Here is a 55,771-nt window from a genome sequence, read left to right on the forward strand (position 1 = left end):
CCGGGATCCCCGCTCAGAGGCATTCATTTCGTCTTTGTTATGTCTTAATCCTTCCAGCCGCTCAAGCCCCTGTCAAATTGACCGGACTCACTCGACCTGAAGGAAATTTCGACCGCCCCGTCTCCGGGACAACCCTCGTAACTTACCGTGCCATCCAGCGCCTGTCGAATCAACCGGTTTTTCGGCGATCTGGAGGCGCCCGAGACGGCTCGTGCCGGAGCGCCGCGGAGCGGCTCAACCGAGTGGCTTGTTCTCAAGGGGCTGCCCTGGGGCCCGTCCGCCTGTCAGGCGTCCGGCTCACTCCCGGGGCGAAGTGAAAGACTAGGTCGCGATCCGCCAGACGTCAAATCGCCTGCCCGCCTCGCCTCGCGTGCGGCCCTCCGGCACAGCCTGTCCGGGTCGGCCGCCATGCCCTTCTCACGACCGCTGCGCCGCAGCTCGCTTGCCTTGTCGGGCGGGTCAGGGGCGCGGGTTTAGGGGCGAGCTCTTCAGGGAGGGCCGCCGGCCGGCCCGTTCCGCCCAGATGCCTCGGGTACCGAGGGCGCGAATCCGGGCATTCGTGATCCTCGGATCGTGGTGTCCCGGAAGTCAGGACTCGCAGACTGGAGATCTCTGAGCACCCCTCAGGGCGCTGACGTCCGCCTACGGAAACCTCGATAGAGCGGCCCGGCAGGATTCCGTGCCCCGGTCTCCGGCACCTTGCGGTGCCACGGGTCGGGAGCGCGCTCGACCAGACCCCGCTCCCCTGCGGTGTCACCAGGCAGACCCGCGCCATGACAGGGGTGTCGAACAGTGCCGCGTACCGAGGAACGGTGCGCCCTGCCACCATCAGCTCCTGCTCGTCCGCTTGATCAACCCGGCGAGCCACTCCACCCGCAGGTTGATCAAGTAGACGGCCGCGATCGACCTGCTGTTCGCGCCTGGCCGTCGCTGGTCAGCCCGGCATGGACGGGGAGCACCTGCGCTTCCCCACCGAAGAATCCGAACGTGGCGGTCTCGATCAACGACCCCGATCAGCCGTACCGTTACTTCGAGGTTCGAGGCGTGGTCGAGCCGGACCCTTCGGGCGACTTCTCCACGACGTGCAGGGCGGTCTGGTGATCGTCGTAGGCCTACGCACGCCACAGGTCAGCGAGACGAAGCGGTGGAGGATCCGCCATGGTGCGAGCGGCACTCGGAGTGAGGGACCACTGCGGCTGGGCGATGCTGGTCGGCCTCGGCGGCGACCCGGAGGCGCCCCAGGTGCTGCTTCGCGAGCGGATCGTGCTGCTGGACGACCCGACGCTGCCCGACCAGCCCTACCACGCAGCGGCCGGCCTCGGCTTACGGGAGGCGGCCGGGCTGATCGGGCGGGTCGAGAGCTCGGCTCGCGCGGCGGCGCACCGGGAGCTTTCCCGCGCGGCCGGCGAACTCCGCGCGGGCGGGCATGACGTAGGTGGGATCGGCATGGACCTCGGCGCGGTCGGGGCCGGGAGGATGTCGCTGCCCGGGAGCCTGGAGGAGATCCTGGGCAAGCATCATTACCTGCACGGGGCGGAGGGCGAGCTCTACCACGAGGCGCTCATGGACGGCGCACGGGCCGCCGGCCTGCACGTGGAGCGCTACGACTTCAAGACGCTGCCCGACACGGCGGCCCGCCTGCTCGGCTCGGCCGCGGCTGAGCGCGTCAGCGGCCTGCGAGCCCAGGTCGGACCGCCGTGGACCCGCGACCACAAGGACGCCGCCCTGGCCGCCCTCCTCGTCCTCGCGGGCGACTGAGCCCGGCGATCAAGCTGTGAGCGTACGGACCTGCTCCGGCGAGGTGAACAGCTCGGCCGACATCCCCGCATCACGCGCGGCGACGACGTTGACCTCGTTGTCGTCGAAGAACAGCACGTCCCCTGGAGCCACCCCCATCCGCTCCGCGCAGATCTCGTACGCGCGCCGGTCCGGCTTGGCCACCCCGATCCGGCACGAATAGGTGAGCGCGGTGAAGCGCCTCAGCCACTCCCCGTGCCGTGTCTCCCAGATGGGCACCAGCTCTTCGATGATGTTGGACAGCAGCCCGAGCGTCCGTCCGCGGTCGGCGAGTTCGTGCACCACGGCGACCATCTGGGGGTCGACGTGGCACCAGCTGGCCAGGTCGGCGTCGATCAGCGCCGGGACGTCGGCGAACCGGGCGCCCAGCCGGTCGGCGACAGCCGCCCAGTACTGACCGCTCTCCTGACCGGCGTCGTAGGCGGGCCGGCACGCCCAGTACGCCTCCCAGAACCCCTCGCCCTGTACGCCCGCCAGCTCGACGATCTGCTGCTTCGCCTCATCCGTCTGGGTACGAGCGATTACACCGTACAAATCGAACACGATCACTTCAGGCATGGTTTCGAGCTTATGCGCGTATCCTGCCCCGGTGACCAGTGCCGCCACCCTCTCCCCACCTATCACACCGGCTCCCCGTCGCCGCAGGTCGAGCCCGTGGTGGATGGCGCTGGCGGCGGGAGTGGCGGCGTTCGGCGGCACGGGATCCGCCACCCTGAACGGCGACGAGCTGGCCACGATCAGCGCCGCCTCTCGCTCACTCGCCGGCCTGTGGGAGCTCGCGCGGCACATCGACGGCCACTTCCTGCCCTACTACGTGTTCATGCACTTCTGGGCCAAGGCGGGCACAGCCGAGCTGTGGCTGCGGCTGCCGTCCGCGCTGGCGATCGCGGTGGCCGCGGGCTTCCTGGTCGAGCTGGGCCGGCGGCTGCACAGCACGAGAGCCGGGGTGACGGCCGCCGCCCTGCTCGCCGTTCTGCCCTCGGTGTCCTACTACGGGGCCTTCGCCAGGTCGTACTCGTTCGCCGCGGCGGCGGTGGTGTTCTCGTTCTGGGCGCTGCACCGCGCCGTCGAAGCGCCCGCCGCCCGCCGGTGGGTGCTGTACGGGGCGAGCGTGGCGCTGGTGTGCTGCACGCACCTGTTCGCGGTGCTGGTGCTGCCCGCGCAGTTGGTGGTCGCCGCCGCCCTGCTGCCGGGCCGGACACTGCTGCTGCGGATGCTGCCCGCGCTCGCCGCCGGAGGCGTGCCCGCCCTGGTGCTGGGGCTGGTCGGGTACGGCGAGCGGCACGCGATCAGCTGGATCCCGCAGCGGGGTCCGGACGTGCTGCTGAAGTTCCCGAAGATGGCGGCGGGAGCGGCCGAGGTGGGAGTGCCGCTGTTCGCGGTGGCGCTGGCCGGAGCGGCGCTGCTGTGGTTGCGCGGCTCGCCGGCCGTCCGGGCCTGGGCGGTCGCGCTGCTGGGCTGGCTGCTGCTTCCGCCGTTGCTGCTGCTCGCGGTGTCCCACCTGGTGACGCCCGTGTACGTGGACCGCTATCTGTTCGTCACCGCGCCCGCGCTGGCTCTGCTGGCCGCCGTGGCGGTGGCGGGCATCTCGCGTAGCGGGCCGGCCGTGGCCGCGTGCTGCGCGCTCGTGCTGGCGGCGGGCGTCGCCGGGGCGGCACAGCATGTCACGGTACGCGAGTCGAACGGGCGCTTCGAGGACATCCCGTGGGCGGTGCGCAGGATGGACGCCCGGTCGGGCGACGCGATCGTGTTCGGCCAGAGCACGGCGCGGGCCGGGTTCGACTACTACGGGGACGGTTCGATGCCGGACGACGTGCTGCGAGTGGGTTCGGCACCGCAGCCGGACGGGTTCGGCTACCCCGAGCGCGGCGATGTTGCCGCCGCGCTGGAGGGGCGCGAGCGGGTGTGGGTGGTGTGGCGCGGCGCCAAATCCGCCGGGCCCCGGCTCCCCCGGGTGAAGGCCGTGATGAGTGCCGGGTACAGGCAGGAGTCGGCGTGGCACTCGGCGGACCTGCCCGGCCTGACGGTCGCCCTCTATACAGCCGGGTAGCGGGCCTGGTCCGGCGGACAGGCCCGCTCGCGGATGTCCGTCAGCCGACCTCGACGCCGCCGATCGACTTCTTGCCGCGCCGCAGCACCATGAACCGGCCGTGGAGCAGATCCTCGGCGGACGGCGTGTGGGCCTCGTCGGTGATCTTGACGTTGTTGAGGTAGGCGCCGCCCTCCTTGACCGCCCGGCGGGCCGCCGACTTGGACTCCACCAGGCCGCTGTCGGCCAGCAGGTCCACGAAGGTGGCGCCGAGCGCGGGCACGCTCGCCTTGGGCACCTCGGCGAGTGCGGCCTCCAGCGTCGAGGCCGGGAGCTCCTCCAGCGAGCCCTGGCCGAACAGCGCCTTGGAGGCCGCCACCACCGCGTCCAGCTCGCCGGAGCCGTGCACCAGCGTGGTCAGGTCCTCGGCGAGGGTCCGCTGTGCCTCGCGGGCGAAGGGCCGGTCGGCCACGGCCTTCTCCAGCGCCTCGATCTCCTCGCGGCCCCGGAAGGTGAAGACCTTGAGGAAGCGGACGACGTCCCGGTCGTCGGCGTTCAGCCAGTATTGGTAGAACGCGTAGGGCGAGGTCAGCGCCGGGTCGAGCCAGATGGCGCCGCCCGCGGTCTTGCCGAACTTGGTGCCGTCGGCCTTGGTGATCAGCTTGCCGGTGAGCGCGTGCACGTGGGCGCCCTCGACGCGCCTGATCAGGTCGACGCCGGCGATGATGTTGCCCCACTGGTCGCTGCCGCCGAGCTGCAGCGTGCAGCCGTGGCGGCGGTAGAGCTCCAGGTAGTCGTTGGCCTGCAGGATCTGGTAGCTGAACTCGGTGTAGCTCAGGCCTTCGCCGCCGAGCCTGGCGGACACCGACTCGCGGGCGAGCATGCGGTTGACCGGGAAGTGCTTGCCGACATCGCGCAGGAAGTCGATGGCCGACATCTCAGCGGTCCAGTCGAGGTTGCTGACCAGCTCCGCGGGGTTGGGCCCGGACTCGAACGACAGGAACTTCTCCACCTGCACCCGGATCCTGGACACCCACTCGGCGACGACCTCGGAGGTGTTGAGCACGCGCTCGGTGCTGCGGCCGCTGGGGTCGCCGATCAGACCGGTGGCGCCGCCGACCAGGCCGATCGGCCGGTGGCCGGCGCGCTGGAAGCGGGTCAGGATCAGCAGGGTGGCCAGGTTGCCGACGTGCAGCGACGGCGCGGTGGGGTCGAAGCCCGCATAGACCGTGATCGGACCCTTCGACAGAGCGTCGCGCAGAGCGTCGACGTCGGTGGTCTGCGCGGTCACGTCGCGCCATTCGAGCTCATCGAGAATGTCGGTCACGGTGCTGGCTCTCCGATTGAGGTTGAGTGGTTACAGCGTGCCTGATCGCGCCGCATGACCGCTACTTGGATAGTGTCGGTCACCATGTGGAGGGTCCGTCGCGAGCTGGCCGTTTTCAAGATCTTAGGTGCTCTGGTGTGCGCCGGGCTCGCCGTTTACTGGTGGGCGAGCGGCGACGTGCGCGGGGTGATCCTGGCCGTCCCGGCGGCCGTGCTGGTGGGGACGATGGGGCTGCGCGATCTTCTGGTGCCGGTGCGGCTCTCAGCTGACGAGAGCGGCATCACCGTGGTCCACGGTTTCGCGGGCAGGCGGCACGTCCCGTGGGAGGCGATCGAGGACGTCAAGGTGGACGTGCGCCGCAGGTTCGGCCTGCGCAGCGAGATCCTGGAGATCGACACCGGCGACAACCTGCACATCTTCAGCGCTCACGAGCTGGGCACATCGCCCACGGAGGTGGCCGCCGTGCTGCGCCGCCGCGGCACGTGAGCCCTGTAGGGCGAGACGGTCGGGTCGCCGTCGATCCAGAACCGCCAGGGCGTGTCCTTGGCCGTGGAGATCCCCGTCCGGGGCCCTGACCTGATCGCGGCGGGTTCGGCCGGGCGCCCCTCCAGCAGGACGACCGACCCGGCCGGCCAGCCGGTCAGCGGGTGGGCAGGGCCGTGGCCGTCCAGGTGACGCAGCGCCTCCCGGGAGCCCTCCCAGATCGCGTCGATGCCGTTGTGTTCGCGCAGCAGCCCGAGCGCCACCGCCAGCCGTGCCGGGCCGCGGGCCAGGTCCCGGTCGGCCACCGCCTTGCCGCCCGAGCGGCGTGACCTGGCCACCTTGCCGCCCGCCACCACCTCGCCGGCCCGCAACAGCACCGCCGCCCCGTGGCCGTCCGGCAGGCAGACCAGGTTGGCGCAGAAGTGCATGCCGTAGGTGAAGTAGACGTACAGGTGGCCGGGCGGGCCGAACATCACCGCGTTGCGGGGCGTCCTGCCCCGATAGGTGTGGGCCGCCGGATCCTCGCCCGGCCCGCCGTACGCCTCGACCTCCGTCAGCCGCACGGCGACGTCGCCGTGCACGAGCACGCGCCCGAGCAGGTCGGGCGCGACCTCGTGCGACGGCCTGTCGAGGAAGGCGCGCGGCAGCGGCGCCGAGCTCAGGATCCCGCCGCCCATGCCGCCTGGGCGTCGACGGCCTCGCCCAGCGCCACGAGCTGGTCGCGGACCCGGTCGGGGGCGGTGCCGCCGTGGGCCTTGCGGGCGGCCAGGGCGCCCGGCACGTTCAGCACGTCGCGCACGTCGGGCGTGAGGTGCGGTGAGACCTTGGCCAGCTCGTCGTCGGAGAGGTCGCCGAGGTCCTTGTCGTTGACCTGGCACCACACCACCAGGTGCCCCACGGCCTCGTGCGCCTCGCGGAACGGCACGCCGCGGCGCACCAGCAGCTCGGCCAGGTCGGTGGCGAGCGCGAACCCGTCGGGGGCGGAGGCCTCCATGCGGGCGGTGTTGACCCGCATCGTGGCGACCAGGCCGGCCATCGCGGGCAGGACCAGCAGCAGCGTGTCGACCGAGTCGAAGACGGGCTCCTTGTCCTCCTGCAGGTCGCGGTTGTAGGTGAGCGGCAGGCCCTTCAGCGTCGTCAGCAGCGCCATGAGGTTGCCGATGAGGCGGCCGGACTTGCCGCGGGCCAGCTCGGCCACGTCGGGGTTCTTCTTCTGGGGCATGATCGACGACCCGGTGGAGTAGGCGTCGTCCATCTCGATCCAGCGGAACTCCTGCGAGGCCCACAGGACGATCTCCTCGCCCAGCCGCGACAGGTGCATACCGATCATGGCCGCGGCGAACAGGAACTCGGCGGCGAAGTCGCGGTCGGAGACGGCGTCCATCGAGTTGGGCGCCGCCGCGGAGAAGCCGAGCTCCTGGGCGACCGCCTGCGGGTCGAGCGGCAGCGAGGAGCCGGCCAGCGCGCCGGCGCCGAGCGGCGAGATCGCGGCGCGCTTGTCCCAGTCGGTGAGCCGGTCGATGTCGCGGGTGAAGGCGTGCACGTGCGCGAGCAGCTGGTGGCCGAACGAGACCGGCTGCGCGTGCTGCAGGTGGGTCATGCCGGGCGCCGCCGTCTCGGCGTGCTGCTCGGCCTGGGCCATCAGCGCCGTCTCCAGCTCGACCAGGCGGGAGACGATCGTACGGGCGTGGTCGCGGAGGTAGAGGCGCAGGTCGGTGGCGATCTGGTCGTTGCGGCTGCGGCCGGCGCGCAGCTTGCCGCCCAGCGAGCCGAGCCGCTCCAGCAGGCCGCGCTCCAGGGCGGTGTGCACGTCCTCGTCGGCGACCGTCGGCCGGAACTCGCCCGCCTTGCAGGCGCGCTCCAGGTCGTCGAGCGCGCCGATCATGCGCTCGAGCTCGTCGGCGCCGAGCAGACCCGCCCTGTGCAGCACGCGGGCGTGCGCCCTGGACGCGGCCAGGTCGTACGGCACCAGCCGCCAGTCGAAGTGCACGCTCACCGACAGCCGGGTCAGCGCGTCGGACGGGCCACCTTCGAAGCGCCCGCCCCACAGCCGCATCGGCTTGCCATCACTCACCAGTGTCTCCTCAGCGTTCCCCAGCAGGTTCTCCGCGACCATAGTGCACCTCAGCCGTGCTTGGCGTCGCGCGCCGCGGCGATCTTGGAGGGCAGGCTGAAGAGCTGGACGAAACCCTTGGCCAGGGACTGGTCGAAGGTGTCGCCGGTGTCGTAGGTGGCGAGCGAGAAGTCGTACAGCGACTGCTCGGAGCGCCGGCCGGTGACGGTGGCCTTGCCGCCGTGCAGCGTCATGCGGATGTCGCCGGAGACGTACTTCTGGGCGTCGGCGATGAGCGCGTCGAGCGCGTTCTTGAGCGGCGAGAACCACAGGCCGTCGTAGACGAGCTCGCTCCAGCGCTGGTCGACGCTCCGCTTGAAGCGGGCCAGGTCGCGCTCGACGGTGACGTTCTCCAGCTCCATGTGCGCGGCGATCAGCGCGATGGCGCCGGGCGCCTCGTAGATCTCGCGGGACTTGATGCCGACGAGCCGGTCCTCCACCATGTCGATGCGGCCGACGCCCTGGGCGCCCGCGCGCCTGTTGAGCTCGTCGATGATCTGGTATGGGGTGAGCGCGCGGCCGTCGACCTTGACCGGGACGCCCTGCTCGAAGGTGATGACGACCTCGTCGGGCTCGCGCGGGACCGACGGGTCGGCGGTGTAGGAGTAGACGTCCTCGGTCGGGCCGTTCCAGATGTCCTCGAGGAAGCCGGTCTCGACGGCGCGGCCCCACAGGTTCTGGTCGATCGAGAACGGGTTCTTCTTGGTGGTCTCGATCGGCAGGCCCTTCTGCTCGGCGAACTCGATCGCCTTGTCGCGGGTCCAGGCGTAGTCGCGGGCCGGGGCGACGACCTTGAGGTCGGGCGCGAGCGCGGCCAGGCCGGCCTCGAACCGGACCTGGTCGTTGCCCTTGCCGGTGCAGCCGTGGGAGACGATCGTGCCGCCGAACTGCTTGGCCGCGGTCACCAGGTGCTTGACGATGAGCGGCCGCGACAGCGAGGACAGCAGCGGGTAGCGGTCCATGTAGAGGGCGTTGGCCTGGAGCGCGGGCACGCAGAAGTCGGCCGCGAACTCCTCCTTGGCGTCCACCACCACGGACTCGACCGCGCCGCAGTCCATGGCGCGCTTCTGGATGACCTCCATGTCCTCGCCGCCCTGGCCGAGGTCCACCGCGACGGCGACGACCTCGGCGTTCATCTTCTCCGCGAGGAACGGGATGGCGACGGACGTGTCGAGGCCGCCCGAGAACGCTAGAACTACTCTCTCCGTCATTTTCTTGCTCTCCATTTGCTTAAAGTCTGATATTTGCGTGCGGAAAGCCCACCGAGGTGGGCTAGGTACGTCGGTCCGCCATCTTCAGCAGGGCCTCGGCCACGGCCTGGCCGCCCTGCGGATCGCGGCTGATGACCAGGATCGTGTCGTCGCCCGCGACCGTGCCGAGGATGGACTCCCAGTCGGCGTGGTCGATGGCCGAGGCGAAGAACTGGGCGGCGCCCGGCGGTGTCCTGACGATCACCAGGTTGGCCGACGCGTCGGCGCTCACCAGCAGTTCCTCGGCGATGCGGTGCAGCCGGGCGGCAGGCGACTCGCCGGTGCCGAGTCGCGCCAGCGGGATCCGGCCGCCGCCCTCGCCGGGCAGCGCGTAGACCAGGGAGCCGTCCTCGGCCCGCAGCTTGAGCGCGCCGAGCTCGTCGAGGTCGCGCGAGAGCGTGGCCTGGGTGACCTCGACACCGCTCTCGGCCAGCAGCTTGGCCAGCTCGGGCTGGGAGCGGACGGGCTGGCGCTGCAGCAGGTCGGTGATCTTCGCCTGGCGCGCCACCTTGGTCATCGGGATGGTCATGTCCGGCTCACCAGCCAGTGCAGCAGCGCCTTCTGGGCGTGCAGCCGGTTCTCCGCCTGGTCCCAGACGACACTGCGCGGGCCGTCGAGCACGTCTTCGGTGATCTCGTAACCGCGGTAGGCGGGCAGGCAGTGCAGCACGATCGCGTCGTCGGCGGCGTACTCCATGAGCTCGGCGTTGACCTGGTAGGGCATGAGCGTCGCCACCCGCTCCTCCTTGCCGTCCTGGCCCATCGACACCCAGGTGTCGGCGGCCACGATGTGCGCGCCCTGGACGGCCGCGACCGGGTCCGACAGCGAGACCACCGAGCCGCCGGTCGTCGCGGCGATGGCCGCGGCCCGGTCGAGGACGACGGCGTCCGGCTGGTAGCCGACCGGGGCGGCGACGCGCACGTGCATCCCCGCGGTGGCGCCGCCGAGCAGGTAGGAGTGGGCCATGTTGTTGGCGCCGTCGCCGACGTAGGTGAAGGTCAGCCCCGCCGTCTGGCCGAACCTCTCTCGGACCGTCTGCAGGTCGGCGAGGATCTGGCAGGGGTGGAAGTCGTCGGTCAGCGCGTTGACCACGGGCACGGCCGAGTGCGCCGCCATGGCCTCGATCAGCTCCTGGCCGGTGGTCCGCCAGACGATGGCGGCGACCAGCCGGTCCAGCACCCGCGCGAGGTCCTCGACGGGCTCGCCCCGGCCCATCAGCGTCGAGACGCCGTCGACGACCAGCGGCAGGCCGCCGAGCTCGCCGATGCCGGCGTGGAAGGAGATCCGGGTCCTGGCCGAGGGCTTGTCGAACAGCACCGCCACCGTCTTGGGGCCCTCGAACGGCCGGTAACCGAACCGGTCCTTCTTCATCGCCTCGGCCAGGTCGAGCACCTCGGCCTGCTCCGCGGGCGAGAGGTCGTCGTCGCGCAGGAAGTGCCTGGTCACTTGGCCGCCTCCGTAAGGATCTTCGGGAACGCGGCCACGAACGCGTCGATCTGCTCGGCCGTCACGACCAGCGGGGGCGCGACCCGCACGGTGTCCGGCTGCAGGGCGTTGACCAGGAAGCCGGCCTCGGCGGCGGCCTGCTGCATCTTGCCGGAGACCGGCTCCGCGAGCACGGCGCCCAGCCACAGGCCGCGCCCGCGCACGCCCTTCAGCAGCGGGTGGTCCACCGCCTCCAGCCCGGCGCGCAGCCGCGCGCCGACCGACCGCACGTGGTCGAGGTCCACATGGTCGAGCACGGCCAGCGCCGCCGCGCACGAGACCGGGTTGCCGCCGAACGTGGAGCCGTGGTCGCCCTTGTCGAAGAGCGTGCCCGCGTCTCCGAAGCCGACGCACGCGCCGATCGGCATGCCGCCGCCCAGCCCCTTGGCCAGCGTGAGGATGTCGGGCGTGACGCCGTCGGCCTGGTGGGCGAACCAGTGGCCGGTGCGGCCGATCGCCGACTGGATCTCGTCGGCCACCAGCAGGGCGCCGGTCGCGTCGCAGATCTCGCGGGCAGCCGCCAGGTAGCCGTCGGGCGGCGGGACCACGCCGGCCTCACCCTGGGTGGGCTCGAGGAAGACCGCGACGCACTCGCCGGTGACGGCTTCCTTGAGGGCGTCCGCGTCACCGTAGGGGACGAACCGGACGTCCGTCGGGAAGGGCCCGAACTGGTCGCGGATCGACGCCTTGCCGGTCAGCGACAGGGCGCCCAGGGTGCGGCCGTGGAAGCCGTTCTCGGCGGCGACGAAGTAGCTGCGGCCGGTGCGCCCGCCGTACTTGAGCGCGAGCTTGAGGGCGGCCTCGTTGGCCTCGGTGCCGGAGTTGGCGAAGAAGACCCGGCCGGGCGCCTTGAGCAGGTGCAGCAGCTTCTCGGCGAGCAGCACCTCGGGCTCGTGCAGGAACAGGTTGCTGGTGTGCGCGAGCGTCGCCACCTGTTTGGAGACCGCCTCGACCAGCGCCGGGTGGGCGTGGCCGAGCGAGCTGACCGCGATGCCGCCGATGAAGTCGAGGTAGGGCTTGCCGTCGACGTCCCACACGCGGGTGCCCTCGCCCCTGGCCAGCGCGATGGGCGGGACGCCGTAGTTGGGCATGAATGCCTGCTCGAACCTGTCGTAGAGGCTCATGACGGCATCACCATGGTTCCGATTCCTTCGTTGGTGAAGATTTCCAGCAGCAGCGAGTGGGGCACCCGGCCGTCGAGCACGTGCGCCTGCGGGACACCGCCCTGGACCGCGGTGAGGCAGGCCTCCATCTTGGGCACCATGCCGCTCGACAGGCTGGGCATGTGCCGCTCCAGCTCCGCCGCGTCCAGCTTGTCGATCACGTCGGTGTCGTCGGGCCAGTTGGCGTACAGGCCCTCGACGTCGGTGAGGACGACCAGTTTCTGCGCCCGCAGCGCCACGGCCAGGGCGGCGGCTGCGGTGTCGGCGTTCACGTTGAAGATCTCCCCGTCGACGCCGCGCGCCACGCTGGAGACCACGGGAATGCGACCGTCGGCGATCAGCGCCTGGACCGCGCCCGGCTCGACCTTGACGATCTCGCCGACCTGGCCGATGTCGACCGGGCTGCCGTCGACCATGGCGCTCTTGCGCTCGGCGGTGAACAGGTGGGCGTCCTCGCCCGACAGGCCGACCGCGAACGGACCGTGCCGGTTGACCAGGCCGACGATGTCGCGGTTGACCTGGCCGACCAGCACCATCCTGACGACTTTCATGGCCTCCGGGGTGGTGACGCGCAGGCCTGCCGTGAAGGTCGACTCGATGCCGAGCCTGTCGAGGTGCTCGCTGATCTGCGGACCGCCGCCGTGCACGACGACCGGCCTGAGGCCGGCGTAGCGCAGGAAGACGATGTCCTCGGCGAAGCCCTGCTTGAGGGCCTCGTCGGTCATCGCGTTGCCGCCGTACTTGATCACGACCGTCGCGCCGTGGAAACGCTCCAGCCAGGGCAGCGCCTCGATCAGCGCGCCCGCCTTCGCGTGTGCGGTGCCGGTCCTCATGAGGAGTACGCCGAGTTCTCGCGCACGTAGTCGGCCGTCAGGTCGGTGGTGTGCACGGTCGCCGTGTGCGGGCCGGCCGACAGGTCGACGGTGATCGTCACGTCGCGGGGGCGCATGTCCACCTTGGACCGGTCGTCGCCGACGGCGCCGGCGCGGCAGATCCAGATGCCGTTGATCGCCACGTTCAGCCGGTCGGGCTCGAACTCGGCGTCGGTGGTGCCGACGGCGGACAGCACCCGGCCCCAGTTGGGGTCCTCGCCGTGGATGGCGCACTTGAGGAGGTTGGAGCGGGCGACGGCGCGGCCCACCTTGACGGCGTCGTCCTCGGAGGCGGCGCCGACCACCTCGATGGCGATGGCCTTGGTGGCGCCTTCGGCGTCGATGAGGAGCTGCCTGGCGAGGTCGGCGCAGACCTCGGTGACCTTCTGCTCGAACTCCGAGATTTCAGGCTTGGTCCCGGAGGCGCCGCTCGACAGCAGCAGGACCGTGTCGTTGGTCGACATGCAGCCGTCGGTGTCGAGCCGGTCGAACGTCTGCGCGGTGGCCCTGCGCAGCACCGTGTCGAGCTCCTCGGCGGTGAGGTCGGCGTCGGTGGTGATGACGCAGAGCATGGTGGCCAGGCCCGGAGCGAGCATGCCCGCGCCTTTGGCCATGCCGCCCACCATGTAGCCGTCGCCGCGCTTGAAGGAGATCTTGGAGACGGTGTCGGTGGTGCGGATCGCGTCGGCCGCGGCCAGGCCGCCGTCGCGGGACAGCTGCGAGGCCGCCAGCTCCACACCGGGCAGCAGCGCGTCCATCGGCAGCCGCTCGCCGATCAGGCCGGTCGAGCAGACCGCGATCTCGCCCGCGGAGTCCGCGAGTGCCTCGGCCGCCTTCTCAGCGGTGGCGTGCGTGTCCTGGAAGCCGTCCGGACCGGTGCAGGCGTTGGCGCCGCCGGAGTTGAGCACGACCGCTCGCAGCCGCCCGCCGCCCAGGACCTGCTGCGACCACAGCACCGGGGCGGCCTTCACGCGGTTGACGGTGAAGACTCCGGCGGCGGCGCGGCTCGGGCCGTCGTTGACGACGAGGGCCAGGTCACGAGAGCCGCCAGCCTTGATACCGGCGGCGACGCCCGCGGCCCTGAAGCCGAGGGGGGCGGTCACGCTCATGCGCCCTCCTCCGCCGGCCGCACGTGCTTGCTGGATGGTTCGCTGCGCTGTGTCACGGAGCAACTCCTGTCAGGGGAAGGCCGAGCTCTTCCGGCAGGCCGAGGGCGAGGTTGGCGCTCTGGATCGCGCCTCCGGCCGTGCCCTTGGTGAGGTTGTCGATGGCGATGACGGCGACCACGCGGCCGGCGCGCTCGTCGAGCGTCACCTGCACGGCGGCGGTGTTGGCGCCGTAGGTCATCGCGGTGGCGGGCCAGGTGCCCTCGGGCAGCAGGTGCACGAACGGCTCGGCCTTGAGCGCCGCCTCGTAGGCCGCCCTGATCGCCTTCCCGGTGACGCCGGGTTTGGCGGGGGCAGAGCAGGTGGCCAGGATGCCGCGGCTCATCGGGGCGAGTGTCGGGGTGAACGACACCCGCACCGGCACGCCCGCGGCGAGGCTGAGGCCCTGCTCCATCTCCGGCGTGTGGCGGTGCACCCCGCCCACGCCGTAGGCGCTGACCGAGCCCATGACCTCGCTGCCGAGCAGGTTGGGCTTGAGCGACCTGCCCGCGCCGCTGGTGCCGCTGGCGGCGACGACGACCACGTCCGGCTCGGCCAGGCCGTGCGCGAACGCGGGCAGAAGTGCCAGCAGGACGGAGGTCGGATAGCAGCCGGGCACCGCGATGCGGGTGGCGCCGCGGAGCACCTCGCGCTGGCCGGGCAGCTCCGGCAGGCCGTAGGGCCAGGTGCCGGCGTGCTCGCCGCCGTAGAACTCCTGCCAGGCGGCGGGGTCGGCGAGCCGGTGGTCGGCGCCGCAGTCGACGACGAGCGTATCGGCGCCGAGCCGGGCGGCCACGGCGGCCGAGTGGCCGTGCGGCAGGGCCAGGAAGACCACGTCATGGCCGCCGAGCGCGTCGGTGGTGGTCTCCTCGATGATCCGGTCGGCGAGCTGCGGCAGGTGGGGCTGGTGGGCGCCGAGCGCGCTGCCGGCGCTGGAGGCCGCGGTGAGCGCGCCTACCTCCAGCTCGGGATGGCCGAGCAGGAGGCGGAGCAGCTCGCCGCCCGCGTAGCCGCTGGCTCCGGCGATCGCCGCTCTCATCTGACCCCCTGCATGTTCATGCACCCGTACTCATGCTCTTGCTGTTAAAGATGATGCACTCCAAGGGATGAACATGCAAGCCAGAACTGCCCGTGTGTCCGAATCCCGAGACGATGCCGAAGAGATGACGAAACGCCCACAAGCCATGTAACCGCTCGTGAAGAACGGTCTAGCGCTACGTACCTACCGGTCGGTACTGTGATTTATCCGAACAGCCGTACACTGCGGGAGTTCTGCGTAATGACCCTTTCGCACGCCCAGGCCCAAGCCCAGCTCACCGGTCCTGGCCAGCTTTTCGAGATCGAGGAGATCGGCGACACCGGGATACGGACGTGGAAGCACGCCCCTGCCCACTTCCGCGCCCTGCTCGAGATCAGCAGGTTCCACGGCGACAAGGTCTTCCTGGTCTACGAGGACGAGCACATCACCTTCGAGGACCACTTCCGCCGCGTCGCGACCCTGGCCAACCGCCTGGTCGAGGAGTACGGCGTGAGCAAGGGCGACCGGGTGGCCGTCGCCATGCGCAACTACCCGGAGTGGTCGATCGCCTTCTCCGCCGCACTCGTCTGCGGAGCCATCGCCGTGCCGCTCAACGCCTGGTGGACCGAGCCCGAGCTGGCCTACGGGGTGAGCGACTCAGGGGCCAAGGTGCTCATCGCCGACGGCGAGCGCGCCGCCAAGCTCCTGGGCACCGGCGTCCCGCTGATCGTGGCCAGGGGCGAGGCCCCGGAGGGCGCGCGGACGTTCGAGGAGGTGCTGGGCGAGATCACGGCCGACGTGACGCTGCCCGAGGTGGAGCTCTCCCCCGGCGACCCGGCCACCATCTTCTACACCTCGGGCACCACCGGTAACCCCAAGGGGGCGCTCGGCAGTCACCGCAACCTGGGCCAGTCGCCGATGACGGTCGCCTACGGGCTCATGCGCGCCGTGACGATGGCGGGCAAGGACTACGCCGAGGCGGCCGCGGTGCGCAGGGTGACGCTCCTGACCGTGCCGCTGTTCCACGTCACCGGCTGCTTCTCCGCGCTGACCACCACCATGTTCAGCGGCGGCGGCCTGGTGCTGATGTACAAGTGGGACCCCGAGCAGGCGCTGAAGCTGATCGAGCGGGAGCGGATCACGGCGATGATCGGCGTGCCGACCAACGCCTGGCAGCTCATGTCGCATCCGGACTTCGGCAACTACGACCTGTCGTCGCTGACCACCCTCGGATACGGCGGAGCGCCGGCCCCGCCCAAACTCCTGGAGCGCATCACGGAGAACCTGCCGAACCGGGCGCCCTCCAACGGCTACGGCATGACAGAGACGACCGCTCTGGCCATCGGCAACGGCGGCGCCGACTATCAGGCCAGACCCGACAGCATCGGCCGCCCCACGGCCGTGGTGGACGTGCGCGTGGTCGACCCGATGGGCAACGAGCTCCCGCCGGGCGAGGTGGGAGAGCTGTGCGTGCGCGGCCCGAACGTCATCCTGGGCTACTGGAACAAGCCCCAGGCCACCGCCGAGACGTTCGTGAACAACTGGCTGCACACCGGCGACCTGGCCAAGATCGACGAGGAGGGCTTCGTCTACATCGTCGACCGGGCCAAGGACATGGTCATCAGGGGCGGCGAGAACGTCTACTGCGCCGAGGTGGAGGCCGCCCTGTTCGAGCATCCGGCGGTCGACGACGTGGCCGTGATCGGCGTCCCGCACGACGAGCTCGGCGAGGAGGTGGGCGCGGTCGTCCGGCTCGCTCCGGGCGCCACGGCGAGCGCGGAGGGGCTGCAGGAGTTCCTCACCGGCCGCATCGCCAAGTTCAAGATCCCCACGCACGTCTGGTTCCGCGACACGGAGCTCCCCCGCAACCCGGGCGGCAAGATCCTCAAGACGCACCTGCGCAGGGAGGTCCTGGGCGCCTGACGCGCCACGGTCCGCGCCACGGTCCGCGCCACGGTCCGCGCCACGGTCCGCGCGACGTCCGCTCCGGCGGACGGGCGCGGGCCGTGTGCTTTCTCCCCGGGGGTACGGGCCCCGGCCGGCGACTACCTAGGTAATGCGGATATAGGTAGTGATATAGGGATTTATCACCTGATGCTGCGGCCACCTGTGAAGGCACGCTGGAGGGTCTGAGCTGCTCATCAGGATCGGGGAAAAAAATCATGTGTCAGCATCAGCCGCCGTGTCCGCCCGCGGACGCCGCGGATCACGAAGCCGCCCGTCTGGTGGCGTACCACCCGGAGCAGGGCTGGGGCCTGCTCTGCAACGGGGTGGTGTGCTTCGACGACGCCGGCGAGCTGTTGCCCGACGGGGTGCCCGTCGACGCGTCGGGGGGCGCCGCGTGACCACGTTCTTCGACAAGCTCATCGCCACGGTGCACGAGAAACCCGCCGGCCAGGCGTCATGGACGTTCCCGCCCGAGGCCGCCTCCGTGCCCCGGGCCCGCCACCGGGCCCGCGCGCAGGTGGGCCGCTGGGGCTTTCACGACCAGGCCGAGGTCGTCGAGCTGCTCGTCAGCGAGTTGGTCACCAACGCGCTGCGGCACGGGCGCGGCGGCATCCGGCTCGGCCTGACGTTCGAGGACGGGCTGCTGCGCTGCGAGGTCGAGGACGAGGCCGTCAAGCCGCCCAGCGTCCGCCCGGTGCGCGCGGACGACACGCAGGGGCGCGGGCTGCACCTGGTCGACATGCTCGCCTGCTGCTGGGGCAGCGACGTCACCGCTCGGGGGAAGACGGTCTGGTTCGAGCTCGCGGTGCCCGTACGCGAGCGGGTCTGGGCCGCCGTCGGCGTGCCGGCTTCCGAGGCGTACTGAGCAGCGGTCAGGCCAGATCCCCCGGCGAGGTTCTCGCCTTGCCCAAACGTCGTTGAACCCGCCTTGACCTGCCCTCCCGCATCCATCCAGCAGGGCGGGCATAACGTGATTAATGGAGCGCCCCTGGCACGAAGGATCAAAACCTGCGGTGATAGCGAGCCCCTCCCGGCGGCACCGGACGAGCACGCTGCCGGCGGAGGTCACGAGTTTCGTCGGACGTCGGCACGAGGTGGCCGAGGTCAAGCAGTTCCTGTGCACGTCACGTACGGTGACGCTGACCGGCGCCGGCGGGGTCGGCAAGACCAGGCTCGCCCTGCGTGCGGGCGCGGAGGTCGGGCGCGCGTTCAGGGACGGCGTGTGGCTGGCGGAGCTGGCGGCACTGGACGGCCCCGGCATGCTCGCCCAGTCCGTGGCCGAAGCCCTGGAGATCCGGGACCGTTCGGCCTCCTCACCCCTGCGCGTGCTCACCGAACACCTGCGCGACAAGCAGGCGCTGCTGATCCTGGACAACTGCGAGCACCTGGTCGAGGAGTGCGCCGTACTGGCGGAGACGCTGATGCGCGCGGCCCCGGAGCTGCGCATCCTGGCCACGAGCCGCCAGGCGCTCGGCATCGCGGGCGAGCAGGCGCTGACCGTGCCGGCACTGCCGCTGCCCGCCTTCGGCGAGTCCCGCGGGTCACTCGACGCGCTCCTGCGCTCCGACGCGGTGCGGCTGTTCGCCGAGCGCGCCCGCGCCGTCCTGCCGACGTTCGCCGTCACCGAGGAGAACCGGGACGCCGTGGCTGCCATCTGCCGTCGCGTCGACGGCCTGCCGCTCGCGATCGAGCTGGCGGCCGCCCGGCTCCGCGCCCTGTCGGCCCAGCAGCTCCTGGACCGGCTGGACGACCGGTTCCGCCTGCTCACCGCAGGGTCGCGGGCCGTGCTCCCGCGCCATCAGACGCTGCGCGCGCTCATCGACTGGAGCTACGCCCTGTGCTCGGACAGCGAACGGCTGCTGTGGGAGCGCGCCTCGGTGTTCGCGGACACCTTCGACCTGGCCGCGGCCGAGGCGGTCCTCGCGGGCGACGGCATCGCCCGCGAGGAGGTCGTCGACCTGGTGATCGGGCTGGTGGACAAGTCCATCCTGACCCGGGAGGACCACCAGCAGAACGTGCGCTACCGGATGCTCGACACGATCCGCCAGTACGGCCGCGATCGGCTCACCGCCTCCGGCCAGGAGGCCGCGCTCCGACGGCGGCATCGCGACCACTACCGCGATCTGGCCGCACGGGCACGCGCGGAGCTGTTCGGGCCCGCGCAGGTGACCTGGTTCACCCTGCTGAACCTGGAGCACGCCAACCTGCGCACCGCGCTGGAAAGCGCCTTCGGCGAGCCCGACGGGATCACCGACGGCCTCGGCATGACCACCGACCTGCTCTATCACTGGATCACGAGCTACTACCTCGGCGAGGGGCGGAGCTGGTTCGACCGGGGGCTGGCCGCCGACAGCGAGCCGAGCGACGTCCGCGCCCGCGCACTGTGGGCCGGTAGCTGGCTGGCCGTCATCCAGGGCGACATCCCCGCGGCCACCGCGATGCTGGAGGAGAGCCGCCGCATCGGCGAGTCGCTGGAGGACGAGTCGATCCTCGGCTACGTCGCACTCTTCTCCGGGATGGTCGCCATGTCCGGCGGGCACGCCCAAAGCGCGATCAAGCTGTACGAGGACGCCCTGGCCAGGCTCTGCGGCACGCAGGACCCGGTGGGTGAGGCCCTGTCGCTGATCCGGCTGTCTCTGGCGCACTCCTTCCTCGACGACTCCTCGCTCGCCATCCGTCTCGCCGAGGAGTGCCTGTCCGTGTGCGACGCCCACGGTGAAGGCTGGCACCGCGCGTACACGATGATGGCGCTGGGCGTCGAAGTGTGGCTGCACGGGGACGTGGAGCGCGCGGCCGAGCTGGAGAAGCAGAGCCTGACCTTCAACCGGTCGCTCGGCGACACGCTGGGCGTCGGCGTGAACCTCGAGGTGCTGGCGTGGATCGCCGCCACTCAGGAGCGGTGGGAGCGGGCGGCCCGCCTGCTGGGCAGCCTCAGGACGGTCTGGCGGTCCGTCGGCGCCCCGCTGGGCGGGTACGGGCACCTGGCCGGCTACCACGACGACTGCGAGCGGCGTACCCGCGAGGCCTTGGGCGAGCACGCCTTCGCCGCCGCCGTCAGGCAGGGCTCCCGGCTTCCGTACGACGAGTCGCTCGCCTACGGCCTGGAGGAAGAGCCCGCCGCGGAGGATGGGCCGGCGGAGCCGGCGCCGCTCACCCCGCGGGAGACGGAGATCGCCCAGCTCGTCGCCCAGGGGATGACGAACAAGGAGATCGCGGCGTCCCTGGTGATCGCCCAGCGGACCGCCGAAGGCCACATCGAGCACATCCTGTCCAAGCTGGGTTTCCACTCCCGCGCCCAGATCGCCGTGTGGGTGGGTGAGCGGGCCAGGGCCACCGACGAGGCACAGTAGTCAGGCGCTGTAGGGGTCCTGCCCCGACCGGATGCGACTGGCCATGGACTTGAGCGCTTCCAGCGCGGTCAGGTAGGTCATCGGGCCGAAGGAGACGCGGGCGACGCCCACCGCGGCGAGCCTGCCCAGGTCCATGCCGGGCAGACAGGTGACGTTGATTGGTCCGGGGATGGCCTTGACCAGCTCGGCGATCACCTCTTCCGAAGGGGCGAGTATGGGGAAGACGCAGTCGGCGCCGGCCTCCAGATAGCGGCGGCCACGTTCGGCCACCTCCTCGACCGTGGCGGAACCGGTCAGGAACAGGTCGATCCGGGCGTTGATCACCAGGTCCGGGCTCGCCGTCCGGAGCGCGGCGATGCGCTCCGCCTGCGTGCCGGCGTCGAGGAGTCCTCCTGCGCGCTGGTCGGTGTCCTCGATGTTGAACCCGGCCGCGCCGATGGCGGTGAGCCGTTCGACGAGCTCCCCGGGCGGCAGGCCGTAGCCGGCTTCGGCGTCGACGGTCACCGGTACGTCCACGGCCCGGATGACCCGGGCGGCGGCGTCGAACATCTCGCCGACGGGCGCGCCCTCGTGGTCGTCGTACCCCAGCATGGCGGAGATCGACGCGCTGGCGGTCGCCAGGGCTGGGTAGCCCACCTCGGCGACGACGGAGGCGCTGGCCGCATCCCACACGTTCGGCAGGATCAGCGGGTCGCCGGGCCGGTGCAGGTCGCGAAGCAGATCGGTACGGGCGTTGGACATGGCCGTTTCCTCATCCTTGGGTGGGAGCCGTCGCTATGAGGACTCAACAACTCCTCCGTTCGTGACGATATGACGATGTGATCCCCGACACAGAGATCGAGTCACGCGTCTCGCAGCGAGCTCGATGGCCTGCCGGCAGCACCAGCGTCGGTTTCCAGGCGAGCCGCCCGAACGGCGACACCGCGCTTCCGTCCGGATGCGCCTGCGCCTGACAGCCGGCGGCTCGTCTCCGCCCCCGCCGATCATCCGACTCGATCCCAGGGGATGGCCTCGATCCGCTCGATGTTCTCCTCGCCCCACGCCCCGAGCGATGCCATCGCGGTGTTGAGCGAGTGGCCGAACTCGGTGAGCGAGTACTCCACCTTGGGAGGGACCTGGTGATAGACCTCACGATGCAGCAGCCCGGTGGCCTCCATCTCCCGAAGCTGCAGGATCAGCACCCGCTCGCTGATGCCGGGGACCGCCCGCCGCAGCTCCCCGAAGCGCACGGGGCCATCCTGGAGCGCGAAAAGGATCAGCCCCTTCCACTTGCCTCCCATGACGGCGATGGCAGCGTCGAGCCCGCAGGTGAACGTCCGCTTCTTTGTCATCCACCAATACTTACATTTTTGTCAGTACCCGACAAAATTGTCGGTACTTGAGTAAATGTCTGTGCCGACCCAGCATGGAGAACCGGCCGCACCAAGCCCCCAGCGGCATCGAAGGCGGCACGCTCACCTCTTCTTCTTTCTCTCTGTGACTGGAGTACGCACGTGACTGAGAATCACCCGACGCCGGTGACCGTCATCGGACTGGGCTCGATGGGCGCGGCACTGGCCGAGGCCTTCGTCCAGGCCGGCCACCCGACCACCGTCTGGAACAGGACCGCCGCCAAGGCCGCACCCCTGATCGCCATGGGGGCCGGGCACGCGGAGGCCATCGAGGACGCGGTGGCGGCAAGTCCGCTGATCATCACCTGTCTGACCACTTTCGAGGACACTCGACTGGCGCTGGAGCCGGCCGTCAAGTCGCTACCTGGGCGGGCTCTTGTCACGCTGAACAGCGGCTCCCCCGTCGGCGCCCGGGACACGGCCGCCTGGGCCGTCGGCCACGGCGCCCGGTTCCTGGCCGGGGCCGTCAAGAACGTGCCCTCGGCCGTGGGAGCGCCGGACACCCTGCTGTACTACAGCGGTGACAAGACCGTCTTCGAGGAGTTCGAGACGACCTTGAAGGTGCTGGGAGGCGATACCGTGCACCTCGGCGAGGAGACCGATCTCGCCGCCCTGTACGAGATGGCCGTGGGCGCCATCCTGCTGCCCGCGCTGGTCGGTTTCTTCCAGGGCGCCGCCGCCGTCCAGGCGCGCGGGCTCGAGGCGAACTCGATGGTGCGGTTCGCCGGCAAGTGGCTGGACATGATCAAGTCTCTGCTGCCGGTCTACGCCAAGGAGATCGACAGCGGAGACTATGCCGATGCCGCCTCCTCCGTGAACCTCTTTCTCGCCGGGGCGGCCCACGACGAGGCTCTGGCCAAGGAGACGAACGTCGACACGGCCTGGCTCGCCCCCTTGCACGACCTGGTGAGGCGGGCGGCTGAGGCGGGCCACGGCGACGACAGCATCTCGGCACTCACCGAAGTGCTCAGAAAGCCGGCCCGACAGGCATGAGCGGGACGAGGCCTGACCGTCCGCTCGAAGAACAGGACGGGGTGCCGCTCCGGGGTCATCGCGCGCGGGAGGCCGGGGGCGCGGTTCCGGAGGTGATGGTCCACGGGATGTCTTGGTTGTTCGGTCGGCCGGGGTTCAGTGCGACATGAGCGCAGCGGCGCCCCTGGTCCCGCAGAGGGTTCGTGACGGACGTGATGCCGAGCCGTTGGCCGGCCGGCGAAGCATCCCAGCCGAGGTAGGCAACCTCCGGGTGAGTCTCCCGAAGGGCCTGGTGGGCTCCCAGGGCGAGTTCGTCGCTCATGGCGATGACGAGCGCATCGGGGGTGAGCTGGGGGGCGAGTTCGCGCGCCGCCTCGACGCCATCTCGCTGAGCGTTGCGAGCGACGACGGCGATCGGTGTACTCGTCCAGCTGAGCCCGGCCTGTTCGACGGCAGTGCGGTAACCGCGCAGACGGGCGTCGGTGACGGGAAACGGTGCGCGTGGCGGCAGATCTGCGCCGATCGTCACCATGTGCTCGCGGTCGCGATCGAGAGGGAATGAGATCACTACGGGCGTCCGGCCTTCGCGGAGCCCCTGGGAGGCGATTGCGAGGGCGGCACCGTAGTCGTCCTGGGTGACACACGCGATCCCCTGGCGTGGTGGACCGCCCTGGATGACAGCGGGGCGAGGGTCGCCGGCGACCGCCGCCAGCACCGGATCGTCCTCTGCGGTGGTCCACAACACGAAGCCGTCGACTGCCGCGGACAGGACACGATCGGCGTCGGCGGCGTCGCCCCGCGTGGGGATGAACGTGAGGCCCTGGCCTTCTTCGACGCAGACCTCAGCGACCCCGGCCAGGAACTGTGCCGCTTGGGGATCGTCGAATGCGTAGGCCAGGTGCTCGCTGAAGACCACCCCGATCTGTTGCGTTCGACCGGATTTCAGCGCGCGGCCCACGGCGTCGGGGCGATACCCCAGCTCGCCGGCCGCGCGGTGCACGCGGTCGCGGGTGGCGGCCGCGACGCGGGCAGGCCGGGTGAAGGCGTAGGAGGCGGTCATGGGTGACACCCCCGCACGAGCCGCCACATCCTTCAGCGTCACGCGTCTGCGGTCAGTCGGCACGGGGACCATCCTACTTGTGTAGCGTTACACATATGTCGACCGTGATCGCTTGCCCCGCCAGGATGTTCCGTGCGGCGCCGTTCCTCGGCTTCGCCGGGTTCGGCGCCTTCTGGGGGGTGTGGGGCGCCTCCCTTCCCCTGCTGCGAGCCCAGGCCGGTGTGAGCGATGCGCACTTCGGCGTCGCGCTGCTCCTCGTGGCCGCCGGTGCTCTGCCCGCCATGCTGCTGACCGGGCGGCTCGTCGACGCGCTCGGGCTGCGGGTCGCCGGAGCACTGCTCGCATTGCTGGGCGTCATGGGCGTCGTGCTTTCCTTCGCCTCGGTGAGCTATGCCGCGTTGTGCGTCGGCGTCCTCGCGGTGGGAGCCAGTTCGGGAGCGGCCGATGTGGCGATCAACACGCTGGCGGCGACGGCCGAGAAGAGGACTGGACGCCCCGTCGTGGCCCGTTCGCACGCGGCGTTCTCCGCCACGGTCGCGGTCTCGAGCCTGGGCGCCGGCGCGCTCACCGCGATGACGGACAGCCTGCCGGCGGCCTTCGCCGCGGCTGCCGTGGTCGTCGTGGCTCTCGGTCTGGCCGTCATCGCCGCGACTAAGCAGGACGCTGTCGCACCAGGGAGCCGGGATGCGCCGACGCACGCCGGTCGCGCGTCCTGGCGGGTCGCCCTGCTCGTCATCGGTGCGATCGGCGCGCTGGCGTTCGCGTCGGAGAACGCCTATCAGACCTGGGCTGCCGTGCTGCTGACCGACGCGTTCACCGCCTCGCCGGCGCTGGCCGCCGTCGCGCCGGCGGCGTTCGCCACGACGGCCGCACTGGCCCGCCTCGCCACGGCCACGATCACGTTACGCAGCCCGATCGCCACGCTGGTCGTGGCAAGCATGATCGCCACGGCCGGAGGCGTCTTGACGGCGTTCGCATCAACGCTGCCGCTCGCGCTGGTGGGCATCGTCGCCGCCGCCGTGGGCACCTCGGCGCTCTTTCCCACCCTGCTGTCCTACGGTCTTCGCCCCGTCCCCGACGCGTCCCGGGGACGAGCCACGTCCACCATCTCCACGGTCGCCTACCTCGGCTACCTCGCCGGACCGGCATATTTCGGCCTGCTCGCCGACGCCACCGGGGTGCAGAAGGCGTTTCTCGGCATCGCCGCCCTGACCGCCGGACTCCTGGCGACGATCCCGGCACTGTCAGCACTCAAGCGAGCAGGGGCCGTCCGTTCCCTCGACGAGACGCCGCACTCGATCCGCACCTGAGCGGCCCGTACGGCCCTTGTTCCGGTCGGCGGGGATGCGGCTGGACGCTCGCCATTACCTCGCGCGTAATCGCGCCGCCTATGCGTCCGGTGACACCTTTGGGCTGTCGGAAAGAACGCCTGAAGGAGATGCGAGATGAGCACTCTCACCGTTGCCACCACTGATCGCGCGAGGTTCCTGCGCCTCGTCCTGGCCCTCGACGCCGCCGTCACGGGGGTCAACGGGCTGGTCTACCTCGCCGGCGCCGGTCTGGTCACCGAGCTGCTCGGTCCCGGGGCCGGCCTGCTGCGCGGGATCGGGATCTTCCTGCTCGTGTACGGCGCGGGGGTCGGTCTCCTGGCGGCCCGCGGCACCGTCAGCCAGGCGGCCACCCGGGCGGTCATCGGGCTGAACATCGCCTGGGCGCTCGGCAGCGTCGCCGCGGTCGTCACCGGGGCACTGGAGTTCACCACGATCGGCGCGGTGTGGGCCGTCGCACAGGCGCTCGTGGTCGCGGTCTTCGCCGAGCTGCAGATCATGGGCCTGCGCCGGCTCCGCTGACCCGCCGTACAACACTTCGCGCGAAATATCCTGAGAAAGGACGAAAATCATGAGCAACCTCGTCGACCGCTACATCGCCGTCTGGAACGAGACCGACGCCGACGCCCGCGCCAAGGCCGTCGCCGGTCTGTGGACCGAGGACGCCACTTACACCGACCCGCTGGCCGACGTGGCCGGGCACGCCGGGATCGCCGCGGTGATCGAGGGAGCGCAGGGCATGTTCCCCGGCTTCGTCTTCGCCCCCGGCGAGGTCTACGACGCCCACCACGACATCGCCCGCTTCACCTGGCACCTCGGCCCGGCGGGCGGGGAGCCCGTGGTCGTCGGGTTCGACGTGGTGGAGCTGGCCGGGGACGGCAGGATCAGCAAGGTGCTGGGCTTCCTGGACAAGGTCCCCGCCGCCTGACCCGAACCCCCGCCCGAGGCCCCCGGCACGCCGGGGGCTTTCGCGTGCGCCCGGGCCTGGCCGTCCGAAAACCGTTTGCGGCGCCCGGGGCCGCCCGTGACAATCGGCCCCGTGCCCAACCTGCTCAGATCGCTGCTCGGCCATCTCGCGCTGGACGTGAGCCCGCTGCGCGACTCGCGCGACTTCCGGCTGCTCATGGTGTCAGGGGTCGTGACCATGTTCGGCACGTTCATCACCATGGTGGCGGTGCCTTACCAGATGTGGGAGCTGACCGGCTCCTATGTGGCGGTCGGGCTGATGAGCCTGGCGGAGTTCGTGCCCATGGTGGTCTGCGGGCTGTGGGGCGGGGCGATCGCGGACGCGCTGGACCGGCGCAAGATCATCCTGCTGAGCGAGGTCGGACTGACGATCACCTCGGCGCTGCTCATGGTCAACGCGATGCTGCCCGATCCGCAGGTCTGGGTGCTGTACGTGGTGGGCGCGCTGGCGATGGGCATCACCTGCCTGCAGCGGCCCAGCATGGAGTCGCTGATTCCGCAGGTCGTCAAGCACGAGCAGCTCGGCGCGGCGGCGGTGCTGACGAGCCTGCGCTGGAACTTCGGCGCGATCGCCGCCCCGGCGCTGGGCGGCCTGCTGGTGGCCACGCTCGGCCCGGCCTTCGCCTACGGGCTCGACACCGTCAGCTTCGTACTGTCACTGCTGCTGCTGTGGCGGATCAACGCCAGGCCGCCGGCCGAGGGCGCCGCGGCCGCCTCGCTGAAGTCGCTGGTCGAAGGCGTGCGCTACGCCGTGGGCCGCAAGGATCTGGTCGGGACCTACCTGGTCGACGTCGCCGCGATGGTGTTCGCCATGTCGACGTCGCTGTTCCCCGGGCTGGCCGAGGAGTACGGCGCGCTGGAGGCGGTCGGCCTGCTGTATTCGGCGGGCGCCGTGGGCTCCCTGGTGGCCTCGCTGACCGGCGGCTGGACCGCCCGCGTGCACCGGCACGGCCTGGGCGTGGCCGTGGCGGCGGCGCTGTGGGGCGTGGCGGTGGCACTGGCCGGGCTGGTCCCGAACTTCTGGGTGATGTTCGCCTGCCTGGCGCTGGCGGGCGCGGCCGACATGGTGAGCGGCATCTTCAGGATGACCATGTGGAACCAGACGATCCCCAACGAGATGCGGGGCAGGCTGGCAGGCATCGAGCTGCTCTCCTACTCCACCGGCCCGATGCTGGGCAACACCAGGGCGTCGCTGATGGAGCGGCTCGGCGGGCCCCGGCTCTCGCTGGCGGCCGGCGGCCTGCTGTGCGTCGCCGCCGTCGCCGCCCTGGCCGCCGCACTGCCGCGGTTTCGCCGGTACGACTCGCGTACCGACGAGCACGCGCTGGCCGAGCGCGCCCGCCGCGCCGAGCGGCCGGCCGCCGAGCCGGTCTAGCCGGCTGACGCCCGACGCGCCGTGGGCGACCTCGCCGTACGCCACCGGCTCCCTGCGTTACGTCACGCGCTGATCGTGGACGGCCAGTGGTGGCTCTACTACGAGACGGCCCGCGCCGACGGCGCCTACGACCTCCGCCTCACCAGATGTCCCGCACCAGGTGTTTGACCTGCGGTCATGGACTGGTCAGACAGAAGTCTGTAAAGATCTCACGTGACACCCTAATGTCCTCGTTCATCACGAAGATCTGAAAGGTACGCGAAGAACACATGCGGGTCGCACACGTGCTTGTCACGGCTTTGATGGCATCAGCCCTGGTCACCTCCCCTGCTCACGCCTCCGGCAAGCCGCCGGAGTTCCCGGCGGAGGTGTACGGCGGAGCATGGCCGGCAGGCCACGTACAGGGCATCGCGGTGGACGAGAAGAAGGGGTTCATGTACTTCTCCTTCACCAACCTCCTCGTCAAGACCGACCTGACCGGCCGCCCCGTGGGCTCCGTCACCGGCTTCACCGGCCACCTCGGCGACCTCGACTTCAACGCCAAGGACGGGCGCGTCTACGGCTCCCTGGAGTACAAGGACGCGCAGGCCTTCTACATCGCCATCTTCGACGTCGACCGCATCACCAGCCTCGACATGGACGCCGAGACCTCCAACGTGGTGACCGCCGTCTACCTCAAGGAGGTCGTCGCCGACTACAGCGCCGACATGAACGGCGACGGCAAGTTCGACGGCAACATCGGCAACACCCCCGACCACCGCTACGGCTGCAGCGGCATCGACGGCGTCGCCTTCGGCCCCGAGTTCGGCAGGCGCCACGGCAAGCAGAAGCTGACCGTCGCCTACGGCGTCTACTCCAACACCAGCCGTCAGGACAACGACCACCAGGTCCTCCTGCAGTACGACATCACCAAGTGGCGCCAGTTCGAGCGCCCCCTCACCCAGGCCGACCCCCACACCGCCGGTCCCGAGCGCCCCGACGGCAAGTACTTCGTCTACACGGGCAACACGACCTACGGTGTGCAGAACCTGGAGTACGACGGCTACACCGGCAAGTGGTTCATGGCCGCCTACAAGGGCGTCAAGCCGCAGTTCCCCAACTACTCGTTCTTCATGGTCGACGGCTCCCAGCGTCCGGTCCAGGGCACCATCAAGGGCCAGCCGCAGCCTGAGCAGGGCAAGCTCCTCTCCCTCGTGCCCGAGGGACTGCACCACCCGGAGTCCGGCGTCTGGGGCTGGGAGTTCGGCGGCCAGTACGGCCTGACCTCGCTGGACGACGGCCGCTACTACGTGACCCAGGACGGCAAGATCGTCGAGGACGGCGTGACCAAGCAGACCGCCCACTCCAGGCTCCACCGCTGGACCGGCCAGGCGCCCGCCCCCTTCGAACGCATCCAGTAACGACCGCCCCTCCCCGGCTCACCCCCACCCGGCACGCCCTCACTCCGGCACGGCCACCGCGACACGCCGTGCCGGAGTCACGGCCGGCCACACGGCCACGAAGGCACCGTCGCCGCCCGGGTGGAGATTGCCCCTTCAACAAGACGCCGTCACCCCTGTCCGCCCGGCGGGTCGTCAGCCTGCCGGGCCTTCCGTCACCCCTTGGCGGAGAACACCTTCAAGGCTTCGGCGTCGGAGTAGGTCGCCGTGATGTAGGTGGCCGCCCACGCCTCGATGCCGTCGAAGCCGCTCTCGGCGAGGAGCCGCTCGCTCACCCGATCGGCGTCGAGGAGGGTGCGCCGCAGGGTGACGCCGCCCGACTCGCCGTCGAGCAACGCCCAGTGCGCGCCCGCCGTGCCGTACGGCATGCCGACGGAGCCGGGGTTGACCACGAGCGTGCGGTCGGCGAGGCGCAGGAAGGGCATGTGGGTGTTGCCCAGCACGACGGTGTCGGCGCTCTCTCCCTTGAGCACCTCGGCCCAGCGCTCCAGCGGGCTGTCGACGAGGATCATCTCCTCGTCGCTTCGCGGTGTCGCGTGCACGAACAGCGTCGTCCCCAACCGTTCCAGGTCGAGCACCTGCCGGTCAGGCAGCGAGGCGAGCAGCTCGACCTGCTCGGGCCGGAGCTGATGGCCCGCCCACTCCGAGACCGGCAGCACGCCGGGCTTGCCCGAGGCCACCTCCACCAGCTCTCTGTCGGCGTTGCCGCGCAGCCACAGCGCCCGCTCCCCCAAGGAGGCCAGCACGTCGAGTGTCTCGACGGGCAGCGGCCCGGAAGCCATGTCACCCGTGAGCACGATCAGGTCGGCCCCGGCCACCTCCGGCTCGGCGAGCACGGCTTCGAGCGCGGGAAGCACTCCATGGATGTCGGAGAGAACGGCGACGCGCATGCCATCACTCTCGCATCATCGGCCGGCTTTCGCACTGGTGTTCGCGCCTGACGAACACCAGCCGCCACGTGACGACGCCCGCGCCTCAGCCCTGCTCGCGCCAGCCGGCATACCGCTCGACCAGCTCGTCCACCTTGGCCAAGCCGCCCTCGTCGAGCCCTTCGGCCACGACCAGCCACTGCGCGTCCTCGGCGTCGTCCTCCCCCGCCAGCGTCTCCCGGACCACCCGCGGCACCCCGAGCCCCGGAAACCACTCGGCCAGCGTCTCGGCGACCTCCTCGGCATCGTCCCGCTCACCGAACACGAGTAGCTGCCTCATAGAGCCGCATTCTGCCATTCACCGCTCCCCGTGCAGGCGCCGGCACGCGTCCGTTCACAGACGTGCGCGTCACAGGTGGCTGCGACGCCAGAATCCTCGCTGCCCGATTGGGCCTCCCGGAAGGCTTCGCGGCAGAAGATCTCGATCGCATGCCGCATCTACCCGCGCACACCGAGTTGATCGACGGGAGCTTGGCGTTCGTAGGTCCGCAAGCGTCATCGAAGTGGTCTCACCCGAGTCCAGGTCGCGCGACCGCAAGCCGCAGCTTTACGTCGAAGCGGGGATCCCCCACTTCTGGCGCGTAGAGAGCGGCTCAGGCAGGCCGGTGGTCCACGGCCACGAGCTCCGACCCGCCGAGCTCCCCTACGTCCCCACGGGCCGCGACCTGGTCAAAGCGAACCTGCCGTTCGACATCGACCACCGCCGAGCAGAGAAAAGGGCTGGTACGGGATCCGTACCAGCCTTCTGCTTCCCCGTCAGCCGCTGCGCAGATGGGCCCCGAGGCGGTCGGCGGCCAGTGCCACGGCGGCGTCGCGGGCCGCGGTCGTCTCCTCGACCGTCAGCGTGCGGTCCGGCGCGCGGAAGCGAAGCGTGTAGGCGAGGGACTTGTTGCCCTGCCCCACCTGCTCGCCCGTGTAGACGTCGAACAGCCGGATGGACTCCAGCAGCTCGCCCGCGCCGTCGCGCAGCGCCGCCTCCACGTCGGCCACCGGTGTGAAGTCGGGCACGATCAGGGCCACGTCCTGGGTCGCGACCGGATAGGGGGAGATGGGCGGCGCCTGGACCGGGCCCGGCAGGGCCGCCTCCAGCCGCGTCAGGTCGAGCTCCATCGCGGCCGTGCGCGGCGGCAGGCCGTAGGCCTCGACGACCCGGGGGTGGAGCTCGCCGGCGTGGCCGACGAGCGTGTCGCCGACGTAGAGGGCGGCGCACCGGCCGGGGTGCCAGGGCTCGTGCTGGTCGGCGTTGATCGACAGCTCGAGCCCCGCCTCGCCCGCGACCAGGCGTGCGGCCTGCACCGCGTCGGCCCAGGAGGCCTGCCGGCCGGCGCCCCACCAGCCGGATCGTTCGAACTCGCCGGCGAGGACGACCGCGGCCCGTGTCGGCTGGCTGGGCAGCGCCGCCTCGATCGTGGCCAGTTCCTCCGCCGTCGGCCTGCGTTCGACACCGAGCACCGGCGCGGTCGCGGGGGCATCCTCGCGAGGCCGGTAAACAGCTCCGGTCTCGAACAGCGCCACGTCGGTGAAGCCGCGCCCGACGTTGCGCACCAGGATCTTGAGCAGCCCCGGCAGCAGCGTCGTGCGCATCAGCGGCTCGTCCTCGGCCAGCGGGTTGGCCAGCCGCATGGCCCGGCGGCGCGCGTCGTCGGCGGGCAGCTGCAGGTGGTCGAAGTCGTCGGCGCTGATGAACGGGTAGGCGAGCACCTCGACGTACCCGGCCTCGGAGAGCGCGCGGCCGGCCCGCCGGCGCAGCCGCTGCCCGTCGGTGAGCCCGGCGCCGGCGGGGGCCTTGGGCAGCACCGACGGCAGGTTCTCGTAGCCCTCCAGCCTGATGACCTCTTCGGCCAGGTCGCTGGGGTCGGTGAGGTCGGGCCGCCACGACGGCGGCGTCACCGTGATCATGTCGTCGCCGGTGACGGCCAGCCTGGCCGCCAGCTCGCCGCCGGTGATGACGCCGGTCGGGTCCACGCCGCCGGTGCGCACGGCGGGGTCGTCGCCGTCGACGACGGTGCAGCCGACCTGCTCCAGCCGCCGTACGACGGCCTCCTTGGAGTAGGGGATGCCGGCCACGTCACCCGGGTGGCCGGCCGGGATCGCGATGCGGGCCGGCTGGACGTCCACCTGGGCATGGGTGACCCCGGGCAGCACGGTGGCGCCGCCCAGCTCCGCCAGCAGCTGCACCGCCCGCCACGACGCGACGAGCGGCAGCTCCCTGTCGACGCCGCGCTCGAACCGCTTGGACGCCTCCGACACGAGGTTGTGCCTGCGGGACTCGCGGGAGATGCCGGTCGCCGAGAAGTGCGCGGCCTCGATCACGATGTCGGTCGAGCCGGCGGAGATCTCCGTCTCCAGGCCGCCCATGGTGCCCGCCATCGAGATCGGGCCCGTCTCGTCGGTGATCAGGATGTCGTCGGGGTCGAGGTCGCGCACGACGTGGTCGAGCGTCTCCAGCCGCTCTCCCGGCTCGGCCCTGCGCACGACGATCCCGCCGGTGAGCTTGGCGGTGTCGAAGGCGTGCAGCGGCTGGCCGAGCTCCAGCATCAGATAGTTGGTGATGTCGACGGCCAGCGACACCGGGCGCATCCCGGCGCGGGTGAGGCGCACGCGCATCCACAGCGGGCTCTGCGCGTCGGGGTCGAAGCCGCGGACCTGACGCAGCACGAACCTGTCGCACGCGGTCGGGTCGGCGATCGAGGCGGGCCACGAGGGCTGCGTCTCCTGCGGCGGCTCGACGGCGGCGGGGTCGCGGAACGGCACGCCGAACGCGGTGGCGGCCTCGCGGGCCACTCCCCTGATCGACAGCGCGTAGCCGATGTCGGGGGTGATCTCCAGCTCGATGACGTCGTCGCGCAGGCCGAGCAGCTCGACCACGTCGGCGCCGACGGGTGTGCCGGACGGCAGCACCATGATGCCGGCGTGGTCGTCGCCCAGGCCGAGCTCGCGCTCGGAGCAGATCATGCCCTCGGACAGGCGGCCGTAGGTCTTGCGCGCGCCCACCTCGAACCCGCCGGGCAGCACGCCGCCCGGCAGCACGACCGGCACCCGGTCGCCCACGGCGAAGTTGGTGGCGCCGCAGACGATCTCGCGCGGCGCGGCCTCACCCACCTCGACCTTGCAGTGCCGGATGGGCTTCTTGAACCCGGTCAGCTCCTCGATCTCCAGCACCTCACCGACCACGACGTTCTTGACGTCGTAGCCGTGGGAGGTGATGGACTCCAGCTTGAGGCCGGCCGCGGTGAGCTTGTCGGCCACCTCGTGCGCGGTGACCGCCGGGAGATCGACATACTCCCGCAGCCAGGTAAGCGGGACCTTCATCAGATCTCCATTCCGAACGGGAGCGTGAAGCGCACGTCTCCCTCGATCATGTCGCGCATGTCCTCGGCGTTGTGGCGGAACATCAGCGTCCGCTCGATGCCCATGCCGAACGCGAACCCGGAGTAAACAGACGGGTCGACGCCGCAGGCGATGAGCACGCGCGGGTTGACCATGCCGCAGCCGCCCCACTCGATCCAGCCCTCGCTCTTGCAGGTGCGGCACGGCGGGTTGCCGGGGACGGCCGAGGCTCCGCGGCAGACGAAGCACTTGAGGTCCATCTCGGCCGACGGCTCGGTGAACGGGAAGTAGTTGGGCCGGAAGCGGGTGGTGATGCCCTCGCCGAACATGACCTCGGCGAACCGGTCGAGCGTGCCCTTGAGGTGGGCCATGGTCAGGCCCTTGTCGACGGCCAGGCCCTCGGTCTGGTGGAAGACCGGGGTGTGGGTGGCGTCGAGCTCGTCGGTGCGGAAGGTCTTGCCCGGCGAGATCACGTACACCGGCAGCTCGCGCTCGAGCAGCGCGCGGATCTGCACCGGCGAGGTCTGCGTGCGCAGCACCATGCCCGACTGCGTGGACCCGACGAAGAACGTGTCGTGGTCGGAGCGGGCCGGGTGGTCCGTGGCGATGTTGAGCGCGTCGAAGTTGAACCATTCGCCTTCGAGCTCGGGCCCTTCGGCCATCTCGTAGCCCATCGCGACGAAGGCGTCGGCGATGCGCTCCTGCAGCGTGGTCAGCGGGTGGCGGGCGCCGCGCGGCCGCCGGTCCCAGGGCAGTGTGACGTCGACGGTCTCCTCGACGAGCACGCGGGCGTCGCGTTCGGCCTCCAGCTCGGCCTGCCGGGCGGCGAGCGCCTCGTTGATCGCCTTGCGGGCGCTGCCGACGCGCTTGCCGGCCTCGGCACGGGCGGCCGGAGGCAGGGCGCCGATCTCGCGGTTGGCCAGCGCGATGGGCGAGCGGTCACCGGCGTGCGCCAGCCTGGCCTGCTTGAGTGCGTCGAGGCTGTCGGCCGCCTTGATGGCCGCGAGGGCGTCGGCCTCCATGCGGGACACCTCGTCGGCGTGCAGCGGTGTGACCTCGACGGGGTCGTAGTCAGACAAGAGTGAGCTCCGTATTCAGGGCTTGAGCGGAAAAGTCTAGTGGGGCCCGGACGGCCCAGCCCACCGGTCCTGCTCTACGCGAAGTCAGGCGTGCCGGTGGGCATGGTAAATCGGAACTCCGCCCCGCCCTCGGGCGCCTGCTGCACGGTGATGGTGCCGCCATGGGCTTCGACCAGCCCCTTGACGATGAACAGGCCGAGGCCGGTGCCGCCTCGCCTGCGGCTGTTGCCCCGCCAGAACTGCCTGAAGACGCGCGGGGCCACCTCGGGCTTGACGCCCTCGCCCTGGTCGCGCACCGACACGGCAACTCCCCATCCCACGGATTCGATCTCTATTGTCACGGTGCCACGCCCATGGCGCAGCGCATTTTCCACCAGGTTAGCCAGGATTTGGTCCATCTTGTCCTGGTCAAGCCACATCTCAGGGAGATCGTCGCCCACGATCAGGTGGAAACGGTCCTCCTGCTCGCCTGCCGCGACCCGGCCCGCGATGATCCGCCGCGCTCTGGCCGTCAGGTCGACGACCTGACGGTGCAGCTCCAGCCGGCCGGACTCGATCCGCGAGACGTCGAGCAGCTCGGTGATGAGCCGGGTGACGCGGTCGGCGTCGTTGTTGACGGTCTCGAGCATGACGCGCTTCTGCTCGTCGGTGAAGCGGGTCCACTTGGCGAGCAGCGTCGCGGTGAAGCCCTTGACGCTGGTCAGCGGCGAGCGCAGCTCGTGGGCGACCGTGGAGACCAGGTCGGCGCGGCTGCGCTCCAGCCGGGCGCGGGCGCCTCCGTCGCGCAGCGTGATCGCCACCCGCTCGACGTCGCCGCCCCGCTCGGGCTCGCGCACCAGCCTCGCCGCGACGTACAGCTCCTGTCCGCCCGGCAGGTGGAGCGGCCGCTCCGGCACTCTGGTGCGGGTGCGCAGGCCGCCCTCGGGGTCGAGGGCCTTCCACCACTCCCGGCCGTCGTTGTCGCGCAGCGGGAACACCTCGTTCATGTCCCTGCCGACGGCGCGCTCCATGGGGACGCCGGTGAGCCTTGAGGCGGCCCGGTTGACGGCGAGCACGCGGCCGAACCTGTCGGTCACGATCAGGCCGTCGGGAAGGTCGTCGATGGCTATCGTGCACGCGGCGGCCACTACTCGCCCGTCGGTGTCCTCGCCGTGCACGACCTCGCCTCCTCCGCCTACAAGGCCGACAATAGCGGGTTTCCCGTCGCCTAGGGCACTCGCTGAGCTCTCGCGGAGGAGTAAAGACACACCGCCGCGGCGGTGGCGAGGTTGAGGCTTTCGGCCTGTCCGTAGATGGGCACTCTGACCACGTCGTCGGCCTGTCCGAGCACCTCCTCCGGCAGCCCCCACGCCTCGTTGCCGAAGATCCACGCGGTGGGCCCCGACAGGTCCACGTCGTCGAGCGTGTGCTTGCCCGCGCCGTCCGCCGCGAGCACCCGCATGCCCCGCTCCCTGAGCAGGCCCACGGCCTGCGCCACCGGCGCGCCGACGACCACGGGCAGGTGGAACAGGCTGCCCGCGCTGGCTCGCACGCACTTGCCGTTGTACGGGTCGACGGAGGCGTCGGTGAAGACGACCGCGTCGGCGCCGGCGGCGTCGGCGGCCCTCATGACGGTGCCCGCGTTCCCCGGGTCACGCACGTGCGCCAGCAGGGCGACCAGTCGGGGTTCGGCCGGCAGGGCGTCGCCGAGCGGCACGTGCACCAGCCGGCAGACGGCCACCAGCCCCTGCGGGGTGACGGTCTGGGACAGCTCCGACATGACCTCGCCGCTGGCCCGGTGGACCGGCACGCCCTGGAGCGTGGCCGCGGTGACGAGTTCGGGATGGCGCAGCTCGGCCTCGGCGGTCGCGAACAGCTCCAGCGTCACGCCGTCGAGCTTGAGCGCCTCACGCACCGCCTGCGGCCCCTCGGCCAGGAACCTGCGGTCCTGCTCCCTGAAGGCGCGCTTGGTGAGCCTGCGCGCCGCCTTCACCCGCGGCGACCGCACGTTGGTCAGCTCGGTTCCGGCCATCACTCTCCCTGCTCGCGTGTACGGGATCCGTACGCTGCCCGTACAACATGGCAAAGGGCCCACCGTCAGGTGGGCCCCTTTTCGACTCATAAGCCCAGCCGGGCTCGTCTAACGCCTCAGCTCGCGGCCGGCGCGTTCACGTCGGCGGGCAGCGCCTTCTTGGCGGCCTCGACGAGCGTGGCGAAGGTCTGGCTGTCGTTGACCGCGAGGTCGGCCAGGATCTTGCGGTCCACCTCGATGTTGGCCAGTCGAAGGCCCTGGATCAGGCGGTTGTAGGTCATGCCGTTCTGGCGGGCAGCGGCGTTGATCCGCTGGATCCAGAGACGGCGGAAAGCGCCCTTGCGGTCCTTGCGGTCCCTGTAGGCGTAGGTCATCGAGTGGAGCATCTGCTCCTTGGCCTTGCGGTAGAGCCGCGACCGCTGACCGCGGTAACCGCTCGCCCGATCAAGGACGACCTTGCGCTTCTTCTTGGCGTTGAGCGCCCGCTTCACGCGTGCCATGATTCTTCTCCCCGGGGGTTCGCGCTACTTGGCGAGCAGTTTCTTGATCTTCTTGGAGTCGGCGTCGGAAAGGACGACCTCGTTCTTGAGACGGCGCGTCAGCGTAGACGACTTCCACTCGTTGTAGTGCGCGCGGCTGGCGCGGCGGCGCATGACCTTGCCGGAGCCGGTAAGCCGGAACCGCTTTTTCGCACCGCTGTGCGTCTTCATCTTCGGCATGTCGCCGTCTCTCCTCAATTCGCTCGTGCCGGTGGCCGGGTCGGTGCTGGGCCGACCCGGTCGCGGCGTCTTCGTCGGGCGGTGGCTGTTCGGGGTGCTCAGGAAGGCTAACCCGAACCGCGGGTCACGCTTCCTGTGCGGAAGGCTCCTCGCTGCCACTCTGTGCCTTGGCCGCCGCCTTCTCGGCCTTGGCCTCGGCTTTCTTCTTGTGCGGACCGATCACCATGATCATGTTACGGCCGTCCTGCTTGGGCTGGGACTCGACGAACCCGAGCTCCTGGACGTCCTCGGCCAGCCGCTGCAGAAGCCGGAAGCCGAGCTCCGGTCGGGACTGCTCGCGGCCACGGAACATGATCGTGACTTTGACCTTGTCTCCCGCCTTGAGGAACCGCACCACGTGACCCTTCTTGGTCTCGTAGTCGTGCGGGTCGATCTTCGGCCGGAGCTTGATCTCCTTGATGATCGTGTGCGCTTGATTCTTGCGCGCCTCGCGCGCCTTCATCGCGGACTCGTACTTGAATTTGCCGTAGTCCATGAGCTTGCACACGGGCGGTCGAGCCGTCGCCGCGACCTCGACGAGGTCAAGGTCGGCTTCCTGGGCGAGCTTCAGTGCGTCGTGAATGGACACGATGCCCACCTGCTCGCCGTTCGGGCCCACGAGGCGAACCTCGGGAACTCGGATACGCTCGTTGATGCGGGGCTCAGTGCTGATGGGGCCTCCTAGGTTTGCGATCCCTACGTGCTCGTCGTGCCGGAGAGCTTCCGCGAAACGCGAAAAGCCCCGCACGTTACGCATGCGGGGCCACTGAGCTCTTCGGCTTCGTGGCCTAAAGCTCCCCGGAGAAGTCCGGCGTGATCCTTTACCCGGCCACCTCTCGGCGACCCGGGTGGGAGGAGACCTCCGCTTGCGCGTCCAGCAGCCATGCCGGACCGATCAGAGAGCTACATTACCACAACCACGAGACTTCCTCGAATCATCCCCGCTGGCCAGAGTCCTCGGCAGAACCTGGTTGGTCACCGGTCAGCCCGTTCGACCGGCTCGCCTGATGATCTCCGCCTCGCCGGCGGCGCGCATGGCCTCCACCGGCACGTCCGACCGGCCTGTCATCAGCTCCACCTGCCGCACGGCCTGGTGCAGCAGCATCGCGTACCCCCCGACCACCGTGCCGCCCGCGGCCCGCACGGCCGCCGCCGCCCGCGTCGGCCAGGGAGAGTAGACCACGTCGAAGAGCGCGGGGACCCGCGCCAGCCGACTCGCGTACGCGTCGGCGCCGCCGGCCGGCAGCGTGGACACCACGAGATCGGCGTGCGCCACCGCGTCGATCTTGTCGAACGTGCGCACCGCCAGCGACACGCCGAGCCGCTCGGCCGCCTTCGCCGTCTCCCCCGCCCTCGCGGGATCCCGCACGATCAGGGTCGCGGCGAACAGCCCCTGGTCGCGCAGCGCCGCGAGCGCGGAGCAGGCCGTGGCGCCGCCGCCCAGCACGGTCGCCGACCGCGGGGCGGGCACCCCGGCTTCGGCCAGCGCCTGCTTGATGCCGTACACGTCGGTGTTCTCGCCGTGCGCCGCGCCGTCGCCGAAGATCACCGTGTTGACGCCCCCCACCTCGACGGCCCGCGCGGAGACGGTGTCGAGCAAGGGCAGCACGGCGCGCTTGAGCGGCATCGTGAGCGACAGGCCCGCCCAAGTGCCGGCCTGGTCAGGCCCCTCGCCCCGCACCGGCCGCATCCCGCGCAACAGCGCGGGCAGCGCGGCCTCGTCGCACTCGAACGCCTCGTAGCTCCACCCGGCCAGCCCCATCTCGCAATAGGCCGCCCGGTGCAGGAACGGCGAGAGCGAGTGGGCGATCGGCGAGCCCAGCACCGCCGCGCGCATCCTCCGTCAGCCGCCGTTCTTCTCGAACTCGGCCAGCAGAGCCTGGCGCTCCGCCTCGGTGGTGGCGAACTTGGTGACCTTGCTCTTGGGATCGGTGGCGACGAAGTACAGCCAGGGACCCTTGGCCGGATTCAGCGCCGCCTCGATCGCGTCGTCGCCTGGGTTGGCGATGGGACCGGGCGGCAGGCCGAGGTGCTTGTAGGTGTTGTACGGGGACTTGATCTCCAGCTCGGCGTGGGTGGCCGTGGTCCGGTAGCGCTTCCACGCGTACATCACCGTGCTGTCCATCGACAGCGTCATCTGGGGCTCGTGGCCGAGCCGGTTGTAGATGACCCGGGCGATCTTCGGCATGTCCTCGTGGCGTCCCGCCTCGGCCTGGATGATGCTGGCGATCGTGACGATCTCATGGGCTGTGTAGCCGAGGCTCTTGGCGCTGCCCTCCAGGTCGACCTTCTCCGCCGTCTGGTTGAACCGCTCGATCATCCGCGTCAGCATGTCGGCCGGCGTGGACTTCGGCTGGAAGTCGTAGGTGGCGGGGAAGGCGTAGCCCTCGATCTTGCCCTTGGCGTATGACGGCAGGCCGAGGTCTCTGGCGTTCTTGGCCGCGGCCTCGAACTCCTTGCGCTCCAGACCGGTCTGCTCGGCGAGCTTGGTGAAGGTGTCGGACATGCGCAGCCCCTCCGGCAGCCGCACCTCCAGCAGCATCCGCTTCTTCGGGTCGAGCAGCTTCACCGCGTCGGCCGCGGCCATCTGCTTGCGCAGCTTGTAGGAGCCGGGCTGGAGCGAGGCGCTCTTGCCTGCGCTGCCGATCGCGTTGGTGAAGGCTCTGGCGCTGGCCACGACCCCCTTGCTCTCCAGCTGCTGGGCCACGTCGGAGGCGCTCTGACCGTCCTTGATCTCGATGATGACCTCGCCCGTGCCCTGGCCGGTGTAGTCGTCGGGCACGAGAGCGTCGCTGACCCACAGATAGCCGTAGTAGCCGCCGCCGCCGATGATGCCGGCCAGGATGATGAAGGCCAGCAGCGGGGCGAGCAGGCCGCCGCGGTTGCGGCGCCTGCGCCGCCTGCGGCTGCCGCCGCGCTTGCCGGAGCCTCTGGTGCGGCGTCCGCCCCGGCCGTCGTCGTCCTCGGCGCCGAGGAGGAAATCCATGTCGAGATCGTTCATAGCTGAGCTGGCCAATCTCCCGGTACGGCGAACCCGGCGTCGATTGGATGCACCGGGCGGTGGGGGGGCACCGAGCGGACGAGGGGGGCGCGCCGGACACGGCGTGACGGCCGGCAAGGGTCACTGTGTGTAGCCATGCTAAGGGACGGAAAGAGAGTGTATGTCCCGGGTCGGGAGAGCCGCACGGGGGCAGCGGTGAACTCCCGCGGGGCGGGAAGCGGCCCGGCGAGCATCAGTTCGTCCCGAGGTTGTCGTCCAACTCTTTCCGGTATCTCACGAACTCGCTCTCTTTGTTGGTGAATTTGGTGATTCTATGCACCGGATCCGTCGTAACAAACCAGCGCCAGTCACCCTTTGCCGGGTACAACGCCGCCATCAGTGCCTTCTCTCCGGGGCTGGAGATCGGCGCTGGCGGCAGCCCCTTCTGGGCGTGAGCGTCATGCGGCGAGCCCGGTTCGGTGTCACTGCGCGTGATTCTGAGCGCCCGCGTGCGGTCCAGCCTGAGCGGCAGGTCACGCCTGAGCCGGTTGTAGATCACTCTAGCGATCTTCGGAAAGTCCGGCTCCGAACCGGCCTGCACCTGGACGATGCTCGCCACCGTGACGGCCTCCAGCGGCGTCAGCCGCACCCGCTCCGCCCGCTCACGCAGGCGGAGCTGCCTGGCGGTGACGCCGAACCGCTCCACCATCGAAGCGAGCACATCCACTGCCGTGGCCCCCGGCTCGACCTCGTACGTCGCCGGGAACAGGAAGCCTTCCACGCCGGTGGCGTACTCCGGCAGCCCCACCAGGGCGGGGTCCACCCCGCGCAGCGCGTCCAGCGGCAGGCCGGACTGCGCGGCGACGCGCCGCAGGGTCTCCGCTGCCCGCAGCCCCTCGGGCACGGTGACCCGCCTGACGACGCGCGAGCCCGGCGCGAGCAGCAGGTCGAGCGCCGCCTCCGCGGCCATGCCCTTGCGCAGCCGGTAGTGTCCCGGCCGCAGGCTGGCGGCCATCGAGCGCTGCTCGGCCACGTTGACGAACGAACGCGCGCTCGCCACCACCCCGGCCCCGGCCAGCGCCGAGGCCACGTCGGTGGCGGTCGCCCCGGGCGCGATCCGCACGGTCACCGCCTCACCGCCGGCGCCCTCGAAGTCGTCGGGGTCCACGTACGGCTTGACCATGCCATACGCCCCCGCCCCCAGGGCGAGCGCGGAGGCGGTCAGCCCGAGAGCGAGCACCGCCGGCCGCCGCCGCGGGGGCAGGGTCGGGCTGGTGGAGCCGCGGATCATGAGGCGGGGCCGTCGGCCGCCTCGGCGGGCGGGTCGACGGGCCTGCCTGGCGGCCTGTCCGTGACGCGCTCGGAGTCGAGCGCGTCCTGCAGCAGCACAACTGCGGCCGCCTGGTCGATGACGCCGCGCTGTTTCTTGGCGCGCACGCCGCTCGCCCGCAGGCCCTGCTGGGCCGCGACCGTGGTGAGCCGCTCGTCGAACAGCCGGACCGGCGTGGGCGCGAGCCGCCCGGCGAGGAGGGTGGCGAACTCGCGCGCCAGCTCCGCCGCCTTGCCCTCCCGGCCGGACAGCGAGGTGGGCAGCCCCACCACCACCTCGATCGCCTCGTGCTCCTCGGCGATCTCGGCGATGCGGTCGAGATCGCCCTTGCCCCGCCTGACCGTCTCCACCGGCGTGGCCAGCGTCCCCGAGGGGTCGCTGCGCGCCACGCCGATGCGTACGGACCCGACGTCCACGCCAAGCCGCGAACCGAACCTCATGTCAGCCGAGCTGCTCCGTGACGGCCTGTTCGACCTGCCGCAACGCGTCGTCGATCGCCTCCGGGCGGGTCCCGCCGCCCTGCGCGACGTCGTCCTTGCCGCCACCGCCACCCCCCAGCGCCTTGGCGGCGACGCCGACCAGTCTCCCGGCCTTGAGCCCTCGCTCGCGTCCCGCCTCGTTCACCGCGGCAACCACCACGGGCCGGTCGGAGGGGACACCGGCGATCACCATCACCGCCGGTCGGTCGGCCGGGAACCTGCCCCGCACGTCAAGCGCGAGCTTACGCAGGTCGTCGGCGCTGGTGCCATCAGGCGCGCGGTGTGTCACCACGGAGACTCCCCGCAGGTCACGGGCCTGGGCAGCGAGCTCGCCCGCCACCTGGAGCACCTGAGCGGAGCGGAGCCTGTCAAGGTCCTTCTCGGCGGCGCGAAGCCGGGTGACGATTCCGTCGATGCGCTCGGGCAACTCCTCGCGGCGCGCCTTGAGCTGCTCGGTGAGCTGCGCGACCAGCAGGCTCTCGCGAGCCAGGAAGCGGAAGGCGTCGATGCCGACCAGCGCCTCGACGCGGCGCACGCCGGCGCCGACCGACTGCTCGCCGAGCACCTTGACCAGGCCGAGCTGGCCGGAGCTGTGCACGTGGGTGCCGCCGCACAGCTCACGGGAGTAGTCGCCGATCTCGACCACGCGGACCTCGTCGCCGTACTTCTCGCCGAACATCGCCAGCGCGCCCATCGCCCTGGCCTCGGCCTGCGTGGTGTAGAAGGCGTTGACCTTGAGGTCGTTGATCAGAACCGCGTTGACCTCGTCCTCGACGTCGCGCAGCACGCTCTGCGGGACCGCGCCCGCCGCGGTGAAGTCGAAGCGGAAGCGGCCCGGCGAGTTCTCCGAGCCCGCCTGCGCCGCCGACTCGCCCAGCGCGTTCTTGAAGCCGCGGTGGACCAGGTGGGTGGCGCTGTGGCTGCGCGAGATCGCGCGGCGGCGCTCCAGGTCGATCTCGGCGTGCGCCTCGTCGCCGACCTTGAGCTCGCCGGTGCGCACCTTGCCGCGGTGCACGACCAGGCCCGCGAGCGGCGTCTGCACGTCGACGATCTCCACCTCGGCGCCGCCGGTGCGGATCACGCCCTGGTCGGCGAGCTGGCCGCCGCCCTCGGCGTAGAACGGGGTGCGGCCGAGCACGACCTCGACCGTGCTGCCCGCGTCCGCCGCGGGGACCGGGACGCCGTCGACCAGGATGCCGACCACGCTGGTGTCGGACTCGATCTCGTCGTAGCCGAGGAACTCGACCTTGCCGGCCTTCTCCAGGAGCTGCCCGAAGACGGAGATGTCAGAGTTGCCGGTCTTCTTGGCCGCCGCGTCCGCCTTCGCCCGCTCCCGCTGCTCCTTCATCAGGCGGCGGAAGCCCTCTTCGTCGACCTTGAGCCCCTGCTCGGCCGCCATCTCGAGGGTGAGGTCGATCGGGAAGCCGTAGGTGTCGTGGAGCTGGAAGGCCTGTGCTCCGGACAGCGTGCCGGCCGACTTGCGCTTGGTCTCCTCGACCGCCACGTCGAAGATCGCGGTGCCGGTGCGGAGCGTGCCGAGGAACGACGACTCCTCGGCGTCGATGACCCCGTGGATCTGCGGCGCGTCGGCCTTGAGCTCGGGATACTGCTCGGACATCACGTTGATCGCGACTTCGGTCAGCGTGTGCATGTAGCGCTCGTCGCCGGAGCCGAGCAGGCGCAGGTTGCGCACGGAGCGGCGCAGGATGCGGCGCAGGACGTAGCCGCGGCCCTCGTTGCCGGGCATCACGCCGTCGGCGACCATCATGGTGCCGGTGCGGACGTGGTCGGCGATGACGCGCAGGCTGACGTCGGTGCGCGGGTCCTGGCCATAGCGGGTCTTGGTGAGCTCCGCCGCCTTGTCGAGGATCTTGTAGGTGGTGTCGATCTCGTAGATGTTGTCGACGCCCTGCAGGATCGCCGCCATGCGCTCCAGGCCCATGCCGGTGTCGATGTTCTTGCTCGGCAGCTCGCCCGCGATGTCGAAGTCGACCTTGCTGCGCACCTCGCTGAGCTGGTACTGCATGAAGACGAGGTTCCACACCTCGAGGTAGCGGTCCTCGTCGGCGATCGGCCCGCCCTCTCGGCCGTATTCGGGGCCGCGGTCGTAGTAGATCTCCGAACAGGGGCCGCCGGGGCCGGGCACGCCCATGTGCCAGTAGTTGTCCTCCAGGCCGCGGCGCTGGATCCGCTCGGCGGGCAGGCCGACCTTGTTGCGCCAGATGTCGTACGCCTCGTCGTCCTCCTGGTAGACCGTCGCCCAGAGCCGGTCCTCGGGGAAGCCGAAGCCGCCCTCGGACTCGGGCTTGGTGAGCAGCTCCCAGGCGAACGGGATCACCTCGGCCTTGAAGTAGTCGCCGAAGGAGAAGTTGCCGAGCATCTGGAAGAACGTGGCGTGCCGGGTGGTCTTGCCGACCTCTTCGATGTCGGGGGTGCGCACGCACTTCTGGGCGGTGGCCAGCCGTGACCCCGGAGGCTTGCGCTGCCCCAGGAAGTACGGCTTGAACGGCACCATACCCGCGTTGACCAGGAGAAGCGTTGGGTCCTCAGCGATCAGGCTGGCCGAGGGCACTACTTTGTGCCCACGCTCCTCGAAGAAGCGCAGGAAGCGGCGCGCGATCTCTGCCGACTCCATGGTGGCCATCCTTTGCGTTAGTCGTTGGTTTCAGCGTTGTCGAGGCCGAAGCGGGCCCGCAACTCGATTTCGCGGCCGGCGGCCTCGCCGAGCGCGTCAGATGTAAAGTCTCTCACCCGCGTGAGCATTCCCGCAGCTCCGCTGGCGGTCCTGCGGGCCACATGGGTGGGGTGGAGCGCCTGCAGCCGGCGCAGCACCCACAGGGCGACGAACGCGCCGAGCGACATGTAGAACAGCCGCCTGATCATCGGCGCCCCGCCCCGCGCGGCCGGCGGGCCTCGATGGCCCGGCGCACGCCGTAGGTGAGGGACGACACCTTGATCAGCGGCCCGGTGAAGACGGTCTGGGTCACGGCGCTGAGCTTGGCGGCGTGCCCGCTGACCTGCTTGACGTCCCTGGCGATGGCTTCCACCGCGACGAGCTGCCTGTTGGTCTCGTTGACGGTCACGCTCATGTCGTCGAGCAGCGGCGTCAGGCGGGCGTTGAGCTCGGAGACCGCCTTGGTGGTCTCGTTGAGCAGCCTGGCGAGCTTGACGAGCACCATGGCGAGAACGCAGACCAGGACTATCCAGCCCGTGGCGGCGATCAGACCGGCGACCTCTCCAGCGGTAAGCATCCGCTCATCTCCCTCATACGCTGGGCCGGAACGGCAAGACCCTATCGCGTCTCGGCGACAAGGTCGGTGATGCAGACGGCCTCGGTAAGGCCTCGACGCCGGCGGCGGCCCGCTCCCGGGCCGTCCCATCGGGGCGCGCGCCGCGCTGATCTCGGGGGTGACCAGGCGTTCGGTCGCCGCGGCCGGCGGTTCGGATCGCCTACGAATCGCCGGGAACGCGCCCGTACGCCCGGACGGGAACACGGCGGGAGCCCGCACCGCGCGGCGGGACGGCGGAGAACAGCGCGCCCGCCGGCGGCATCCGGTCCAGCCCGCCCAGCCCCTCCACGACGACGATCCCCGCGTCGAGCAGCGCCTGCCGCGCGCTCGGGGCGCCTCCGGCGGGAGCGGTGCCGTCCAGCGTGTCGGCGTCCGTGCCGACCAGGGCGGCCCCCCGATTCACCAACCAGGCGGCGCCCGCGGGCGTCAGCGGGGCGCCCTCCCGCGCGCCCGTGTGCAGCAGTACGGCGCGGCCGCGGACGTCGAACGCGGCCAGGGCGCCCCCGTTGCCGAAGGTGATCACCGCGTCGAACGAGGCCCGATGGTCGGTCATGGGGAAGGAGCTCCTCTTCGAGGACGAAACGGGTCAGGCGCCTCTGAGGAAGTCGCGGATCTTCGCCCAGCGCTCGGCGACCGGGCCCTCGGCGCCGTGCTTGGTCGGCTCGTAGTAGCGGCGGTCGCGGACCTGCTCGGGGGCGTAGTCCTGGCGGACCAGGCCGTGGTCGAAGTCGTGCGGGTACTTGTAGCCGTCGCCGTGGCCGAGCTTGGCCGCCCCCGGGTAGTGGGCGTCGCGCAGGTGGCCGGGGACCTGGCCGATGAGGCCGCGGCGCACGTCGCCGATCGCCGCGCCGATGGCCTTGACCACGGCGTTGGACTTGGGCGCCAGCGCGCAGTGGATGACGGCGTGCGCGAGGTTGATCTGTCCTTCGGGCAGGCCGATGAGCTGCACCGCCTGGGCTGCGGCGACGGCCGTCTGCAGGCAGGTGGGGTCGGCCATGCCGACGTCCTCGGAGGCGAAGATCACGATGCGGCGGGCGATGAAACGCGGGTCCTCGCCCGCCTCGATCATGCGGGCGAGGTAGTGCAGGGCGGCGTCGGCGTCGGATCCGCGCATCGACTTGATGAACGCGCTGATGACGTCGTAGTGCTGGTCGCCCTGACGGTCGTAGCGGACGGCCGCCTTGTCGACGGCCTTCTCCACCACCTCGACGGTGATGTCGTCGGCGAGCAGCGCCGCCGCCTCCAGGTAGGTCAGCGACCGGCGGGCGTCGCCGCCGGCGAGCCGGACGAGGTGGTCGAGGGCCTCGGGCGCGAGGGTGGCGCGGCCGCCGAGCCCGCGCTCGTCCGACACGGCGCGCCGCAGGACGGCGCGGATGTCGTCGTCGGTCAGCGACTCCAGCGTGAGCAGCAGCGAGCGGGACAGCAGCGGCGAGATGACGGAGAAGAACGGGTTCTCGGTCGTGGCGCCGATGAAGGTGACCCAGCGGTTCTCGACCGCGGGCAGCAGGGCGTCCTGCTGGGCCTTGTTGAAGCGGTGGACCTCGTCCACGAAGAGCACGGTCTGGCGGCCGGACATGCCGAGCTCTCGGCGGGCGTTGTCGATGGCGGCCCGGACGTCCTTGACGCCCGCCGACACGGCCGAGATCTCGACGAAGCGGCGCTTGGTGACGTTGGACACCACGTAGGCCAGCGTCGTCTTGCCGGTGCCGGGAGGGCCCCACAGGAAGAGCGACATGGGCGCCTCGCTCTCCACCAGCCGGCGCAGCGGGGTGCCGGGGCCGAGCAGGTGACGCTGGCCGATCACCTCGTCCAGCGTGCGGGGGCGCATGCGAACCGCCAGCGGCTGCGGTGTGGCGTCCTCAGCCGCCGCGTCGAACAAACTCTCCACATCGAGAGGCTACCCCCACACGGCACGCGCTCCGGAGTCGCCGGCGCGGAAGACGTAGTAGGCGGCGGCCAGCGCCAGCACCACCGTCAGGCCCGACAGCACCAGCGTGCCGGCCCGGCCGAAGCGGTCGCCGCGGGAGGCGTAGACCAGCACCAGCGAGGCCGCGCCGAGGCCGAGAGCCGAAGCCAGCAGCGGGGTGGCGAACGACTCGTGGGTGGCGATGCTGTCGGCCAGCGCTCCCTCGGCCGTCGCGAAGCGTGCCTCCTTGAGCCTGGGGCCGCTCAGCCAGGAGGCGAACACCGCCGCGGCCGTGCCCAGGGAGAGCAGGACCACCGCCCACGCCGTCGCCGGGCGCCAGCGGGGCACCAGGGCGTACGCCACCGCGACCGCCACGAGCAGGGGGGTCAGGACCACGGCGAAGTGGACGACCAGAGCGTGGGTGGGCAGTCCGAAGACCTCATCGAACATGTCGGGGACTCCTTAGTTTCAATTTGAACTACGTATCCCCGAACCATATGGTTCCCGGCCTGTCTTGCCACAGTGGTCACTTTGCGTCACTTACGTCCAGCACATTGCGGGGCCGGTACCATTCGCGGAGTTGTTTGGTCATATGTAGGCAAAGATGGAGGACATACCGGTGAGCGGCGACGACGACCGCCAGAGCGAGTTGGCGCGTGAGCACAAGGAGCGGCAGGCGCAGCGCGCCGCCGAGCGAGCCGCCAAGGCGAGGCGCAACACCTTCATCGGCGCGGGCGTGGCCGTGGCCGTCGTGGCGGGCGGCATCTTCGCCGTGACCACCCTGGTCGGCGATGCCGAGCCCAGCGAGCCCGTCGCGGCCGAGAGCTCGGCGTCCGCCAGTCCGTCGCCGTCCGCGGCGCCGCCGACCACGGCGCAGCCGACGAAGAAGCCCGGCCCGGTGAGCTGCACCTACAAGCGGGACACCTCGGACGTGCCGATGAAGTACGTCGGAATGCCGCCCAAGAAGGCCGATCTGAAGCTCAAGACGATGACGGTCACCACCAACCATGGCGACATCGTCATCGACGTCGACCCGGCGGTCTCCCCGTGCTCGGTCAACTCGATGGCCTTCCTGGCCAAGAAGAAGTTCTACGACGACACCAAGTGCCACCGGCTGGCGACGCCCGAGACGTCGGGCCTGTTCCTGCTGCAGTGCGGCGACCCGAAGGCCAAGGCTGACGGCAAGAACCCGACCGACGGCCAGGGCACAGCCGGCTACGTCTTCCCTGACGAAGCCGTCGGCGTGGTCCCGTACGCCAAGGGCGTGGTGTTCCTGACGCAGCCGCTGGACGCCGCCGGGCAGAACAGCAGCCAGTTCGCCATCTCCCTGTCGGACGAGAACACCCAGCTCGAGCCGGTGTATTCGGTGCTCGGCATGGTCAGCTCCGGCCTGGAGATCATCGAAAAGGTCGCCAAGGACGGCGTCATCGTCAACGACCAGGACGTCGTCGGCGACGGCGGGTCCACGGCCCCGAAGAACCCGATCATCATCAAGAAGGTCACGGTCTCCTGACACGCGTACGGCAGGCGTCCCGAGACGCCTGCCGTTTCACCGCCTGGAGGAGCCCCCTCGTCAGGCCTCCGTCTTCGGCTTGGCGTCGACGCCCGCCTCCTTGCGCTGCTCAGCCGTGATCGGCGTGGGCGCGCCGGTGAGCGGGTCGAAGCCCGAGGCCGTCTTCGGGAAGGCGATCACGTCACGGATGGACTCGCCGTCCGACAGCAGCATGCAGATCCGGTCCCAGCCGTAGGCGATGCCTCCGTGCGGGGGCGGGCCGTACTTGAACGCCTCCAGCAGGAAGCCGAACTTGCTCTCCGCCTCCTCCTTGGAGATGCCGAGCACGTCGAAGACGCGCTGCTGCATCTCGGCCCGGTGGATACGGATCGAGCCGCCGCCGATCTCCATGCCGTTGCAGACCATGTCGTAGGCGTAGGCCAGGGCCTCGGCCGGATGGTCCTGGAAGGTGTCGGACCACTCGGGCTTGGGGCCGGTGAACGGGTGGTGCACGGCGGTCCAGCCGCCCTCCCCGTCCTCCTCGAACATCGGGGCGTCGACCACCCACAGGAACGACCACTGCGACTCGTCGATCAGGCCGCAGCGGCGGCCGATCTCCAGCCTGGCCGCGCCGAGCAGGTCGCGTGAGGCGTTCCTGGCCCCCGCGGCGAAGAACACCGCGTCGCCCGGCTTGGCGCCGACCTTGGCCGCCAGGCCCGAGGTCTCCGACTCCGACAGGTTCTTGGCCACCGGGCCGCCGAGCGTGCCGTCCTGCTGGACCAGCACGTAGGCCAGGCCCTTGGCGCCGCGGCTGCGCGCCCAGTCCTGCCAGCCGTCGAGCTCCTTGCGGGTCTGCGCGGCGCCGCCCGGCATCACGACCGCCCCCACGTAGTCCGCCTGGAAGACGCGGAAGGAGGTGTCGGCGAAGTAGTCCGTCATCTCGACGAGCTCCTGGCCGAAGCGCAGGTCGGGCTTGTCGGAGCCGTAGCGGGCCATCGCGTCGGCGTAGGTCATGCGCGGCAGCGGCATCGGGATCTCGTAGCCGAGGATCTCCCGCCAGAGCCGCCCGATCAGCTTCTCGCCGACCTCGATGACGTCCTCCTGGTCGACGAAGGACATCTCCACGTCGATCTGGGTGAACTCCGGCTGGCGGTCGGCCCGCAGGTCCTCGTCTCGGTAGCACTTGGCGAGCTGGTAGTAGCGCTCCAGCCCGCCCACCTGCAGAAGCTGCTTGAACAGCTGCGGCGACTGCGGCAGGGCGTACCAGCTGCCCGGCTGGAGCCTGACCGGCACCAGGAAGTCGCGGGCGCCCTCGGGCGTGGAGCGGGTCAGCGTCGGCGTCTCGACGTAGACGAAGCCGAGCTCGTGCATCACCTCGTTGGCCAGGTAGGTGGCCTTCGAGCGGGTGCGCATCGCGGTCGCGACCTGCTGGCGGCGGATGTCGAGGTAGCGGTACTTCAGCCGAGCCTCCTCCGACACCCCCACGTTGCCCTCGATCGGGAACGGCAGCGGAGCCGACTCGCTCAGCACCTCGACCCTGTCGGCCACGACCTCGATCGCACCGGTGGGCAGCTCGGGGTTCTCGTTGCCCTCGGGCCGCACCCTGACCTGGCCGACCACCTTCACGCAGTACTCGGCGCGCAGGTCGTGGGCGTGGTCCTCCTCGCGGAACACCACCTGCGCAGAGCCCGAGGCGTCGCGCAGGTCGATGAAGACGACGCCGCCGTGGTCACGGCGGCGGGCCACCCATCCTGCGAGGGTCACCTGCTGCCCGGCGTGCTCCTTGCGGAGCGACCCGGCCGTATGCGTGCGGATCACTGCACTTTCCCCTTCAAGACGTCTACGACCTGGGCCAGCGGCACCTCGGTCTGCTCAGCGGTGGTCAGGTCTTTCAGCTGCACGGCTCGCGCCGCGAGGTCACGCTCGCCCAGGATCAGCGCGAATCGCGCGCCGGATCGGTCGGCGCCCTTCATCGCGCCCTTGAGCCCCTTGCCGCCGAAGGCCATGTCGGCGCTGACACCCGCCTGGCGCAGCTCGTCGACGAGCAGGAACATCCGGCGGCGGGCGTCGTCACCCAGCGCGACACCGTACACCTGAAGGCGGCCGGGCGCGGCCTCGGCTAGCAGCCCCTCCGCCTCCATGGCCAGGAACGTGCGGTCGACGCCGAGCGCCCATCCGACGCTCGGCAGCGGCGGCCCGCCGAGCATCTCGCTCAGCCCGTCGTAGCGGCCGCCACCGCCGACGGCCGACTGCGAGCCGAGGCCGCCGTGCACGAACTCGAACGTGGTGCGGGTGTAGTAGTCCAGGCCGCGCACCAGCCGGGGGTCGTCCTCGAAGGCGACGCCCGCCGCCGTCAGCAGGGCCCGGACCTCCTCGTGGTAGGCCTTGCAGGCGGCGCACAGGTGGTCGACCACCAAGGGAGCGCCGCCGAGCTGGGCCTGCACCTCGGGCCGCTTGTCGTCGAGCACCCGCAACGGGTTGATCTCGATCCTGGCCCTGGTGTCCTCGTCGAGCTCCAGGCCGCGCAGGAACTCCTGGAGCGCCGCCCGGTAGGCGGGACGGCAGGTCCTGTCACCGAGCGAGTTGAGCAGCAGCCGTACGTCCTTCAGACCGAGGGAGGCGAACCCGCGGGCGGCGAGCACGACGAGCTCGGCGTCGATCGCCGGATCCTCGGAGCCGAGCGCCTCGGCTCCGACCTGCCAGAAGTGGCGGTAACGGCCCTTCTGGGCGCGCTCATAGCGGAACTGGCTGCCCGAATACCACAGTTTGATCGGAAGCTGTCCGTTGTGCAGGTTGTGCTGGAGCACCGCGCGCACCACCGACGCGGTGCCCTCGGGGCGCAGGGTGAGCGAGCGGCCCCCCCTGTCGGGAAAGGTGTACATCTCCTTGGAGACGATGTCGGTCGACTCGCCCACGCCTCTGGCGAACAGCTGGGTGTCCTCGAAGACGGGCGTCTCGATGTAGCCGTAGCCCGCTCGCCGTACCGGGGCGACGAGAGCCTCGCGCACGGCGAGAACCTGCTCGGAGCGGGGTGGCAGCCAGTCGAAGGTGCCCTTGGGTGCTTGGAAGCTCATTAGATCCCTCGTGTGGGACCGGCGTGCGGCGCGGCCTCCTTGAGATAAGGATTGGTGGCGCGCTCGCGGCCGATCGTGGTCTGTGGTCCGTGGCCCGGCAGGACGACCGTATCGTCAGGCAGCGGCAGGCACTTGGCAGCCAGGCTGCGCAGGATCGTCGGATAGTCGCCGCCGGGCAGGTCTGTGCGGCCGATGGAGCCGGCGAACAGCAGGTCGCCCGCGAACATGACGTCGTCAGCGGGCAGCCGGAAGCTCACCGACCCCCTGGTATGGCCCGGCGTGTGGTCGACCACCAGCTCCAGGCCGGCGAGCTCCAGCGTGGCGCCGTCGGACAGTTCGCGCACGTCGTCGGGCTCGGTGAAGGTGAGACCGCCGAACATCGAGGCGCTTCCCGGCGACAGGCCCGCGGCGGGGTCGCTCAGCAGGTGACGGTCCTCGGGATGGATCCACGCGGGGACGTCCCGCGCGCCGCAGACCGGCGCCACGGACCAGACGTGGTCGAGGTGCCCGTGGGTCAGCATGACCGCGACCGGCTTGAGCCGGTGCTCGCGCAGCAGCTCCTCGACACCCTCGACGGCGTCCTGACCTGGGTCGACGATCACGCACTCCTCGCCGGCAGCGGGCGCGACGACGTAACAGTTGGTCTGGAAGGCCCCAGCGGGGAAGCCTGCGATGAGCATCTGCCTCAGCTGATCTCGTCAAAAAGCCAATGGGAATGTAACCGAAGGGTACCGGTGCGGGTCGCCGGGCTGCGAATCATTACCCGTTGGTCGATACGATTCGCCCACCTCAGTTGATTCACTATGGGAGGCAAAGCGGTGGCCACGGGGAAGGACCGGCAGAAGCAGCTGGCACGCGAGCACCACGAGCGGCAGTTGCAGCGCCGCATCGAGCGCGAGCAGCGCAACAAGCGCACCGCGATCATCGGCTCCACAGTGGGAGTCGTCGTCGTGGTGGGCGGCATCGTCGCCGCGGTGGCGCTGTTGGGCGGGGGCGACCAGCCGACCGACGCGTCCGCCTCGCCTTCGGCCTCGGCGCCGTCGGCGCCGCAGGACACCGCCTCGGCATCGCCGGCGGCGCAGCCCAAGCCGTACGACGCCGCGACCGGGACCTGCGGTTACGTCGCCGACACCACCGGCGGCACGGTCAAGGACGTCGGCATGCCGCCGGAGAAGGTCAAGCTCAAGCCGGCGACCAAGACCATGACGCTCGACACGAGCCTCGGCGACATCGTGGTGGAGCTCGACAACGCCAAGGCGCCGTGCACGGTCAACTCGCTGCAGCACCTGGCGGACAAGAAGTTCTACGACGGCAGCAAGTGCCACCGGCTCGGCAACGAGAAGTTCCCGATGCTGCAGTGCGGCGACCCGACGGCCAAGGCCGACGGCAAGGGCCAGCAGGACGGCGCGGGCGGCCCCGGCTACGTGATGGTCGAGGAGAACCTCAAGGGCGCCGCCTACAAGCGTGGCGTGATGGCCATGGCCAAGACCCAGGCGCCCGGGACGACCGGAAGCCAGTTCTTCCTCGTATATGGCGACATCGGGCTCACCCCCGATTACACGCCGGTGGGTACGATCACCAAGGGGCTCGACATCCTGGACAAGGTAAACAAGGCGGGCGTCGTCGGCGATTCGGGCGATGGCACCGGAGCGCCCAAGCAAACCGTAGAAATCAAAGACGTGACAATCAGTGGCAAGAGCTGACGTAATACAAACTAGGGACGAGAAGTCCCGAAGGGTCTGATGGATAGTGCGGGAGGACACGGTGAGCACCGACCCGTGGGGCCGGGTAGACGACGACGGCACCGTCTACGTGCGAACGGCTGAGGGAGAGCGGGCCGTCGGGTCCTGGCAGGCCGGTGAGCCCGAAGAGGCACTGGCCTACTTCCATCGCAAGTACGACGAACTGGCCGGCCAAGTCCAGCTGCTGGAGCAGCGGGTCAAGGGCACCGACCTGGCGCCCGCTCAGGCGGAGGCCAGCATCGTCAAGCTGCGCGAAGCCGTCGCCGACGCGCATGCCGTCGGCGACCTGGCAGCGCTGACGGCACGTCTCGACGGCCTGACGGAGCTGGTCGCGCAGCGCCGCGAGGAGGTCAAGGCCGCCCGCGAGCAGGCACGCGCCGAAGCCAGGACGGTCAAGGAAGGCATCGTCGACGAGGCCGAGCGCATCGCCGAGGAGACCACCCACTGGAAGTCCGGAGGCGAGCGGCTGCGCCAGCTCGTCGAGGAGTGGAAGGCCGCCGACCGCATCGACCGGGTCACCGAGGCCGCGCTGTGGAAGCGGCTGTCGGCCGCCCGCACCGCCTTCGCCAAGCGGCGCAAGGTCTACTTCGCGGGCCTGGACGAGCAGCGCGAAGGCGTGCGCGCCGCCAAGGAGGCGATCGTCGCCGAGGCGGAGGCGATCGCCGAATCCACCGACTGGGCTCAGACGGCGGCCGTCTACCGGGATCTGATGCAACGCTGGAAGAGCGCCGGCAGGGCCTCCCGCGAGGCCGAGGACGAGCTGTGGGCACGCTTCAAGGGCGCCCAGGACCAGTTCTTCCAGGCACGCTCGGCCGTATTCGCCGAGCGTGACGCCTCCCTCGCGGCGAACGCGGAGGTGAAGGAGGAGCTGCTGATCGAGGCCGAGAAGCTGCTGCCCATCACCGACGTGCGCACCGCCAGGGCGACGCTGCGTCATCTCCTGGAGCGCTGGGAGGCCGCCGGCCCGGTGCCGCGCGAGCAGCGTGACCGGCTCGAAGGCGGGCTGCGCAAGGTGGACGACGCGGTGCGCAAGGCCGAGGACGCCGAGTGGAAGCGCTCCAACCCCGAGGCCCGCGCCCGCGCCCAGAGCACGGTCGACCAGCTCCGCACCTCGATCGAGCAGCTGGAGAAGCGCCTGGCCAAGGCTCAGGCGGCCGGTCGCGCCAAGGACGTCAAGGAGGCCGAGGAGGCCATCACGGCCCGCCGCTCCTGGCTGGAGGAGGCCGAGCGCACGCTGGCGGAGTTCAGCTAGAGGCATGGAGGCCGGCGCGGGCCGAGGCGTCTTCGCAGCGGCGGGCACGCCCGCCGCGCCGGTCTACGGCCGGGTGTGCCCGACCGGCACATTCCGCGCCTTCTTCACCGCGGCTTTGCCGGCCCGCTCACGCGCCGATCCCCGAGGTCGTAACGCGGTCGAACCGGGCCGCCTGATGGTGAGCATGACGGCCGTCGGACAGTGGCCGGCCACCAGCGGACCGCCGACCTCTCCGGCCGGCACCGGCGGCGGTGTGCCTAGGGTGTCGGTCATGGATCCCGTGACTGATGCGCGCACCCTGGTCGACGAGCTCTTCCCGGACGCGCTGTTCGCCTTCCTGGGCGGCAGCGTGGTGACCGGGCGCCGGACCAGCACCTCCGACCTGGACATCGTGGTCGTGATCGACGCCCTGGCCACGCCCTACCGCGAGTCCCGCAGGTGGCGCGACTGGCCGGTGGAGCTGTTCGTGCACAGCCAGACCAGCCTGGCGGCCTACGCCGAGCACGACTTCGACCGGCGGCAGCCCACCATGCCCCGGATCTGCGCCGACAGTGTCGTGCTGCTCGACCGCACCGACGGCCTGGCCACGGCCGTCCAGCGCGAGCTGGGCGAGCGGCTGGCCGCCGGGCCTGGCGCGACGGCCCCCGCGGCGCTGGAGCGTAACCGTTACGTCCTGTCGGACCTGCTGGACGACCTCACCGACGCGGCCGATCCGGGCGAGCGGGCCTTCACCGGCTGGAACGTCGTCCAGCACACCGCCCTGCTGGCCCTGTCCCTGTCGGGCGGCTGGCACGGCACCGGCAAATGGCTGCTGCGTGAGCTGCGCGCGCACGACCCCGAGCTGGCCGATGAGCTGCTCGCCGCACGCGAGGACCCGGCGCGGCTGGCCGCCGTGGCCGGTGAGGTGCTCCAGCGGGCCGGCGGGCGGCTCTGGGAGGGCTATCGGGCCGCCCCGGACCCCTTCCACCGGCCGCTGCGTCACATCACCTCAGCCGATCTGTCCGGCGACACGGCGCAGTCGTCCGGCATGCGCAGGTTGGCGGCGATCAGCAGCGGCACGACCGGCTCGCGGCGGCTGTGGATGGGGCAGACCCACGTCGCCCCGGCGACCCGGTCGGCCGACCACCACCACGGCGAGTCCGAGACCGCCATCCATGTGATCAGCGGCACGCCCTCGTTCGTGTTCCTGGACCCGGACGGCGGCGCCGAGACCCGCATCGAAACCGGCCCCGGCGACTACATCTTCGTCCCGCCCTACGTCCCGCACCGCGAGGAGAACCCGGACCCGTCCGAGGAGGCGGTCGTGGTCATCGCCCGCAGCACGCAGGAGGCGATCGTGGTCAACCTGCCCGATCTCAGGTATCGGTGACGCTCAGCCGCCCGCGCCGCTGACCCGGTAGACGTCGAAGACGCCCTGGATGCCGCGCACGGCCTTCAGGACGTGGCCGAGGTGCTTGGGATCGCCCATCTCGAAGGTGAACTTGCTGATCGCCACCCGGTCGCGCGAGGTCGTGACCGACGCGCTCAGAATGTTGACGTGCTGGTCGGACAGGGTGCGGGTGACGTCGGAGAGCAGGCGGGGACGGTCGAGCGCCTCCACCTGGATCGC

56 protein-coding genes and 1 pseudogene (1 of these 57 cut by a window edge) are annotated in these 55,771 nt (G+C 70.7%); 19 read left to right on the top strand and 38 right to left on the bottom strand.

Going from position 1 to position 55,771, the window contains the following annotated elements:
* The first annotated feature begins 1,158 nt into the window (after positions 1–1,158).
* Positions 1,159–1,758 (top strand): hypothetical protein, encoded by a 600-nt coding sequence (locus V5E28_RS32505; RefSeq protein ID WP_336212638.1) that lies wholly within the window; start codon positions 1,159–1,161, stop codon positions 1,756–1,758.
* 9 nt (positions 1,759–1,767) lie between these two features.
* Here the strand turns inward: V5E28_RS32505 and V5E28_RS32510 are convergent, their stop codons facing one another.
* Complete coding sequence (locus V5E28_RS32510; RefSeq protein WP_336212639.1) at positions 1,768–2,355, bottom strand: HAD family hydrolase; 588 nt, start codon at positions 2,353–2,355, stop codon at positions 1,768–1,770.
* 31 nt (positions 2,356–2,386) lie between these two features.
* On the opposite strand from V5E28_RS32510, the gene V5E28_RS32515 reads away from it, so the two are divergent.
* Positions 2,387–3,847, top strand: a complete 1,461-nt coding sequence (locus tag V5E28_RS32515) for a glycosyltransferase family 39 protein (protein ID WP_336212641.1) — start codon at positions 2,387–2,389, stop codon at positions 3,845–3,847.
* A 40-nt stretch (positions 3,848–3,887) separates the two neighbouring features.
* Here the strand turns inward: V5E28_RS32515 and tyrS are convergent, their stop codons facing one another.
* Entirely contained in the window at positions 3,888–5,153 is a 1,266-nt protein-coding gene (gene tyrS, locus V5E28_RS32520) for a tyrosine--tRNA ligase (protein WP_336212643.1), read from the bottom strand.
* Between the two features lie 84 nt (positions 5,154–5,237).
* On the opposite strand from tyrS, the gene V5E28_RS32525 reads away from it, so the two are divergent.
* Entirely contained in the window at positions 5,238–5,639 is a 402-nt protein-coding gene (locus tag V5E28_RS32525) for a PH domain-containing protein (protein WP_336212644.1), read from the top strand.
* On the opposite strand, the gene V5E28_RS32530 is transcribed toward V5E28_RS32525, so the two are convergent.
* The 9 genes from V5E28_RS32530 to argC form a co-directional block, all read right to left on the bottom strand.
* Entirely contained in the window at positions 5,579–6,313 is a 735-nt protein-coding gene (locus V5E28_RS32530; RefSeq protein ID WP_336212646.1) for a DNA-3-methyladenine glycosylase, read from the bottom strand. The genes V5E28_RS32525 and V5E28_RS32530 overlap by 61 nt on opposite strands.
* Positions 6,295–7,752 (bottom strand): argininosuccinate lyase, encoded by a 1,458-nt coding sequence (gene argH / locus V5E28_RS32535; protein WP_336212648.1) that lies wholly within the window; start codon positions 7,750–7,752, stop codon positions 6,295–6,297. The genes V5E28_RS32530 and argH overlap by 19 nt, the downstream gene beginning before the upstream one ends.
* An 8-nt stretch (positions 7,753–7,760) precedes the next feature.
* A complete protein-coding gene (locus V5E28_RS32540; protein ID WP_336212650.1) occupies positions 7,761–8,960 on the bottom strand; it encodes an argininosuccinate synthase in 1,200 nt (399 codons plus the stop codon).
* Between the two features lie 61 nt (positions 8,961–9,021).
* Complete coding sequence (locus V5E28_RS32545) at positions 9,022–9,528, bottom strand: arginine repressor (RefSeq protein ID WP_336212652.1); 507 nt, start codon at positions 9,526–9,528, stop codon at positions 9,022–9,024.
* Positions 9,525–10,445, bottom strand: coding sequence for an ornithine carbamoyltransferase (gene argF, locus V5E28_RS32550; RefSeq protein ID WP_336212654.1), 921 nt, complete (start codon positions 10,443–10,445; stop codon positions 9,525–9,527). The genes V5E28_RS32545 and argF overlap by 4 nt, the downstream gene beginning before the upstream one ends.
* The gene (locus tag V5E28_RS32555; protein ID WP_336212655.1) at positions 10,442–11,608 is read right to left on the bottom strand and encodes an acetylornithine transaminase; all 1,167 of its coding nucleotides are present in this window, start codon (positions 11,606–11,608) and stop codon (positions 10,442–10,444) included. The genes argF and V5E28_RS32555 overlap by 4 nt, the downstream gene beginning before the upstream one ends.
* Positions 11,605–12,480 (bottom strand): acetylglutamate kinase, encoded by an 876-nt coding sequence (gene argB / locus V5E28_RS32560; protein ID WP_336212657.1) that lies wholly within the window; start codon positions 12,478–12,480, stop codon positions 11,605–11,607. Before argB ends, V5E28_RS32555 begins: the two co-directional genes overlap by 4 nt.
* Positions 12,477–13,628: a bifunctional glutamate N-acetyltransferase/amino-acid acetyltransferase ArgJ gene (gene argJ / locus V5E28_RS32565; protein WP_336212659.1), complete on the bottom strand. Its 1,152-nt coding sequence runs from the start codon at positions 13,626–13,628 to the stop codon at positions 12,477–12,479. The genes argB and argJ overlap by 4 nt, the downstream gene beginning before the upstream one ends.
* A gap of 52 nt (positions 13,629–13,680) precedes the next feature.
* On the bottom strand, positions 13,681–14,703 hold the full coding sequence (argC, locus tag V5E28_RS32570) for an N-acetyl-gamma-glutamyl-phosphate reductase (RefSeq protein ID WP_336212660.1): 1,023 nt from the start codon (positions 14,701–14,703) through the stop codon (positions 13,681–13,683).
* A 240-nt stretch (positions 14,704–14,943) separates the two neighbouring features.
* On the opposite strand from argC, the gene V5E28_RS32575 reads away from it, so the two are divergent.
* The 4 genes from V5E28_RS32575 to V5E28_RS32590 all read left to right on the top strand — a co-directional run bounded on the left by V5E28_RS32575 (position 14,944) and on the right by V5E28_RS32590 (position 19,979).
* The gene (locus V5E28_RS32575) at positions 14,944–16,605 is read left to right on the top strand and encodes a class I adenylate-forming enzyme family protein (RefSeq protein ID WP_336212662.1); all 1,662 of its coding nucleotides are present in this window, start codon (positions 14,944–14,946) and stop codon (positions 16,603–16,605) included.
* A gap of 239 nt (positions 16,606–16,844) precedes the next feature.
* Entirely contained in the window at positions 16,845–17,027 is a 183-nt protein-coding gene (locus V5E28_RS32580; RefSeq protein WP_336212664.1) for a DUF5999 family protein, read from the top strand.
* Positions 17,024–17,494 carry an ATP-binding protein gene (locus tag V5E28_RS32585; RefSeq protein ID WP_336212666.1) on the top strand — a complete coding sequence of 157 codons (471 nt, stop codon included), beginning with the start codon at positions 17,024–17,026 and terminating at the stop codon, positions 17,492–17,494. The genes V5E28_RS32580 and V5E28_RS32585 overlap by 4 nt, the downstream gene beginning before the upstream one ends.
* A 148-nt stretch (positions 17,495–17,642) precedes the next feature.
* Positions 17,643–19,979 (top strand): ATP-binding protein, encoded by a 2,337-nt coding sequence (locus tag V5E28_RS32590; protein ID WP_336212667.1) that lies wholly within the window; start codon positions 17,643–17,645, stop codon positions 19,977–19,979.
* On the opposite strand, the gene V5E28_RS32595 is transcribed toward V5E28_RS32590, so the two are convergent.
* The gene (locus tag V5E28_RS32595) at positions 19,980–20,720 is read right to left on the bottom strand and encodes an isocitrate lyase/PEP mutase family protein (RefSeq protein ID WP_336212668.1); all 741 of its coding nucleotides are present in this window, start codon (positions 20,718–20,720) and stop codon (positions 19,980–19,982) included.
* Between the two features lie 242 nt (positions 20,721–20,962).
* Positions 20,963–21,310, bottom strand: a complete 348-nt coding sequence (locus V5E28_RS32600) for a winged helix-turn-helix transcriptional regulator (protein ID WP_336212670.1) — start codon at positions 21,308–21,310, stop codon at positions 20,963–20,965.
* Between the two features lie 162 nt (positions 21,311–21,472).
* Here V5E28_RS32600 and V5E28_RS32605 point away from each other — a divergent pair, with 162 nt between their 5' ends.
* On the top strand, positions 21,473–22,363 hold the full coding sequence (locus V5E28_RS32605) for an NAD(P)-dependent oxidoreductase (RefSeq protein WP_336212672.1): 891 nt from the start codon (positions 21,473–21,475) through the stop codon (positions 22,361–22,363).
* A 55-nt stretch (positions 22,364–22,418) separates the two neighbouring features.
* On the opposite strand, the gene V5E28_RS32610 is transcribed toward V5E28_RS32605, so the two are convergent.
* Positions 22,419–23,474 carry a LacI family DNA-binding transcriptional regulator gene (locus V5E28_RS32610; RefSeq protein WP_336212673.1) on the bottom strand — a complete coding sequence of 352 codons (1,056 nt, stop codon included), beginning with the start codon at positions 23,472–23,474 and terminating at the stop codon, positions 22,419–22,421.
* Between the two features lie 23 nt (positions 23,475–23,497).
* Between V5E28_RS32610 and V5E28_RS32615 the strand changes: the two genes are divergently transcribed.
* From V5E28_RS32615 to V5E28_RS32640, 6 genes are all read left to right on the top strand, one after another.
* Complete coding sequence (locus V5E28_RS32615; protein ID WP_336212675.1) at positions 23,498–24,712, top strand: MFS transporter; 1,215 nt, start codon at positions 23,498–23,500, stop codon at positions 24,710–24,712.
* A gap of 135 nt (positions 24,713–24,847) precedes the next feature.
* The gene (locus tag V5E28_RS32620) at positions 24,848–25,252 is read left to right on the top strand and encodes a hypothetical protein (protein WP_336212677.1); all 405 of its coding nucleotides are present in this window, start codon (positions 24,848–24,850) and stop codon (positions 25,250–25,252) included.
* A gap of 49 nt (positions 25,253–25,301) precedes the next feature.
* Positions 25,302–25,658 carry a nuclear transport factor 2 family protein gene (locus V5E28_RS32625; protein WP_336212679.1) on the top strand — a complete coding sequence of 119 codons (357 nt, stop codon included), beginning with the start codon at positions 25,302–25,304 and terminating at the stop codon, positions 25,656–25,658.
* Between the two features lie 111 nt (positions 25,659–25,769).
* Positions 25,770–27,071 (top strand): MFS transporter, encoded by a 1,302-nt coding sequence (locus tag V5E28_RS32630; RefSeq protein ID WP_336212681.1) that lies wholly within the window; start codon positions 25,770–25,772, stop codon positions 27,069–27,071.
* A 21-nt stretch (positions 27,072–27,092) separates the two neighbouring features.
* Entirely contained in the window at positions 27,093–27,239 is a 147-nt protein-coding gene (locus V5E28_RS32635; protein WP_336212683.1) for a hypothetical protein, read from the top strand.
* A 134-nt stretch (positions 27,240–27,373) separates the two neighbouring features.
* Positions 27,374–28,471, top strand: coding sequence for a hypothetical protein (locus V5E28_RS32640; protein ID WP_336212684.1), 1,098 nt, complete (start codon positions 27,374–27,376; stop codon positions 28,469–28,471).
* A 194-nt stretch (positions 28,472–28,665) separates the two neighbouring features.
* Here the strand turns inward: V5E28_RS32640 and V5E28_RS32645 are convergent, their stop codons facing one another.
* Positions 28,666–29,400 (bottom strand): metallophosphoesterase family protein, encoded by a 735-nt coding sequence (locus V5E28_RS32645; RefSeq protein ID WP_336212686.1) that lies wholly within the window; start codon positions 29,398–29,400, stop codon positions 28,666–28,668.
* An 85-nt stretch (positions 29,401–29,485) separates the two neighbouring features.
* A complete protein-coding gene (locus tag V5E28_RS32650) occupies positions 29,486–29,719 on the bottom strand; it encodes a hypothetical protein (RefSeq protein ID WP_336212688.1) in 234 nt (77 codons plus the stop codon).
* 149 nt (positions 29,720–29,868) lie between these two features.
* Between V5E28_RS32650 and V5E28_RS32655 the strand changes: the two are divergent.
* Positions 29,869–30,137: pseudogene (locus V5E28_RS32655) on the top strand (Uma2 family endonuclease); the annotation flags it as partial.
* Between the two features lie 58 nt (positions 30,138–30,195).
* On the opposite strand, the gene V5E28_RS32660 reads toward V5E28_RS32655, so the two are convergent.
* From V5E28_RS32660 to V5E28_RS32740, 17 genes are all read right to left on the bottom strand, one after another.
* Entirely contained in the window at positions 30,196–32,751 is a 2,556-nt protein-coding gene (locus V5E28_RS32660) for a phenylalanine--tRNA ligase subunit beta (RefSeq protein ID WP_336212690.1), read from the bottom strand.
* Complete coding sequence (gene pheS, locus V5E28_RS32665) at positions 32,751–33,791, bottom strand: phenylalanine--tRNA ligase subunit alpha (RefSeq protein WP_336212845.1); 1,041 nt, start codon at positions 33,789–33,791, stop codon at positions 32,751–32,753. The genes V5E28_RS32660 and pheS overlap by 1 nt, the downstream gene beginning before the upstream one ends.
* A gap of 131 nt (positions 33,792–33,922) precedes the next feature.
* Positions 33,923–35,005 carry a sensor histidine kinase gene (locus V5E28_RS32670; RefSeq protein ID WP_336212692.1) on the bottom strand — a complete coding sequence of 361 codons (1,083 nt, stop codon included), beginning with the start codon at positions 35,003–35,005 and terminating at the stop codon, positions 33,923–33,925.
* Between the two features lie 50 nt (positions 35,006–35,055).
* Entirely contained in the window at positions 35,056–35,859 is an 804-nt protein-coding gene (locus V5E28_RS32675; protein WP_336212694.1) for a TrmH family RNA methyltransferase, read from the bottom strand.
* A gap of 116 nt (positions 35,860–35,975) precedes the next feature.
* The gene (gene rplT / locus V5E28_RS32680) at positions 35,976–36,359 is read right to left on the bottom strand and encodes a 50S ribosomal protein L20 (RefSeq protein WP_336212696.1); all 384 of its coding nucleotides are present in this window, start codon (positions 36,357–36,359) and stop codon (positions 35,976–35,978) included.
* 24 nt (positions 36,360–36,383) lie between these two features.
* Positions 36,384–36,578, bottom strand: a complete 195-nt coding sequence (gene rpmI, locus V5E28_RS32685; protein ID WP_049568545.1) for a 50S ribosomal protein L35 — start codon at positions 36,576–36,578, stop codon at positions 36,384–36,386.
* A gap of 124 nt (positions 36,579–36,702) precedes the next feature.
* A complete protein-coding gene (gene infC, locus V5E28_RS32690) occupies positions 36,703–37,374 on the bottom strand; it encodes a translation initiation factor IF-3 (protein ID WP_336212698.1) in 672 nt (223 codons plus the stop codon).
* A gap of 225 nt (positions 37,375–37,599) precedes the next feature.
* Entirely contained in the window at positions 37,600–38,454 is an 855-nt protein-coding gene (locus tag V5E28_RS32695; RefSeq protein WP_336212700.1) for a shikimate dehydrogenase, read from the bottom strand.
* Positions 38,455–38,460: 6 nt separating this feature from the next.
* Positions 38,461–39,603 carry an endolytic transglycosylase MltG gene (gene mltG, locus V5E28_RS32700; protein WP_336212702.1) on the bottom strand — a complete coding sequence of 381 codons (1,143 nt, stop codon included), beginning with the start codon at positions 39,601–39,603 and terminating at the stop codon, positions 38,461–38,463.
* Between the two features lie 247 nt (positions 39,604–39,850).
* On the bottom strand, positions 39,851–40,888 hold the full coding sequence (mltG, locus tag V5E28_RS32705; protein ID WP_336212703.1) for an endolytic transglycosylase MltG: 1,038 nt from the start codon (positions 40,886–40,888) through the stop codon (positions 39,851–39,853).
* Positions 40,885–41,367, bottom strand: a complete 483-nt coding sequence (ruvX, locus tag V5E28_RS32710) for a Holliday junction resolvase RuvX (RefSeq protein WP_336212705.1) — start codon at positions 41,365–41,367, stop codon at positions 40,885–40,887. The genes mltG (V5E28_RS32705) and ruvX overlap by 4 nt, the downstream gene beginning before the upstream one ends.
* Before the next feature lies 1 nt (position 41,368).
* The gene (gene alaS, locus V5E28_RS32715) at positions 41,369–44,041 is read right to left on the bottom strand and encodes an alanine--tRNA ligase (protein WP_336212707.1); all 2,673 of its coding nucleotides are present in this window, start codon (positions 44,039–44,041) and stop codon (positions 41,369–41,371) included.
* Positions 44,042–44,058: 17 nt separating this feature from the next.
* Complete coding sequence (locus tag V5E28_RS32720; protein ID WP_336212708.1) at positions 44,059–44,289, bottom strand: hypothetical protein; 231 nt, start codon at positions 44,287–44,289, stop codon at positions 44,059–44,061.
* The gene (locus tag V5E28_RS32725; protein WP_336212710.1) at positions 44,286–44,657 is read right to left on the bottom strand and encodes a DUF948 domain-containing protein; all 372 of its coding nucleotides are present in this window, start codon (positions 44,655–44,657) and stop codon (positions 44,286–44,288) included. Before V5E28_RS32725 ends, V5E28_RS32720 begins: the two co-directional genes overlap by 4 nt.
* A 199-nt stretch (positions 44,658–44,856) precedes the next feature.
* Positions 44,857–45,249 (bottom strand): hypothetical protein, encoded by a 393-nt coding sequence (locus V5E28_RS32730; protein WP_336212712.1) that lies wholly within the window; start codon positions 45,247–45,249, stop codon positions 44,857–44,859.
* A gap of 33 nt (positions 45,250–45,282) precedes the next feature.
* The gene (locus V5E28_RS32735; protein WP_442945903.1) at positions 45,283–46,584 is read right to left on the bottom strand and encodes a replication-associated recombination protein A; all 1,302 of its coding nucleotides are present in this window, start codon (positions 46,582–46,584) and stop codon (positions 45,283–45,285) included.
* A gap of 9 nt (positions 46,585–46,593) precedes the next feature.
* Complete coding sequence (locus tag V5E28_RS32740; protein WP_336212713.1) at positions 46,594–47,052, bottom strand: DUF2231 domain-containing protein; 459 nt, start codon at positions 47,050–47,052, stop codon at positions 46,594–46,596.
* 154 nt (positions 47,053–47,206) lie between these two features.
* Here V5E28_RS32740 and V5E28_RS32745 point away from each other — a divergent pair, with 154 nt between their 5' ends.
* Positions 47,207–48,115 carry a peptidylprolyl isomerase gene (locus tag V5E28_RS32745; protein WP_336212714.1) on the top strand — a complete coding sequence of 303 codons (909 nt, stop codon included), beginning with the start codon at positions 47,207–47,209 and terminating at the stop codon, positions 48,113–48,115.
* Positions 48,116–48,175: 60 nt separating this feature from the next.
* Here the strand turns inward: V5E28_RS32745 and aspS are convergent, their stop codons facing one another.
* From aspS to V5E28_RS32760, 3 genes are read right to left on the bottom strand one after another with little or no spacing between them, the layout of a single operon-like run.
* Positions 48,176–49,912 (bottom strand): aspartate--tRNA ligase, encoded by a 1,737-nt coding sequence (gene aspS, locus V5E28_RS32750; protein WP_336212716.1) that lies wholly within the window; start codon positions 49,910–49,912, stop codon positions 48,176–48,178.
* Positions 49,909–51,168, bottom strand: coding sequence for a histidine--tRNA ligase (hisS, locus tag V5E28_RS32755; protein WP_336212718.1), 1,260 nt, complete (start codon positions 51,166–51,168; stop codon positions 49,909–49,911). The genes aspS and hisS overlap by 4 nt, the downstream gene beginning before the upstream one ends.
* Positions 51,168–51,848: an MBL fold metallo-hydrolase gene (locus tag V5E28_RS32760; RefSeq protein ID WP_336212719.1), complete on the bottom strand. Its 681-nt coding sequence runs from the start codon at positions 51,846–51,848 to the stop codon at positions 51,168–51,170. The genes hisS and V5E28_RS32760 overlap by 1 nt, the downstream gene beginning before the upstream one ends.
* A gap of 138 nt (positions 51,849–51,986) precedes the next feature.
* Here V5E28_RS32760 and V5E28_RS32765 point away from each other — a divergent pair, with 138 nt between their 5' ends.
* Together V5E28_RS32765 and V5E28_RS32770 are read left to right on the top strand one after the other, a co-directional pair.
* Positions 51,987–52,871, top strand: coding sequence for a peptidylprolyl isomerase (locus tag V5E28_RS32765; RefSeq protein ID WP_336212721.1), 885 nt, complete (start codon positions 51,987–51,989; stop codon positions 52,869–52,871).
* A 61-nt stretch (positions 52,872–52,932) separates the two neighbouring features.
* Positions 52,933–54,162, top strand: coding sequence for a DUF349 domain-containing protein (locus V5E28_RS32770; protein ID WP_336212723.1), 1,230 nt, complete (start codon positions 52,933–52,935; stop codon positions 54,160–54,162).
* 63 nt (positions 54,163–54,225) lie between these two features.
* Here the strand turns inward: V5E28_RS32770 and V5E28_RS32775 are convergent, their stop codons facing one another.
* Positions 54,226–54,435 carry a hypothetical protein gene (locus V5E28_RS32775; protein WP_336212724.1) on the bottom strand — a complete coding sequence of 70 codons (210 nt, stop codon included), beginning with the start codon at positions 54,433–54,435 and terminating at the stop codon, positions 54,226–54,228.
* Between V5E28_RS32775 and V5E28_RS32780 the strand changes: the two genes are divergently transcribed.
* Positions 54,434–55,531, top strand: coding sequence for a cupin domain-containing protein (locus V5E28_RS32780; protein WP_336212725.1), 1,098 nt, complete (start codon positions 54,434–54,436; stop codon positions 55,529–55,531). The genes V5E28_RS32775 and V5E28_RS32780 overlap by 2 nt on opposite strands.
* Before the next feature lie 3 nt (positions 55,532–55,534).
* On the opposite strand, the gene V5E28_RS32785 is transcribed toward V5E28_RS32780, so the two are convergent.
* Positions 55,535–55,771: the final stretch of a RelA/SpoT family protein gene (locus V5E28_RS32785; RefSeq protein WP_336212727.1), read on the bottom strand. It continues 1,953 nt past the right edge of the window; only the last 237 of its 2,190 coding nucleotides appear in the window; its start codon lies off the right edge, out of view; the stop codon is at positions 55,535–55,537.

The organism is Nonomuraea sp. LPB2021202275-12-8 (assembly GCF_037044575.1).
GTDB lineage: Bacteria > Actinomycetota > Actinomycetes > Streptosporangiales > Streptosporangiaceae > Nonomuraea.

Coding starts and splice junctions, on each gene's coding strand:
- V5E28_RS32505 (WP_336212638.1), top strand. CDS start 1,159: ATGGTGCGAGCGGCACTCGGAGTGAGGGACCACTGCGGCTGGGCGATG.
- V5E28_RS32510 (WP_336212639.1), bottom strand. CDS start 2,355: ATGCCTGAAGTGATCGTGTTCGATTTGTACGGTGTAATCGCTCGTACC.
- V5E28_RS32525 (WP_336212644.1), top strand. CDS start 5,238: ATGTGGAGGGTCCGTCGCGAGCTGGCCGTTTTCAAGATCTTAGGTGCT.
- V5E28_RS32530 (WP_336212646.1), bottom strand. CDS start 6,313: ATGGGCGGCGGGATCCTGAGCTCGGCGCCGCTGCCGCGCGCCTTCCTC.
- argH (WP_336212648.1), bottom strand. CDS start 7,752: ATGGTCGCGGAGAACCTGCTGGGGAACGCTGAGGAGACACTGGTGAGT.
- V5E28_RS32540 (WP_336212650.1), bottom strand. CDS start 8,960: ATGACGGAGAGAGTAGTTCTAGCGTTCTCGGGCGGCCTCGACACGTCC.
- V5E28_RS32545 (WP_336212652.1), bottom strand. CDS start 9,528: ATGACCATCCCGATGACCAAGGTGGCGCGCCAGGCGAAGATCACCGAC.
- V5E28_RS32555 (WP_336212655.1), bottom strand. CDS start 11,608: ATGAGCCTCTACGACAGGTTCGAGCAGGCATTCATGCCCAACTACGGC.
- argB (WP_336212657.1), bottom strand. CDS start 12,480: ATGAGGACCGGCACCGCACACGCGAAGGCGGGCGCGCTGATCGAGGCG.
- argJ (WP_336212659.1), bottom strand. CDS start 13,628: ATGAGCGTGACCGCCCCCCTCGGCTTCAGGGCCGCGGGCGTCGCCGCC.
- argC (WP_336212660.1), bottom strand. CDS start 14,703: ATGAGAGCGGCGATCGCCGGAGCCAGCGGCTACGCGGGCGGCGAGCTG.
- V5E28_RS32575 (WP_336212662.1), top strand. CDS start 14,944: ATGACCCTTTCGCACGCCCAGGCCCAAGCCCAGCTCACCGGTCCTGGC.
- V5E28_RS32580 (WP_336212664.1), top strand. CDS start 16,845: ATGTGTCAGCATCAGCCGCCGTGTCCGCCCGCGGACGCCGCGGATCAC.
- V5E28_RS32595 (WP_336212668.1), bottom strand. CDS start 20,720: ATGTCCAACGCCCGTACCGATCTGCTTCGCGACCTGCACCGGCCCGGC.
- V5E28_RS32600 (WP_336212670.1), bottom strand. CDS start 21,310: ATGACAAAGAAGCGGACGTTCACCTGCGGGCTCGACGCTGCCATCGCC.
- V5E28_RS32610 (WP_336212673.1), bottom strand. CDS start 23,474: ATGGTCCCCGTGCCGACTGACCGCAGACGCGTGACGCTGAAGGATGTG.
- V5E28_RS32615 (WP_336212675.1), top strand. CDS start 23,498: ATGTCGACCGTGATCGCTTGCCCCGCCAGGATGTTCCGTGCGGCGCCG.
- V5E28_RS32620 (WP_336212677.1), top strand. CDS start 24,848: ATGAGCACTCTCACCGTTGCCACCACTGATCGCGCGAGGTTCCTGCGC.
- V5E28_RS32625 (WP_336212679.1), top strand. CDS start 25,302: ATGAGCAACCTCGTCGACCGCTACATCGCCGTCTGGAACGAGACCGAC.
- V5E28_RS32640 (WP_336212684.1), top strand. CDS start 27,374: ATGGCATCAGCCCTGGTCACCTCCCCTGCTCACGCCTCCGGCAAGCCG.
- V5E28_RS32645 (WP_336212686.1), bottom strand. CDS start 29,400: ATGCGCGTCGCCGTTCTCTCCGACATCCATGGAGTGCTTCCCGCGCTC.
- V5E28_RS32650 (WP_336212688.1), bottom strand. CDS start 29,719: ATGAGGCAGCTACTCGTGTTCGGTGAGCGGGACGATGCCGAGGAGGTC.
- V5E28_RS32660 (WP_336212690.1), bottom strand. CDS start 32,751: ATGAAGGTCCCGCTTACCTGGCTGCGGGAGTATGTCGATCTCCCGGCG.
- pheS (WP_336212845.1), bottom strand. CDS start 33,791: ATGGAGGCCGACGCCCTCGCGGCCATCAAGGCGGCCGACAGCCTCGAC.
- V5E28_RS32675 (WP_336212694.1), bottom strand. CDS start 35,859: ATGGCCGGAACCGAGCTGACCAACGTGCGGTCGCCGCGGGTGAAGGCG.
- rplT (WP_336212696.1), bottom strand. CDS start 36,359: ATGGCACGCGTGAAGCGGGCGCTCAACGCCAAGAAGAAGCGCAAGGTC.
- rpmI (WP_049568545.1), bottom strand. CDS start 36,578: ATGCCGAAGATGAAGACGCACAGCGGTGCGAAAAAGCGGTTCCGGCTT.
- infC (WP_336212698.1), bottom strand. CDS start 37,374: ATGCGTAACGTGCGGGGCTTTTCGCGTTTCGCGGAAGCTCTCCGGCAC.
- V5E28_RS32695 (WP_336212700.1), bottom strand. CDS start 38,454: ATGCGCGCGGCGGTGCTGGGCTCGCCGATCGCCCACTCGCTCTCGCCG.
- mltG (WP_336212702.1), bottom strand. CDS start 39,603: ATGGATTTCCTCCTCGGCGCCGAGGACGACGACGGCCGGGGCGGACGC.
- mltG (WP_336212703.1), bottom strand. CDS start 40,888: ATGATCCGCGGCTCCACCAGCCCGACCCTGCCCCCGCGGCGGCGGCCG.
- ruvX (WP_336212705.1), bottom strand. CDS start 41,367: ATGAGGTTCGGTTCGCGGCTTGGCGTGGACGTCGGGTCCGTACGCATC.
- alaS (WP_336212707.1), bottom strand. CDS start 44,041: ATGGAGTCGGCAGAGATCGCGCGCCGCTTCCTGCGCTTCTTCGAGGAG.
- V5E28_RS32720 (WP_336212708.1), bottom strand. CDS start 44,289: ATGATCAGGCGGCTGTTCTACATGTCGCTCGGCGCGTTCGTCGCCCTG.
- V5E28_RS32725 (WP_336212710.1), bottom strand. CDS start 44,657: ATGCTTACCGCTGGAGAGGTCGCCGGTCTGATCGCCGCCACGGGCTGG.
- V5E28_RS32730 (WP_336212712.1), bottom strand. CDS start 45,249: ATGACCGACCATCGGGCCTCGTTCGACGCGGTGATCACCTTCGGCAAC.
- V5E28_RS32740 (WP_336212713.1), bottom strand. CDS start 47,052: ATGTTCGATGAGGTCTTCGGACTGCCCACCCACGCTCTGGTCGTCCAC.
- V5E28_RS32745 (WP_336212714.1), top strand. CDS start 47,207: ATGGAGGACATACCGGTGAGCGGCGACGACGACCGCCAGAGCGAGTTG.
- hisS (WP_336212718.1), bottom strand. CDS start 51,168: ATGAGCTTCCAAGCACCCAAGGGCACCTTCGACTGGCTGCCACCCCGC.
- V5E28_RS32760 (WP_336212719.1), bottom strand. CDS start 51,848: ATGCTCATCGCAGGCTTCCCCGCTGGGGCCTTCCAGACCAACTGTTAC.
- V5E28_RS32780 (WP_336212725.1), top strand. CDS start 54,434: ATGGATCCCGTGACTGATGCGCGCACCCTGGTCGACGAGCTCTTCCCG.
- V5E28_RS32775 (WP_336212724.1), bottom strand. CDS start 54,435: ATGACCGACACCCTAGGCACACCGCCGCCGGTGCCGGCCGGAGAGGTC.